This is a genomic window from Verrucomicrobiota bacterium (assembly GCA_039027815.1).
Lineage (GTDB): Bacteria > Verrucomicrobiota > Verrucomicrobiia > Verrucomicrobiales > JBCCJK01 > JBCCJK01.
In genome coordinates, this window is sequence record JBCCJK010000019.1 from 1 (window position 1) to 47,926 (window position 47,926).

Below are 47,926 nucleotides of genomic sequence, written 5' to 3' on the forward strand. Positions count from 1 at the left end.
AAGGCGCGACGAGGGCGCGGTGCAGGCACCGTAACCGAGGAGCAACGCAGGGCTGGCTCGAAAGACTCCGGCTCTCCCTTCCCCGCGCTTCAGCGCCTCTTCCCCACAACACCTCCCCTCCATTCTTCCAGTGAATTCTGGACGTTGGTATTACAACACCCCCGCCCGCTTGATCTCCAGGTAGGCATTGGCCACCGCCACCGGGAGCTGCGTCGCCTCCTCGTCCAAGACATGAATGTGGCGCGACCGGAGATCCTGAAAGACCTCTTGCCGCTCTCTTAGATACTGGTGGGTGGCGAGGTAATCGGTGGCGGTGGCCGGATCGTGGACGGGCTTTCGGCGGAGCGCCCCCAAGCTCTCCTCCCGCAAGCTTGCCAGAATCACGAGGTGCTTCTGGCGGAGCAGATCGAGGCTGCGGGCCACATTTTCACTGTCCTCGCTTCGTAGATTGGTCAGCAGGATCACGAGCGCGCGCCGCTTTTGGTGGACCAAGAGGCGCTCGACCGCCTCGAAGTAATCACTCGGCTCGAGCGAGGTCTCGTAATCATACAAATGATTCAGCAAAAGGTTCATGCTGTGCTGGCCTTTGACCGGCGGCAACCACCGGCGCGTGCCCCCAAACCCAAGCACGCCCACCTGGTCTCCTTGCCGCAAGGCGATATAGGATAGCAACAACATCGCGTTCAGGCAGTGATCGAATTGGGCGATGCCTCCATCGAGCGCCCGCATGCGCCGTCCGCCATCTGGCATCAGAATGAGAGTCTGATTCCGCTCCTCGCGATACTCCCGACTAATGAGCTGCAAGCGACGTGAGGTCGCCTTCCAATCGATCTGAGAGAACACATCCCCCTCCTGGTATTCCCGCAACTGGTGGAAATCCTTGCTCTGACCTTGGAGATTCTTCTTCACAATGCCCATCTGCTCCACCTTATGGGCCACGCTCAAAAGGGCGAAGCGGACAACCGGCTCATAGTTGGGATAGACCTTGGCGCTCTCTTCCTGGCCCAAGCGGTATTTCCGCTCCCAGAGACCCAAGGGAGAAAGACGGTGCACCCAGGCCCGCTCGAAGGACTGTCGCCCTCTCTCGAGAACCCGCAGCTCATAGGCAAAGCGAGCGAAACCGCGTGGGGGAACCCGTCCCCTCCAAGGCAAATCCGGGCTCTCGCTTTTGACTGGCACACTGTCAAAAAAGCGAAAAAGGCCGGGCCATCTCGTCGGATTGCGCAGCTCGCCACGGACCTCCGTCGGCACCCCCACCGCCAATCTTCCGGGAAGAAACCGCCGGAAAACCGGTTTCCTCAAAGAGAGCAGCCAAAAGCCATCCACCAAAAGAGCGAAAGCTAAAACGAGGCCCCCCACTCGCCACACCCCCGTAGCCGGCTCAGAAAAACCCGCTGCCACGCCCAGCCCCAACCAGAGCGCCGCCGCCAAGAGCAATCGATTGGAAGGACGCATAGTAGGGCCGTGAAAAAAAACAGCGCGGCGCGCCCCTCAACTCCTGGGCGCGGGAATGGTCTCTACCACGGCATCGATGGACTCATCCAGGGTCTGCCCGCTGATGGCGACCTCCGGCGCGAGCGCCAGGCGATGCCGCAGGACCGGCCTGGTAGCCATCTTGATGTCATCGGGAATGACATAGCCGCGGCCGGCCAAGAGGGCGTTCGCCTTGGCGATGGAGACCAGACTGATGGCCCCGCGTGGCCCCGCTCCCAAACTGATCCCGTTGGCCTCGCGCGTGGCTCGCACGATGGCCACGGCGTAGGCCACCACCTCGGGCACGATCTTGACGAGCGCCAGATTGGCCCGGGCCTGATTGATCTCCTCGGGCGAGCACACCTTCTCGATCTCTTGCAGGGGATCGACCGACTCGCCCCCACTCCCCGTGACCCGAGTCACAATGGCCTCCTCGATCTCTGGCCGCGGGTAGCCAATGAGAATCTTCATGAGAAAGCGGTCCAACTGCGCCTCCGGCAGGGGGTAGGTCCCTTCTTGCTCGATGGGATTCTGGGTCGCCAAAGTCATGAAGGGGGGCTCCAGCGCAAAGGTCTCGCCATCGATCGTGATCTGCCGCTCCTGCATCACCTCCAAAAGCGCCGCCTGCGTCTTGGCCGGCGCCCGATTGATCTCATCGGCCAAGAGCAGATTGCAGAAAACCGGCCCCCGGCGCACCCGAAACTGCTGGGCCGCCATGTCGTAAAGCGTGTGACCGGTCACATCCGAGGGCATGAGATCGGGCGTGAACTGGATGCGACGAAACTCACCTCCAAAGGTCCGCGCCAGACTCAGCACCAAGTGGGTCTTCCCCAGCCCGGGATTGCCTTCCAAAAGGACATGCCCCCCCGCCAGAAAGGCCCCCAGAATCTGCTCCAAAACCTGCTCCTGCCCGAGAAAAACCTTTCCGACCTGCTCGCGAATGCGGGCCATCAGGTGGGCGCTTTCTTGGAGGCCTGGAGGAACGGGGTCGCAGGGGACATCTTGCGAAGGGGGCAAGGGCGGGAGTTCAGGTGGTTCGGTCATGGTTCAATTGGCTGGAAGTCTCTCATCAAGGAGCTGCAAGTCGCGCACGAACTGCGTCCATTCCGCTCCCTCGGTCTCGGGAATCTCGTGAAACAACTCTTGCAAACGGGGGCGCGGCAAGCCCGTACGCCTGGTCAGCTCCGCCCACTGGGCCTCACTCACCTGGGAGGAGCTTCCCAGCAAGCGCTGGCCTGGAAGGCGACGCCGAAGCTGCGCTTGCAGCGGCCCCAAAAGCACCCCAGCGGCCTTCTCTCGCCAGAGAAACCTCCCCACCATGCGAATGTGGTCTCGTAGCTCTCGCGTCTCAAAAAGCTCCGGATCGAGCACCGGATCGGCTCGACTGAGATTACGCCACAGCCAAAAAACGATCCACGCCCCCAGGGCCCAAAGAGCCGCCCAGCCGCGCTCCCAAAGAAGCTGCCAAAAAGACGGTCCGCCGTAAATCAGGGCCAGCCCCGCCACCGACTCTTGGCTCACCAGATCCCAGAGAAGACGGGCGTGCTCGGCCTCGCCCAAGCGTCGATTGTGAAACACCGCCCCATCGCTCAGCGCCGTGAACCGACCGGATCCATAGGGAAACGTCACCACGGCGGAAGACTCTTGGCTCCCCGGGGCCAGCAAACCACTCCCTGAAAAACCCTTCACCGCATACTCATCCCGCCCCCAGCGGACGACTGGCTCCTCTTCCTCCAAGCTCTCCGGCACCTCCTCGGCCCTCGCCACGCCGAACAAATCGAGCAGCCGATTCTCCACCTCCCGAGAAGAATCGGTCGCGCTTTCAAAGAACGAGAAACCCTCGAAGGCCGTCTCGGAAGTCGCGCAGAGGAGGTGCCCTCCCTCTTGCACCCACTCCTGCAGTCGCCGCGCCATCCCCTCCCCAGGAACCGCCCGCAAATTGACCAGCAGCGCCTCGTTCGTCTCTGGAAAACGGTTCAAGCCGGAAAGACTGCGCGCTTGTGGGATCCCCATCTCGCGAAGGAAGGACTCGGCCGCGAAGTAGGGATCGACGCGGGCCCGCCCCCGGTAGCCCAGCTCCTTCGTCTCGGTGACTTCTTCCCAACGTCCCTTTCCACACCCGGCCAGCGCCTCCAGGGCCAACCCCACCCCCACCACCCGCAGCCAACTCGAAACCCTCATTTCCGAAAAGGCCATTGATGGCAAAGGGTTTCCAAGTCTTCTGCCGCCAGCTCCGCGTGATCGTAGGCCACCTCCAAGCGGTGGCGGGTCAGCCGCTCGAAGTACTCTGCCTCGGGCGTCGAACGGGCCTGCCGGAGGCAATCGCGTTCGGTAGCGCTCTCCTCGATCTCGAGGGCCTCCTCATGCACAAACCAAGAGAGCGCCCCGCGATAAAGCAGCGCCACCGCCTCTCGCCTCTGACCCGCCGCCCACAGCTCCCGCGCCCGCGCTGGGATGTCTTGGGGGAGCGACTCCGGGGCCACCTCCAAGCCCACCACCGTGCTCGGCTTGGCCCGCTTGGCTGGCTCCGCTCCGGCCGGCCCTCGCCTGCCATTCTGCTTTGCCAAATAGACCACCAGAGCCAGCAGGACCGCCCCCACGATGACCCATCCCAGCGCCTTCCAGACTTCCCCACTCCAGTTGACCGGGGAGCGCTCGTCGCCACCCGCTCCCTCAAGATCGGGCACCCACTGCCTGCGGGTGGTCTCCTTGGTCCGCCACTCAAACTCCTCGCGGGCCAGCACCTCGGCCACCGTCGTTTCCGGATCCGGACTGGCCGACCCCTCCTGCCAAGCCAAGCCGCAGGCCAGCACCAGAAGCGCGGCCGTGACCGCCGGGCTCGCTCCCCGCTGGCGTTCCAGTCGCTCCTGCAAGCGACGAAACGTCAGCTCGATGTCCCAACCCTCCAGCTGAGTCCGTGCATTCAAATAGAGCCCAAATCCCGCCCCGACATAAAAGGGAGCGATGAGTGCGAAAGTCAGAAACGAAAAGGCATTCATCATCCAATCGATTCCCCCGGAAAAGGACGCGAACTCCCCCCCGACTAAATCCGCCCAAAACGTCTCCCACCAAGCCCGCAGCTCTTGGAACTCGCCCTGCGGGACGAACAAAAGGACCAAGGCGATCAACGAAAAAAGCAGGATGCTCTCTGCCACTAAAAACAGCTTGATCGACCAAAAGGCACAGCCTCCGCTCTCGCGCGAAAGCAGCTGGGCGCGACTGCGGTAGGTCTTCCCCCTAAGCCCTTCCAATTGCACCAGAGGCAGGTTGGCCGAACGCGCTGGGGAAAAGCGACGCCACGTCAGCAGCCAACCCGCCTCTTGCCAGAGCAGCTTGGGCCACGCTCGGAGCGTCTCCCAGACCGTCGGGCGCTCCCCAAAAAGGGCTCGGCTCAGGTAAAAAAGCGGCACCTTGTCAGCGAGCGGCTTCAGCCACCAGACCGCCACCCAGGCCCAGGCCGGGTGCTTCCACAGGAGCGCGCTCACCAGGAGCCACAGGGGCAAAACCGTCACCACCCAGCATGACAAAATCCGCCCGTAATGCTGCCGCGCCAGCGCCACGCCCAGATCGATGGCTTCCCAGCCGCTCCGCGGTCGCAAGACCGCCTGGACCGTCTCAAGCTTCACGCCCCGCCCCCCTTCCCGCCAAGAGCAGATAGACCGCCAGCAAAATCCAGAGGCCCAGGCCAAAGGCATACTTGGTCAGAGGCGGAAAAGGCTGGGCCGACCAAAAACCCTCGATGACAGCCGCCAACAGCGTCAGGGCCGCCGCCCCTCCCAAGAGCTTGATCGCTTGCCGCGCTGCCAGCACGATGGCCGTCCCGCGCGATTGCGTGCCCGGGTTGAGAAAGCCCAGGCCCAGGCGCAAGCCCGCCATGGCCGCGATGACCAGGCCGATCAACTCCACAGAGGAATGCCCGGCCACGAAACTGTAAAACAGCTCGGGATCGCAGGCCGCGTGGACGTAGCCAGTGGCCGCTCCCAGATAGAGCCCATTGTAGACCGTGAAAAAGACCGTCCCCAAGCCGGCCAAAATGCCGCCCGCAAAAACCCGGAAATCGATGCTGACATTGTTCCAAACATAAAAAGCGAACATCATGAAATCACTCCCAAACTCCTCCCGCAAGGACGCCACCCTATCTGCCCCTTCCCCGAAACTGCTTTCCAGACTGGTCATGCCAGAGGGGCCGAGCAGGGCATAAATCCAGGAAAGGTCCCAGGAAGGAGAAAAGGCCAGCAGCAAAAACGGCCCCCAGAAAAGCGCCGAGCAGAACCAAAAGAGGCGCGCTTCCTGCCGAACTTGCCGGGGAAAGCCGATCGCCAGAAAGCGAAGAAATCCCAGAACCGACCTGCCCGAGCTGCGGTAAAGCAGGCGGAAGCTCTTCATCACGGCGTCGTTCAAACGCTGGCCGAGCCGGACGCCATACATGCGGTGGCGCGCCATGGCCAGGTCGGCGCAGACTTGCCGAAAGAGCCGGGGAAGTGCTCCGGCCTCGCTGGCGGGCAACTCCCCTTTCTCCAAGTCAGCCAGTCCCTGCTCGAGCGCTCTCCAGCGCGGCTCCCCTCGCTCCTCGAAATCGCGCCGCCGCATCATGACGCCCCCTCCCGAATCCAGGTGGCTGTGCTCAGCACTTGGCGGACCCCCTCCGGACCCGTGGCGCCGGTCAATCCGCGGGCGTGATTTGCCAGCTCGATCTTCCGCTCGTCCGACCACTTGGGAGCGCGTTCGAGATACTCCGTCAGCGCCAGTTGCTCCTCCGCCGTCAGCGCCAGCTTGGGTCGCTGCGGCGGGACGGCATGCTGCTTGGCCAGAGTGGCGGCGGGAAGACTCTCCTCATAGACCACCACCGTGCCCGCCGCGAGGTCGCCCAGGCGTTGGAAGCGCTTGGTCAGCAGGCTGGAAACGAGGCCGAAGCCGTAGCAAAAGGGTAAGAAATCGACGAAGCGCAGAAAGTTGCGAATGAGGGACTCGCTCCAGGAAATGGGGGCCCCGGACAGACGAGTCACTCGCAGCTTCATGGCCCGCTTGCCAGGAGTCGCCCCCTTCTTCCCCGACTCGAACCAGACGGCATAAAACCACCACAAGAGAAAGAAAGAGAGAAGAAAAAGCCCTTGGACCACTCCCGCATCCAGGAAACGCGCCGTGAAACCAAGGACGATCGCCAGCAAGAGGTAGACCCCGATCTTGATGGAGAGATCGATCAGCCAAGCCAGCATCCGGGGGAGCGGCCCGGCCATCCGCAAACTGATCTCCAATCCCTCCCCTAGCTCCACTTGCTGCTGGGTATCGAGGCGATCATGCAGAGAGGACGGACCATTCATAAACTTGCCATTTCCCAGCGAATTCGGTATACCGGACCCCTCGATGGAAGACAATCTTTATCAGGCCCCGGCCTCGAATTTGTTCGGGCGGGACAGTTTGGGTGAGGGAGAGAAAATCACCCAAGTCATGCTCGATGAACTCAAAGGGACCCGACCCTGGATGCGCCTCTTTGGGATTCTCGGTTTGATCGCGGGGGGGCTGACCGTGCTGACCGGCTTGGGCACCTTGTTCTCGCTCATAAGCACTGGCGCGGGAGCCTTCGCGTTGACGGCGCTGGTGCAAATCGCCATCGCCGCCTGCTATCTCTATCCCGCCCTCCTACTCCTCCGCTGCGCCCAGGCCATCGGCAAGGCTCTTAGCTCCGGGACGGCCCGAGACTTCGAAGCCGTCCTCGAAAAGCAGCGCCGCTTCTGGCGCTTTCTTGGCATCGCCTTGGTCGTGAGCTTGGCCCTTGGGATCGTCATGGCGCTCATAGGGGTGGGAATCGCGAGCCGTCTTTGATCCCACTTTTTTTGACGCGAAACTCTTGCGATAAAAGCACTCCTGACGACGCTTCTCCCCCAGCATGAAACCGCTCCTTCTCCTCGCCTTGCTCCCGCTGAGCGCCTTTGCGGAACTGCGGGTCGCCACCCTTCACCCTCTCCTGGGGGAACTGGCGCGGACCGTAGGAGGAGATCAGGTCGAGGTCATCGACCTAGTCGGCCCGGGCGCGGATCTCCACAGTTTCGAGCCCAGCCCCGCCCATCTCCGCCAGCTCCAGGAGGTCGCCCTCATCCTGGCCTCAGGAAAAGGGCTCGAACCCTATCTCGATAGCCTGCGAGACAATCTCACCGCCGGACAAAAGCTGGTGGAAATCGGCGCTAGCTTGCCCTCGCTCCAGTTCGGTGGTTGCGATCATCCCGAACACGATCACGGCCACGCCGGACACGACCACGGGGACGAAGTGGAAGACCCCCACTGGTGGCACGACATCAGTCTCATGCGGCGCGCCACGCGGGTAGTGGAAAAAGAGCTGGCCGCCCTCGCTCCCGAAGAGGCCCCCGGCTTCGCCGCTCGCAGCCAAGCGCACCAGGCGTCTCTGGAGGAATTGGAAAATTGGGCTGCTCTTCAGCTCTTCGCCGTGCCCCCGGGGCAACGCCAGCTCCCCACGGCCCACGCCGCCTTCGCCTACTTCTGCGCGGCCTACGACTTCCAAGCCATCCCCGTGCGCGGCCTGACTCAAGACCACGAGCCCTCCGCCAAGGAACTCACCACCTTGATCGGGCAATTGCAGGCCGATGGCGTGGCAGCGCTCTTCCCAGAAGCCAGCAGCAACGACAAAATGCTCCAAGCCATCTCGCAGGAAACCGGCATCAAAATCGGCGGCGTCTTGTTGGCGGATGCCACGGGCGACGTCCAGGGAAACCCCATTTCCTACCACCAACTCATCCAGCACAACGTCCGTCAAATCGTAGCCGCCCTCGCGGGCGAGTGACGGAAAGCGGCTTGCCTGGAAGCGGCCGCCGCTGGCCCTGAAACGCGCCCGAAGAGTCCAAAGCCCGTTCCTTAGCGTTTCGTTATCAGGCGTCCCTCGCTCTCCGAGAGCCGCAAACCGAAACCAATACCTATCATGGCTGAAGCAACCACCACCTGGCCCGAACTAGCAATCGGGCTCTTCGAAAAGCTCAATGAGCGCAATGCGGAAATTGTCTACGACTTTGAAAACTTCGAAGTCTCCGTCCCTAGCAAAGTTGGCCCGGACACCCCGAGCGCCCTTTGGAAAGTGAACGGCATCCTTAAAATCCGCACCCGCGATGGCGTCCCCGCCTGAGCCGGGAAAGAGTCCCTTTCTCGTGCGGGGATCGCTCCGCATCGATGACGGGTCTCACTCCTTCGAAATCTCGGGAGCGGACGAAGAGTTGGTCGTCCGCTTCCCGGGGTTCAAAACCCTTCTGCAAGGCTGGCGATCCAGTCGCACCTTCGCGAAACATCTTCCCACGGGAGTCTCCTCCGGCGCCGGCCCCTCCCTCCCCGCCCTGCCCCCGATCCGGGTTCTTTGTGCCAACCGCACCCTGGCCATCCTGAAAGCCAAAAAAGGTCGCTACCGCCTCGGCCTGACCCTCTGGAAATTTCTCACCGGTCAATCCTAAATGCCTGCCTCCGCCCCCATCGCCTTGACCGGGGCGACCGGCTTCGTCGGATCATGGTTGCTGCAAAACCGCCCTCCCGGGAGCGAATGGATCGCCCTCTCGCGTTCCGAACGGGTCTCAGACGAAGACGGCGTCCAATGGCGGCAGGCTGATCTCTTCTCGCTCCCCAGCCTGACCCGTGCCCTGACCGGGGCCAAGGTCGGGATCTACCTCGTGCACTCCATGCTGCCGAGTTCCCGCCTGGTCCAAGGCAGCTTCGCCGACCTCGATCTCCTCTTAGCGGACAACTTCGTGCGCGCGGCCGAAGAGGCCGGCTTGGAACACCTCCTTTACCTGGGCGGGCTCATTCCCAAAGGAGAAGACGATCTGTCCGAACACCTGCGAAGCCGGCGGGAAGTGGAGACGGTCCTGCGGAGTCGCTCGCTCGAAGTGACCGTGCTCCGCTCCGGACTCATCTATGGCCGCGGCGGGTCCTCCACCCGCTTGCTGATCCAGCTCGTCCGCCGCCTCCCCGTCATGATCCTCCCAAAATGGACCCGCGAAACCACCCAATCCTCCGACGTGCGGGATGTGGCTCGTGCCATCGACCTCTGCTTGCACGAGCCCCGCTTTCGGGGCGGCACCTGGGACCTGGCCAGCCACGAGCCCATGAGCTACCGGGAAATGATCCTGCGCACCGCCAAGGTCCTCGGCCACCAACCCCGGACCCTCAACTTCCCCGCTAACTGCATCGGTCTCTCCCGCCTCTGGGTCGCCCTCATCAGCCAGACCACCCCCCGCCTCGTCAATCCCCTCCTGGCCAGCCTCCGCCACAGTCTCGTCGCGCAGGACAATCTTTTGCGAAAAACCATCGCCAGCCAGGCCATCCCCTTCGAGCAATCGGTGCGCGACTCCGTCGATGAAGAGGGCCGACCCGATGGCTACCCCCAGCGGAGCCAGCGTCGGAAAAATCGACGTCGCCTCCGCCAAGCCCGCCGCGTCCGCTCCGTCCAGCGCATGCCCCTCCCGGCTGGCTGGGACGCCCTCCAAGTGGCCACCTGCTACGGCCAATGGCTCACCCGCAGCTCTGGCACCGTCATCGTAGTCGATCGGCTGGAGGATGGCTCCCTCATCTTCCGTCTCCGCTGGCCCCGCCTCGTCCTCCTGGAACTCCATCCCTCCGAACTGACTCGCCACCTCCAGCGGCGACGCGTCTTCTACATCCGAGGCGGCCTCCTCTGCCGCAATGAAGTGGAGCCACCCGGCCGCTTCGAATTCCGCTTGGTGGAAGAAGGCCGCTCCGTCATGGCCGCCATCCACGAATTCCCGCCCCGACTCCCCTGGTGGATCTACCAATACACCCAAGCCCTCCTCCACCTCTTGGTCATGCGGGCCTTCGGACTCCACCTCAAACAGCTGCGCGCGCACCCTCAAGAAACCGAAGAATCCGGCTTCGCCTCTTCGCAAACCTTTCGCATGTGATCGCAAACCGCCGCCAATTTCGTGATGGGCGAGCGCCTCGGTTGACGTAAACTCCCGCATGCCCCCCCGACTCCTGGCGCTCTTGGCGTCCCTCGCCCTCTCGGTGCCCCTCGCCTCCGCCCAGCGCAAACCGGGCAAGGTCTACACCGAAGTCTACCTCTCCTACTGCGCCGCCTGCCACGGAAACGAGCTGAATGAAGGCCTGGGCGGCTCCCTGGTCGATGGCGTCTGGAAGCATGGCGGCAGCGATGCTGAGATCGCCCGAAGCATTCGGGAAGGCTTTCCCGAACTTGGGATGGCCCCTTGGTCGGAATCCATCATCGATGACGAAATGCTGCGCAGCCTCGTCATCCTCATCCGCGAGCGGGAAAGCGCCTTCGCCGAAAAGGAAGCCCTCCATCCCCAGCCGGTTCAGGAGCAGGTCGTGGCCACTCAAAAGCACGCCTACCGGCTGGAAGCCGTGGTCGAAGCGGACCTCTTGGATCACCCCTGGGGCATCGACTTCCTGCCAGGCGGTCGCTTGATCGTGACCGAACGCCCCGGCACCGTCCGCCTCATTGAGGCCGATGGCCGGATCGGCGCGCCCGTGCGGGGCACCCCGCCCGTCATTCAGAAAGGCCAGGGCGGCATGCTGGCGGTCGGCGTGCATCCAAACTACTCAGAAAATGGCTGGATCTACCTCGCCTTCTCGGATGGCTGGCGACAAGGCGACCGCCCCAAAGGCAAACCCTTCTCCATGACGGCCGTCGTTCGTGGTCGCCTGGAAGGAAACACCTGGGTCGACCAAGAATGGATCTACCGAGCGGCCAAGGAACACCACCTCCCGAGCGGAGCCCACTTTGGAACGCGGCTCGTCTTTCAGCGGGGCTACCTCTTCGTGGTGGTGGGAGAGCGCGGCACCCTGGAACAAGTCCAAGACCTGGCCGTCCCTTATGGCAAGGTCTTGCGCCTGCACGACGATGGGCGCGTCCCCTCGGACAATCCTTTCATCGACCAAGGCCACGCCCTCCCCGAAATCTGGAGCTACGGCCACCGCAACCCTCAGGCCATGGACGCCCACCCCGAGAACGGCCTCCTCTACCTCACCGAGCATGGCCCGCGCGGCGGAGACGAATTCAACCTCGTCAAAAAAGGAGCCAACTACGGCTGGCCGATCATCTCCCACGGCATGAACTACGACGGCACCCCCTTCACCAGCCTGACCGCCAAGGAAGGAATGGAGCAGCCCGTCACCTACTGGACCCCCTCCATCGCCGTGTGCGGCGGGGCCTTCTACCAAGGGAAGGCCTTTCCCCGGTGGCAAAACGACTTCCTGGCGGGCGCGCTCCGGGATGAAAGCGTCCGACGCCTCCGCTTGGACCCCGCCGGGCAGCTCATCGAAGAAGAAGTCCTCCTCAAAGGCATCGGGCGGGTACGCGCAGTGGAAGTCGGCCCGGATGGCGCCGTCTACCTGGCCATCAACAATCCCGACCAAATCTTTCGCCTGGTAGCCGCCGACTGATCCTGATACCAAGCTGCAGAATTGGCTGGTAGAATGGCCGAGTGGATTTCGGGCCAGGCCAAGGCGCGACGAGGGCGCGGTGCAGGCACCGTAACCGAGGAGCAACGCTGGGCTGGCTCCGAAAGACACCGGCTCTTCCTTCCCCGCGCTTCAGCGCCTCTTCCCCACAACACCTTCCCTCCATTCTTCCAGTGAATTCTGGAGGTTGGTATCATGCCAAGCTGGAGAATTGGCTGGGAGAATGGCCAGACCCCTAGCTCCCCAAAAAGGAAGGCAACCAGGCTCGCCGTCGAAAAAAGCAAAAAAAGAGGCGGCCAAAACGTGATTTATGAAACCATGCATTCTAATGCACGTATTGTATTTCGCGCATTAGAATGCGTAGAAAACACCATCTATTCTATGAAGCAACCCACCACCCTCGCTCTCTTCCTCGCCTTGGGCTTCTCCGCCTGGGCCGGTCCCAAAACCATGATCGTGCCGGACGCGCCCCCCGTCTCGGACGAGGAACCCTTCGCCGACGCCCGGCGGCCGGTCACCAACCCCACCCTTTTCGACCTGGCGCTGCCGACCACCAAGCTGCACTTCATCTTCATGAACCACCAGTTCCCCGACCAGCTCACCCTGGCCAATGGGGCGCGCGTGCCCTTCGGCGGAGACCTCCAGCTCTACGCCCTCCAGTTTGAGTATGCCTTCAACGAACGGCTCTCACTCGTGGCCCTCAAGGATGGCTTTGTCGACTTCAGTCCCGACTCCACCTTCACCCCTGACGAAGGCTTTGCCAACGTCGGGGCCGGCTTGAAATACGCCTTCCTCTACGACCCCGAAGACGAATTTGTCTGGAGCGTGACCGCTGCCTACGAAGTGCCCATCGGGAGCGAGGAAGTCTTCCAAGGAGAGGGGGACGGCAATCTCATCCTCACCACCCAAGCGCTCAAGCTTTACGGAGACTGGCAATTCGGAGGGGCACTCGGCTTGCAACTGCCGCTAGACGACAGCTTCTCGACCCAAGGCTTCGCCAGTGGCCAGATCAGCTACGGCTTCAATCGTTGGTTCATGCCCTTCGTGGAGGCCAACGTCTTCACCGTCCTGAGCGAAGGAGATGGAGGCACTCGATTTGACACTCAAGTGGGCGGGGCCGTCCCGGCCGTCGCGCCCTCCGAAGGGGCGGATCTCTTGAACTTCGGAGCCTCCAACTCCGAACTCTACGCCACGATCGGCTTCGGCGTGCAGAGTCGCCTAACAGACAACATCGTGGCCGGGATCGCCTATGAGATTCCGCTCACGGATGAGGAAGACAACATCACAGCTGATCGTTTGACCTTTGACATCAGCTACACCTTCTAAACGCTTCCCATCGTTTCGTTCGGAAAAGCCGTTCCTTGAAAAGGGAACGGCTTTTTTCGTGCCCCCGTCACCAAAAGGTCTCGCCTTGGTCACCGAATGGTCACAATTCTCTCCTAGAGTGGGCTCCCTATGAAACTGATCACCCTTCCTCCTCTCTTGCTACTGAGCGCTCTCTTGCTCGGCTCCCTCCGCGCCGAAACCCTCACCTCCCGCCTCGAACGGGGCGTGGAATTGATGGAACGAACCGAGGGCCTCCCCGAGGCCATCGAAGCCTTCCAAGCGGTGCTCGCAGAAGGCCAAGAGTCCCGCAAACTGACCGCCGAAGCCCGCTATCATCTCACAGACTGCTACCTCCGGCTCGGTCAAACCGCCCAGGCTGAAGCCCAGGTCGAGGCCCTTCGCCAGGGCTGGCCGCCGGAAAATCGCTGGCGTCAGAAAGCCCTGGCCCTCCTCCCCCCCGACTCGGCTTTTGGCCCCGTGCCCTGGGGCGGACAAGAATTTCTGCACTACGAAATCACCGTGCCCAATGGGGAGCGCCTCGGCTGGATGACTTCCGCCCTCACCTCCTCCGAAGAAGAGGGGCAGCCCACCTGGACGAGCTGGATGGTGCGCGGGAGCGGCCCGGGTGCCCTCAGTCGGATCGAATTCCTCCAAGACGGGTTCCGCCCCCTCCACGGAGAATGCTGGTCCTCCACCTTCGGCCAGCTCTCTCTGGAAGTGGAGCCCTCCGGGCAATGGAAAACCTACCCCAGCCAGAGCCAAGAGATCCTGGTCGAGGGTCCGGCCGAGGGGGACAGTTGGCAGGCCGCGCCTTTCTACGATAACGACCAGGCCGTCCAGCTCCTCCGGCTCTTGCCAAAAGCCATCGGCACCGAAGTCAGCCTCCGCCTGAATGCCTCGCTCTTGACGGGCGGCCTCCCCTTCGACTTTGTCATCGAAGCCGTGGCCCACGAGCGCATCGAGACCGGGCTGGGGGCCATCGAATCGACCAAGTATGAAACCAATCTCCAGCAGACCTTCTGGATCGAACGCCAAGGCCCCCAGCGAATCACGCAAATTCAAATTGGGGTCGCCAAAATCCTCCTCCACTCCCAGGACCCCCAATGGTCACCCGAGCGCCCCTCCCACCTCCAAGCAGAAAAACTGCCTCTCCGGCTCCGCTTGCCCGCGGGTCTCTTCTCCTATCTCCTGGCGGATCGACCCAAGATCTACCGCACGAGACTCCTAGACGGTTCCTTTCGTTTCCAGGAAGGCCTCATCGAGGTGCAGCCGACTGAAAACTTCTTCGCCAAGCTCCGCACCTCCGAAGAAATTCTCCTCGACACCCTGGTCGAAAACTACAGCCAAAACTTTGACGAGGGAGAAGAACTGCCGGGCTCCCGCAAAATCCTGAAAGCCGAAGGGCGCGAGGCCCACCTCCTCGTCCTCTCCTACACCAAAGGAGAACTCTCCGGCCAGCGCATCCTACTGGCCGCGCATGGGGACACGCTCACCACCGTCCTCTGGTTTGATTGCCAGCCAGAGGCGCGGGCCTCCGTGGAAGCCCTGGCCGGGGAAGTCTTCACCCACCTGCAAATCGGCCAGCCATGATGGCTTTCCGGCACCGCCCCTGGTCGGCCCCTCCGTGGATGGCACGGCTCTGGGTGCTGCTGGTCCTCGGACTGGCCCTGGGCGCGTGGTGGTGGATTCTCGACCGGAGCTTGAAAAACGAAAGAGAACTCGTGGCCGCCCGCCTCGCCGAAAACCGCCAAGAGCGCTTCCAACGCGCGCTGGGCACCGTCGCCGAAGGCCTGGAACGCGATTCCCAGGAAGCGCTCGCCCACCTCGCGCCTCGTCCCACCACCCAGCTGGCCGCCCAGCTCATGGAAAAAAGGCGGGTCAGCGCCGTGCTCTATCCCGACCCCCCCTTCACCCCCACTCCTGGGGACCTGCCCTCCCTCACCTGGGGGAGCGATGAGGAAGGGCGGGACTTCGTGACCTCAGCCCTCTTGCCCCGCCTGGCCGAAAGCGAAGTCCGCCAGCTCCTGCGCCCGCGCTTGTTGGGTCAGACCGGCCCCCCCATGAAAGCCTCCTTCCGACACCGCGCCCTCACCCTCTATCTGGCTGTAGCGAGCGATCCTCTGCTGGAAAAGCTCGCCCGCATGGAAGGCCTGCGGGCCGCGGGAACCCCACCCGAGGCCAGCCTGCTCCTAGAGGCAGGCGAACTCACCCTCTGCTGGGATGAGGAAGAGCTCGAACGCCGCTTTCTGGAAACGGGCGTCACCGTCCGGCTCGGTCCCGAAGGACAGCGCTTCACCCGCTGGGACAGCCCCCTGCGGGCCTCGCTCGTCCCCGAGCCTCTCGACGCCACCCTCCCTCTCGAAGGCGCCACGCCGGTCCGCTGGATTGGCCTCGGCAGTGGCCTGCTCTTTGCCCTGGCCGTCCTGGGAGCGCTCTGGTCAGGCTGGCAAGATCGAAACCTGGCTCGCTTGCGGACCGACCTCGCCACCTCCGTGGCCCACGAACTCCGCACTCCCCTCGCCGGACAACGCGTTCTCTTGGAAACCCTCGCCGAAAGCCCGCTCTCGCAGCCAGCCCAGCCCAAGGAATACCTCCAGCTGGCCGTGCAAGCGAACCAACGCTTGGCGGCCCTCGCCGAACAATTCCTGACCTTCTCGCGTTTGGACCGAGGGATCCTCGCGATCGAGCGGGAAACCTTCTGCCTTCGAGCCTTGATGGAAGAACTCCTCGCCCAACGCACGGCCGCCTTCGATGAAGTGAACCTGGCCCTGCCCGACCCCTTCCCCGTCCACCTGGACCCCCACGCCACCCGCTCCATCCTCAGCAACCTGATCGAGAATGCTTGGAAATACAGTCCCGGGGAAAAATGGCTCGCGCTCCGAGCCTCGCGTCAGGTCCACCTCGTTCAGATCGAGGTCGAGGACCGCGGCCCCGGTCTCGATCCCCAAGAACAACGCCGCGTCTTTCGCAAATTCTGGCGAGCTGAGACCGGCCTCGACCGTCAAGTGGATGGCCTCGGGCTCGGCCTCACCATCGTAGCCGAGCTAGCCAAGGCCCACGGCGGCCACGTGGAAGTGGCCAGCGCACGGGGCCAAGGATCGCGCTTTCGCGTTCAGCTCCCCGAACTCCCCCTCCCATGAGTTCCCGGATCCTACTCATCGAGGACGACGCCAGCCTCCGCCGGGGGCTGGAGGACAATCTGCGGGCCGCCGGATGGGAAGTCCGGGTCGCCTCGGACGGTGAGCACGGGCTGGAACTGGCTCTCGCTTGGAAAGCCGACCTCATCCTCCTCGACATCATGCTCCCAGGAGTCAACGGCTACCAAATTTGCCGCCACCTGCGCCAGGAAGACATCCAAGTGCCGCTCCTCATGCTGACCGCCCGCGGCCAGACCGAAGACGTCGTGCGCGGGCTCGACCTGGGGGCGGATGACTACCTCATCAAGCCCTTTGCCCTGGCCGAGCTGCTGGCCCGAGTGCGGCGGCTCCTACGCCAAGCGCCCTCCGCGCGGACCCGTATTCCCCTCGGCTCCCAGCTCGAACTGGACCTCACGGCCCGCACCCTCCACGGAAGCGACCTCGTCCTCACCCCCAAAGAATTCGGCCTCCTCGCTCACCTCGTGCAGCACCCCGAACGAGCCTTTACCCGGGCGCAACTTCTTCGGGAAGTCTGGGGGCCGGGGCTCTTCGTGACCGAGCGGAGCGTGGACCGAGCCGTGCGAACCCTGCGGGCCAAGCTGGGCTCGGCCTCCCAAGCCCTCCAAACGATCCGGGGGATCGGCTACCGCTGGGACCCAAGCCCGTAAAGGGGCCCTCGGGAAGGCCTTGCCTTTTATTAGCTAAGTTTGCTATAATTTCAATAGTATAGGCGGGGTCAAGCTGACCCCTCGCCTCGCTTCCACTCCAGCCCCTATGCCGAAAGGTTCTCTCCAGTCGACTCCGACCTCCTCGTCCACGGCCGAGGCCGATGTCGAACGCCTGCAACGCTTGCTCGAAAAAACCACCCGCCTGGCGGGGATTGGGGGCTGGGAATGCGATTTGATCTCGGGGGAGGTCTACTGGTCGGACGTCGTCCGAGAAATCCACGAAGTGGGGCCCGATTTTGAGCCCACCATCGAGAAAGGGATCCTCTTTTACAAAAAAGGAAAAAGCCGCGAAACCATCCAGAAACTCGTCGAACGGGGCATCGGAGAGCGCCGGGCTTGGAACGCCGACTTGGAACTGGTGACCGCCAAGGGTCGCGAAATCTGGGTCCGGGCCATGGGCGAACCGATCGTGGAAAACGGCATCGTGACCAAGTTCTGCGGCACCTTCCAGAACATCGAAGCGGAGCGAGAACGAACCCGCGCCTTCCAAGAAGAGGCCGTCCGTTTCCGGGACACGCTCTCGGCCGTGAAAGACTTCGCGCTCATCTCCATGGACGTGGAAGGAACCATCACCCTCTTCAATCGCGGGGCTGAACTTCTTCTGGGCTATGAGGCGTCCGACGTCATCGGCCAACAGGATCCGAGTCTCTACCACCTCCCGAGCGAATTGGCCGAGCGGGCCGCGGAACTCACCCAAGAACTGGGCCGCCCGGTCGATGGCTTCTCCGTCCTCGTGAGCAAGCCCCTCCTCGAAGGCAGTGAAACCCGGGAATGGACCTACCGGCATCAAGATGGCTCCCCCCTTCCCGTGCGACTCACCGTCACGCCGAACTTCGATGAGCAGGGCAACCTCAAAGGCTACGTCAGCATCGCGCGCGACCTCAGCAAACGCCGGGCAGCCGAGGCCGCGCTCAAAGAAAGCGAACTCCGCTGGCAATTCGCCCTCGAAAGCGCGGGCGATGGACTGTGGGACTGGTGCGCGACCGACAACACCGTCTTCTACTCCCGCCAATGGATCGAAATGCTGGGCTACCACGTGGATGAAATCAGCGATCGCTTCCAGGAATGGGAATCCCGCGTCCATCCTGAAGACCTCCCCCAATGCCAACGAGCGCTCGAGGACCACGTCGCCGGAAACACCTCCGTCTATGCCGCCAAGCACCGGATGCGCTGTGCCGATGGCTCCTGGAAATGGATCCTCTCCCGAGGCCAAGTCATTGAACGGGATGAACAAGGTGCCCCCGTCCGCATCATTGGCATCCACACCGACCTCAGCGAATCGGTCCGCCAGCAGGAAAAACTCAGCCAGCTGGCCAAACAGGCCCGGCAGGCCAGCGATGCCAAAAGCGCCTTCCTCGCGAACATGAGTCACGAAATCCGGACCCCCATGAATGGGGTGGTCGGCATCACCAACCTCCTGCTCGACACCCCCGGCCTCCCACCCCAGCACCAACAATATGCCGAAGTCATCCTGCAAAGCGCGGAATCCCTCCAGAGCCTGCTGAATGAAATCCTCGACCTCTCGAAAGTGGAATCCGGCAAAATGGAGCTGGAAGAGATCGACTTCAGCTTGCGCGACCTGGTCGACGAATTCGCCGGCCTTCCCTCCGCCCGGGCCCTGGAACTCGGGATCGACTTCGTCTGCCAGGTGGAAGAAGACGTGCCCGACCAGCTCATCGGCGACCCCACCCGCCTCCGACAAATCCTTCTCAACCTGACCTCCAACGCCCTCAAATTCACCATGATGGGCTCCATCCGCGTCCACGTGGAATTGCTGGATCAAAACCGGGAAAACGTTCTGCTGCGGATCTCGGTCAGCGACACCGGCATCGGTATCCAACCCACCAAACAAGAAAAACTCTTCGAACCCTTCACCCAAGCAGACAGCTCCACCACTCGCCAATTTGGCGGCACCGGCTTGGGGCTGGCCATCTCGCGCAAGATCACCGAACTCTTCGGCGGTGAAATGAGCGTCGTCAGCAAACCGGGCCAAGGCTCCACCTTCGCCTTCACCGTCCGCCTGAAACGCTCCCAACTAGTGGAGGAAAGCCCTTCCTCCCCGGCCGGGGGCCGGCTGCAGTCCCTGATCGACCCGGAGATCGCCAAAGGCACGGAAATCCTGGTGGTAGAAGACAACCCCACCAATCGCATGGTCATCAACGGCCTCCTCAAGCGATTCGGCTTCAAGCCAGACCAAGCCTTCAATGGCCTCGAAGGCGCTGAAGCCACCCGCCACAAACGCTATCACCTCATCCTCATGGACATGGAAATGCCCGTCTTAGATGGGCGCGAAGCGACCCGCCAAATCCGGGAACAGACCGACGCCCTCACCCCGCGGGACGTCCCCATCATCGCCCTGACCGCGAACGCGCGACCAGAAGACCGGGACCAATGTTTCCAAGCGGGCATGAACGCCCACCTCACCAAACCGATCGCGCCCCGAGAACTGGCCCAAGCCCTCACCCGCTGGTGCCCCCCGGCCTCCGAATGAGAGCCCTGCGACTTATACCAAGCTGCAGAATTGGCTGGTAGAATGGAGGGAAGGTGTTGTGGGGAAGAGGCGCTGAAGCGCGGGGAAGGGAGAGCCGGTGTCTTTCGAGCCGGGGCTGCGAAACCACTTGGACCTTTGACAAATCGCTCAAAGACAAGGCCTTGTTCACCCTAAAAGCGCCCAGCCTGAAACCTGACACCCGAAACCTTGAAGGCCATTGACCACCCCCCCCCATTCCGCTATCCCTAGCGACCTCATGACCGCTGCCGAGATCCGCCAAAGTTTCCTCGATTTTTTCCAAGAGAAAGAGCACGCGCTGGTCGCTTCCGCCTCCCTCCTCCCCCAAAGCCCCGGCCTTTTGTTCACCAACGCCGGCATGAACCAATTCGTGCCCTACTTCCTCGGCACCGAAACCGCCCCCTACCAGCCCCCCCGAGCCGCCGACACCCAGAAGTGCATCCGCGCCGGAGGCAAGCACAACGACCTCGAAGACGTCGGCCTCGACACCTACCACCACACCTTCTTCGAAATGCTGGGGAACTGGTCCTTTGGCGACTACTTCAAAGCCGAAGCGATTCAATGGGCCTGGGAGCTCCTGGTGGAGCGTTGGGGCCTGCCCGCTGAACGCCTTTACGCCACCGTCTACGCCCCGGCCGAGGCCGATCCCAGCGCATTCGACCAAGAGGCCTGGGACCTCTGGGCGGCGCTCTTCCGAAAGGCCGGACTCGACCCCGCCGTCCACATCGTGAACGGCAACGTGAAGGACAACTTCTGGATGATGGGCGACACCGGCCCCTGCGGCCCCTGCTCCGAAGTCCACATGGACCTCACGCCGAAAGGCGATACCGGCGGCCAGCTAGTCAACATGGACAGCGATCAATGCATCGAAATCTGGAACCTCGTCTTCATCCAATTCAATGCGGAAGCCGACGGCACCTTCCGCGACCTCCCGGCCAAACACGTCGACACCGGGATGGGCTTCGAGCGCGTCTGCTCCATCCTCCAAGGCACCCAAGGCTGCCGCGACTTCAGCCAAAAAATCAGCAACTACGCCACCGACGTCTTCACCCCGCTCTTCCAAAAGCTCGAACAGTTAACCGGCGAGAAATACGAGGACATCTATCCGGGCAAGGAACTTGAAACTGAAAACCTGAAACTGAAAACGGCCATCGCCTTCCGAGTGATCGCCGATCACGTGCGAACGCTCAGCTTCTCCATCGCCGACGGCATCCTCCCCGGCAACAATGGCCGGAACTATGTTCTCCGCCGCATTCTCCGCCGCGCCGTCCGTTACGGCCGCGATCTCGGTTTCAAAGGCGATCAGCCGTTCCTGCCCGAACTAGTGAGCGTTCTCACAGACCACTTCGGAGACGTCTTTCCGGAAATCCGCCAGCGGACCGACCTCGTGCGGGAAACCCTCGCCCGAGAGGAAAACAGCTTCAACGAAACCCTGGATCGCGGCCTCAAACTCTTCGAAGCGGAGCTGGAAGGCACCAAAAAAGTCTTCTCCGGCCAAGCCGCCTTCAAGCTCTACGACACCTTCGGCTTTCCCATCGATCTCACGCAACTGCTCGCCCGGCAGCGCGGCCTGAGCGTCGACATGGCCGCCTTCGAATCCGGCATGGAGAAGCAGCGCGCCCAAGCGCAGGCCGCACAGAAAAAGGAAATCGTGAAAGCCCTCGACATCGCGACCGAGACCGAAACCCTCTTCGTGGGTTTCGAACAAAGCGAGTGCCAAGCCACAATCCTGGAGATTCACCAGCAAGCAGACCTCAAAATCATCATCACGGGGCGGACGCCTTTTTATGCGGAAATGGGGGGCCAAGTCGGGGACACCGGCACGCTCGAAAAAGACGGGCAAAGCCACCCCATCCGCGGCGTGCAACAAATCGGCCAAGCGCGCGGTCATCTGGTCTCCGCCGAGGCGGCTCTCACAGAAGGGGACATCGTCACCCTCAAGCTCGACCCCACCCGCCGTCGCCCCATTGAAGCCCACCACAGCGCCACCCACCTTCTCCACTGGGCTCTTCACGAACACGTTTCTCCCGACGCCAGCCAGCAAGGTTCCCTGGTGGATCAGGACCGCCTCCGCTTCGACTTCAGCAGCGGCCCGCTCGAGGCCGGGCAAATCGCGAAAGTGGAAGCGGCGGTCAACGCTTGCATCCAAAAAAACGACCCCATCTCATGGACAGAAGTGCCGCATGCGGAAGTCAAAGAGCGCTCTGACATCACCCAATTTTTCGGGGACAAATACGGAGAAACCGTCCGCGTGGTCCAGATCGGCGGCCAGGCGGGAGCACTCGACGGCTACTCCATGGAACTGTGCGGCGGCACCCACGTGCCGCGCACCGGAGAGATCGGCCTCTTCAAAATCAAAAGCGAAGGGGCGGTGGCGGCGGGCGTTCGCCGGATCGAAGCCGCTTGCGGGGAAGCGGCCTTCGCTTACCTCGGCCAGCAGGTCGAGAAATGGGATGCGGAATACGAGAGCGCCCGCAGAAAGTTGGCCGCAGCCAATGCCCAGCTCACTCAGCTGGGCGGGGAAACCTTGAGCGCCCGAGAGCTACCCCGCATCATGGAAGCTCTCTTGGTGGAAAAGGGGGACTTTGCGCAAATCAACGCCACCGTCGCCATGGGCCAAGCCATCCTCGCGGAAAACAAGCAAGCCGCCATCGAAGCGGAGAAGCGAGTCAAAAAAGCCCAAACAGCCCGCGCTGCCCAAGAAGCCGACGCCGCCCTCACCGAACTCATCGCGGAAGGAGGGGCCATCGTGGCCTCCTTCGCCGGCCAAGCCAGCCTCCTGCAAGAACTCTTGAACGGGCTCAAGAAGAAGCAGTTTGCGGGCGTGGCCTTTCTGGTGGTGGACGATGGGGAGAAAGCCCACCTCGGCACCTACTCGACCGAGAAAGCCCACCCCGCCGGCCAGCTCCTCCAAGAATTCGCTCCCTTGGTAGGCGGACGCGGGGGCGGCAAGCCCGGGATGGCCCGCGGAGCAGGCAGCCAGCGGGAAGGCATCGAGACGCTCCTAAAAGCCGTCCGCGCCAAGCTGGCCTAGGCAGTTTCTAGTCCTCCGCCAAGCGCACCCGAAAAAACCTCCTTGGCTCCTCCGAAAACGAAATCGGCACCGGCGGCGTGCTCCCCCCCGCTGAGAAGGGCGCTCCCATGTCCTCCCAGTCGTTCCCCAGGGTGTTCGAAGCTTCCAGTTGGAAGGTGCCAACTGGCTCCTCGGGAAACTCGTAAGCCACTTCTACCTCGCTCTCCTCATTCAAGCGCACCGTGACTGTCGGAAAAGTCGGGCTGGGGAGTTCCTGGAGGGAGGTGACGGTGGCGACCAGGTCAAAAGTGAACACCACATTTTTGGCTCCAATGTAGTACCTCCGGGTGCTGTCGCTCAGGGCAAAGGTAAACGTCCCATTCTCCACTGTCAGGGAGCCCGTGTAGCCGGCGGGAGCGAAGCTCGGAGGCTGGTAGGTTTGGGGGCTCCCATTGAGTGTGGGGAGCCACTGAATGGCCGCCGTGAAGTCGAGTGCCACCGGCGTTCCATCGACGAACTTCAGGCCTGGACCAGAAAGATTCGAGAGGCTGATGGAAGCATTCACGGTGCCGATGATTGCCAGCTCATTGACCGTGGCCTGGCCATAGTTGGAAAAGTCGAAAGAGAACATGGAGCCGGTCACAGGAAGCGTTTCCACACCGACCCCAGAGAGGCTCGCGGCATTGTAGGTCAAAGTCCCCAAGGAAAAAACCTCGTTGGGCCCAGGTGGACTGGGATTTTTACTGGGAGTGGCTTGACCTGGATCGAAGGGAGGCACGGGGTAGGTCAAAGGATTGAACTGCCCTCCTCCAATCCCGTCTAGATTGGGAATGACGAAGGCAAAGCCATCTCCGCTGGTTTCGCTGGCTCCGACTCCCGTCAGAGGAATCTGGACTGACTGAGCCGAGGCGCTCAGAAGGATGGCTACATAAACAACAAAAAAGGCTCTCATAGTCAGCGATCAAAAACGAACTTCCAAGGCGATGCCATAAGTGCGGGGAGGGCCGACCGTCGCGAGAAAATCGTCCTGGAAAGAGACGCCCTCAAAGAAAGAAAACTCCACCCCGGGGACCTTTCCAATGAGGTAGTCTTTCTCGAGGAGATTTTCGACAAAAAAGCTCAAGGTCCAATTCTCCGCTTGGTAGCCGCAAGAGAGATTGACTGTGAGGAAGGAGGGCACTTTCACCAAATCATTTTGGGGGACCTGAATGGGGAGATTCAAGCCCGTGGCGCTGGTGCTAGCGAAGAGCACCGGGCTGTAGTAGCTCTCTGTGTAAGAGGCGTCCCCGGCCAAGAAAAAGCCCTTGGCTGGTTTCCAGGAAAAGCCGACGCTGCCATTGAAAGGGGGCGATTCCGGAAAGTCGTAGCCTTGGTAATCCAGCTCTCCCGGGAGGGGGAGGAATTGGGTGATGGCGGGGTCGATCTCAAAGCGAAATTCTTGGTATTGGGTCGCGAGAAAGCCGAGCGAGGCAAAGAGGGTCAGGTTCTCAATCGGCTCGATGGAGATCTCCACTTCCCCTCCCCACATTTGGGATTCCGCCGCATTGATGACCCGCTCACTGGGAGAGAACGTGGTGAGATCGAAGGTCCGCAGGACCACCTGCTGGTCCGTCCAATCCGCGTAGAAGGCGTTCGCGGCCAAGCGGACCCTTTGGTCGAAGAGCGCCAAGCGATAGGCGACCTCATAGTGATCGGTGGACGAGGGATCAAACTCGTAGACCTCCGTTCCATCGATCCCGGAGCCGCCACTCTGGTACCCGTTTTGAAAGGTGAAGCCGAGCGTGTGCTCGGGCGCGAAGTCATAGCGAGCGCCCACCTTAGGGAGAGCGCCGCTTTCGTCGGAGCGAGCCGTGTTGGTGACACCGAGGGGGGTGCTTTCGAAGTCGACGCTTTCTTCAAAGAGCCGCCCTCCTCCAATGAGATGCAGGCCCGCCCAGACCCTGACCTCCGCCTCCCCAAAAATGGCTTGGTTGGTTCGGGTCCGCTCAATCGCGTTCTGGGTGCTCTCCACACTCAGGTCACTGCTGAAGACTCCCAGGACGGCCTTGCTCCAATCGTTCTCCCAGTTGGCCCGCACCTCTTGGGTGAATTCGCGCTCTTCATCGGTGCGCAGGAAATCGTCATTGATCGTGCGGACGCCCAGGCTGGTGTCAATGTAGGTGGAGAGCAGGTTCAGCCGGAGGTGATCGTTGATCTCATACTGGGCATCGAGAGAAAAGCTTCGCGTGACCAAATCCCTCATCTGGGTGGCGCCCGAGTCATTGAGCCAATCGCGATCAAAAAAGTCTTCCACCGGCTCAATGGCGGGATCCCGAAAGGGAACCGGGGCATTCGGACCGAAGACATCACTGAGAGCGGGCGAGCTGTCGCTGTAGGCAAAGGTCAAGACCGAGCGGAAGCGACCCCCTTCCGGTTCCAGGAGGACTTTGCCCCGATACTGCTCAAAGTTTGCGCTTCGGAAGTCCTCAAATTTTGAGAAGTCCACCAAGTTGGGATAGTCCACGAAGCCCCGGCGTTCGGAGCGTTCGTAGGTCAGTCGGAGCGCCAGGAAGTCGGAGACGGGCAGGTTCAGCATGGTGGCGATTTCCTGGCGGGAGAAGTTGCCATAGGTCACCCGACTGGCGCCCTCGAGGAAGAAGACCGGGTCTTTCGTCTGGATGACCACCGAGCCCGCGAGAGCGTTCTTGCCCTGGACAGTCGATTGCGGCCCCCGGTAGACTTCCACACTTTCCACGTCCCAGACCCCGGTCGGACCCCGCCGGGCCGCTTGCTGTGTCAGCGCCACCCCATCGACGTAGATGGTGGAGAGAGGCGTTTGGTCCCCGGAAATGTTCTCCGCATCCGGGGCTTCCGAGTTGATTCCACGGATCACGAAACCGCCGTCCACAAACTGGGGGGCCCGGACATTGGCCAAGAGCCGATAGGCCCCATTCAGATCACGAATCTCTGCGGTATCCAGACGGTCCCCATCCAGCCGCCCCACCGAGGCCATCGCCTGCGAAATGGTGCTGTCGAGCTTCGTCCCCACCAGCACCAAGGGTTCCAACTCCTCCAGGCTGGGGGCGGGGAGGGGCCGGATCGGAGGCTCCTCTTCCGGAACAGGAGAGAGCTCCGGCTCGACCCATGGGTCTTGAGCCGGGGCAAAGGGCACCGCGCCGACTGCGAGCAGCAGCAGGGCGAAAAGCCTCATTTAACGGCGGCGACGGAAGAACAGGAGCCCGGCACTCGCGCCGAAGAGCAGCGAGGTCGAGGGCTCCGGGATGGCGTTGACCGAACCGGTCAGGTCAAAAATCACGTTGGTAGGAAAGGTTCCTCCAAGCGTGGAAAAATCCTGCACGTCATTGATCTGGAAAGAGAGATCCGCTCCCGAGATGGAGAACGTTCCGGTGAAGTTTCGTTGGTTCGCTGAGAAATCAAAGATGCTGAAAGTGGCTGTCACAGAGAGATCGGCACCCGTGACCACTCCATCTTGCAAGGTAACGGTGTCCTCAGGTCCCACGGCCCCAAAGCTAAAAAAGTTGGGAGCATCGAAAAACCAATCGTTTCGACCGGCCACTGGGATGTCATTGGACCAGGCGGAAAGATCGAGGGAGTCGACCCCCACCACTTCGGTTCCAATCCCGACGACGTCCTCATCGAGATAGGTCAACCCTCCCACCGCGAAAGCGGTTTCGCCCGGGAAGATATCCACCCCGCCACCGCCACCGCTGCCCTCCAGCAAGGTGGAGGGGTCGTTGATGTCATAAAGGCCATCGTCATCGCCCAAGCTGCCGTCACCAAAGTTAATCTGCGCAATGGCACCTGTGAGAGTGCTTTCAGAGATGAAGCTATCACCATCCATGGTCGTCGCTAAATCGAGGGTGGCCGCTTGGCTGACCGACATCGAAACAAGAAAAAAGAAAGAGAGATGCTTTTTCATAAGAAGGGTGGAGTGGCCAGTGCTCTGGCCGCGAGAGAGCGACCTAGAGAACTGAGACCTTGTCTCATTGAATCGCTGCCTCCGCTCCGCAAGCGCGAAGTTTGGCAGTTGCGGTGGCTTGTCGATTTCCCTATTTTTGCGTAGGAAGAAGCTAGCCCGTGAAGCGCCCGCTCCTTCCTTTCCTCTTGACCGCGGTCGCGCTGTCGGCTGGTCCCACGACCAGCTCCCTGGCCGGTGAGCTCGAAAGCGCTTTCGCCGAAAGCGGGCTCCGGGGCGCTGCCGTGGTGATGGTCCGCGATGAACGCACGGAGAGCCTCTTTTTCGGCGAGGCGCTCCCGGCCAGCCGTTTCCGGGTCGGCTCGCTTAGCAAATTGGTGACCGCGCTGCTGGCGATGCGAGCGGTCGAGGCGGGGGTGGCCGAGCTGGACGCACCCTTGGCCCCTCCCTTCTCCGGCTGGATCGAGGGGCCCGGAGAGCCCAGCCTGGCCATGCTGCTGGAACACAGTGCCGGTCTGCCGGGATCGAGCTACGCCGAGTATGCCGCCCAAGGCGATGATCTCCGCCCGGTCGATTACGTCCGCTCCCAAGCCCCCATCCCGCTTCGCTGGGCCCCCGGCCATCATTATTCCTACAGCAACCTGGGCATCACCCTGGCCGCCGCCGTGCTCGAGGAGGCTTGGGGCGTCCCTTTCGATCTTTTGATGGAACGTGAGGTTTTCCAACCGCTCGGCCTGAAAGACTCCACTTTCTCCGTCCACGCGGAGGAGCGCGTCCTGCCCTCTTGGAACGGACCCCAACCGGCCGCCCGCTGGAAAATGCCCGTTCGGCCGGCCGGTTCTCTGGTGTCGTCCGCGGGCGACTTGCAGCGTCTCCTGGAAATGCTTTTGGCGCGGGGTCTGACCTCCGGGGGGGAGCGATTTCTCTCCCGAGAAAGCTTGGAGCGTTTGGAACGGGGGGAAACCTCCGCGGCCGCTCGGGCTGGGGTGGACGCTTACGGGCTAGGAAACTTCGCTTTCTGGGAAGCCGGAAGGCTTTGGCGAGGACATTGGGGACGCACGGAAGGCTTTCTCTCTTGTCTCGCTTACCTGCCGGAAGAAGGAAGGGGGTTTTTGGTGCTGGCCAATGAGGCGGATCGCAAGGGGATGGCTCGCCTGCGGGAGGCAGCGGCCGACTGGGCGTCGCGAGACCTTCCTCAGCTGACCCTTCCCCCGAGCCGAGCCCTTCGCAGCCGCGTCGACCAGGGCTGGTATCGAAACTACAGTCATGATATGCCCCTACGCGCCTGGTTAGCCAGCCTGTTGGATGTGCGTCGGATCACCCCAAGCCAAGATCACTTGCTGGTTCGTGGGTGGTTCGGCCCGGCCCAGCCTTGGGAAAGCGTGGGGCCCAACCAATTCCGAGCCCCTTCTTTGCTGGTGGCCACCGGCTGCTTCCACGAGCAGGGGGGCGAGATTTTTTGGATCGATGGCGAGAGCTATCGCCGCAGCTCTTTCGCTTGGCTCCTGGGCGAGCTGATTCTCTTTCTCCTTGGCCTGGCGCTTTCTCTTCCAGCCTTTCTTTTGCTGCTGGTGGCAGGCGTCCGCCAGATTCGTGGTCAGCCCCCCTCCGCTGCCACTTGGCTCCTGGGCGTGGGCGGACTCCTCCCCCTGGCTCTTCTGGCAGGCTTTGCGAGATGGGGCTTGCTGGGTGAGGCGGGCACTCTCGGGCGGCCGGGTTGGGAGGCCTTGAGCCTCTTGGGCCTGAGTTTGGGGGGGGCGATCCTTAGCCTCCTGGTGGCCCTCCTCGCTCGGCGCAAGGGATGGGGCTACCGGACGATGGCTGGAATCCTCCTCGGCTTCTTTGGGCTTTTGGCCCTTCGCGGGTGGGTGCCGCTTCTCACTTGGCTTTAGCGGGGGACGATCCTTCCCGGAGCGACTCCAGGAAGAGATTGGCCGGCCCCGAGCCATCGGCATAATTGGAGAGCGTGGTCACGACGACCCAGGTCCGCTTCGGGCCTTCCTGCTCTTGGGCCATGACCGCTTGGTAGCCTGGCACGTCGCCGCGATGTCCCACCAAGCCGTCCCAATTTTCGATGCAAAATCCGTAGCGCCAACCCTCTTGCCCGGTCTCCCGCCAGTGATGCAGCTCTTTGCGGGATGCCTCGCTCAGCAGGGCCCCGGAGCAGAGCGCGGGGGCCGCTTTCGCCAAGTCCGGGAGCGTCGAGACGAAATTCCCGGCCGCGTGGGCCCAAGAAGCGCTCAGAGCCGTGACCTCGGTCAGGACCCGGCCATAACCAATGGGGTGATCCGGTTTGGCATGGCGGTAAGCGCGCAGCGCCCGATTCGGCCGGAGCCCGCGGTCGTGGCTCAGGGTCGCTTCCAGCTGCAAGGGCTGGCCAATCTCCTCCGCCAGCAAGCGCTCCAAACTTCTCCCGCTCGCCTTCTCGGCGGCCAGGGCGAGCAAGATGGTGTTGGCGTTGGAGTAGACGAATCGCTCGTCCGGCTGAGCCACCCTTTCTTGGCGAAAGACCGATTCCAAGATGTCCTCCGCCCTCCAAAATCGCCCGGGCTCTTCCACAATGGCCTTTTGAAACTCCGCATCCCAAATGGCATCCGGCAGCCCGGAGCGATGGGTCCCGAGTTGGCGGAGCGTGATCTCCGCGCCGCCCGGCACCCCGGAGACCCACTTCTGGATGGGGTCTTCCAAAGAGAAGCAATCTTGATCGACCAATCGCAGAACGATGGTGCCGACGAACAACTTGCTGACACTGCCAATGCGGAGAGGGCTTTCCAAGGGAACGGGCTCCTTGGAACCCAGGGCGAGGGACCCCTCCCGAAAGAGCCGCGGCCTCGCTTCCCCGGCTGCTTGGCAAGAGTAGAAGACCGCCGGAGGCCCCGTTTCGGGCGAGGGAGGGTCGGCCCGCGCCAGCCCGCTGGCCCAGGCAGCGAGCAGAACGGCTTGGCCGAGCGTCGAGAACTTCATGGGTCTCTCTTTCTTTGCCTGCCAAAGCGCTCCCGGAGGATTGCTTAGTCGCTCCCCTCGGCCTCTTGCCCCGCCGCGATCAGGGCATCCATCTGTTCCCAAGTGAGACTCCGATAGGTGTCTGGCACCTCCAGAGCCTTCTCTTGCTCGGCTTTGCGCTCCACGAAGACATCCGGTTCATGTCCTTCATCCACCATGGTGATGCGCAGCTCTTCCTCCTTCTTGAAAAACCACACAAAGGTCGTCACTTCGCCCTCCTCGTCCTTCTCGATATAAAACTCCCCGGAGATCTCCCAAACGCCCTCATAAGCATCGGGCACATACACCCCGCGCGAGGGAAACAAGGTCACGTCCTCGTAAGAAAAGGTCCCATCGGCGCGGCGCGTCACTTTCCAACGGCTGACCTGCAGCAGCCCATCGAGCTGCTCGTGGACATCGCCCTGCCACACTCCCACCAGGCGCTTGGCCGCCTCCCTGGGAGTGACCTCCTCTCCCTGGGCCCAACTCAGATGGAAACTGAGAGAAAGCCAAACCAGGGGCCATTTCACTGCCTTCATGGGAGAATGGTTTACTCCAACTGTGAGGGAATCGGAAGCACAAAAGTCCTCGCCCGCCAAAAGCTTGGCCCTCTCCCTGCTCTTTCTCTCAAAAAGCTGACCGCTTCTCTGCTTATGGGATGGATTCTCTCAGGATGCCGCCACCGGCTCACGCCGCGTGATTTCGCTTTCCTCCAAACCATCTTGGCCGCCGATGCCGAGCCCGAGCCTTGGCAACGATTTTTCCGAGAAGAGCAGGCCTTGGCGGAAATCCTGGATGACGAGCGCCTCTTCCGGGCGCTGGGCGATCACCCCTTCTCTCTCCAAATCTCTCCCCAGCTCTACTTCTATCTCCTCGTTCGTCATTTTCTGAGAGAGGCCGGGATCGAGGATCGCGATGTGGCCGACTTCGTGGCCGCGGTCCTGGCCGATCGCATCGGCAGCCCAGCCGGGGCTGCCTTGACCGGTATTCCCGGGGGCTGGACTCACACCACCGATTTCCTCGCCCTCCTCTCGGGGGCGGGAGAGGAGCGTCGCTTCGAAATCTACTTGGCGGCCGGAAATCAATTCCTGATCCTGACCGGCCTCTTCCCGAATTACCTCCGACGCCGCCGGGATCGAGCCGGTGCCCCCGGGGTCCGCTACTACGAAGGCTTTGCCCGCCAAGCCTACCAGGCTCTCGGGCAGCATCGGCTGGCCGACCCGCCCACCCGGCAAGTGCTGGGCCGCCTCGTGAACTCCCTGACCGAAACCCGGCAAAGCCTCAATCGCATGGCGGAAAATTGCCTCTTCCTGGAAGACGCTCGCGATGGCTCCCCCTCGCCCCCTTCCTCTTAAGCGTTCGCCCTCTTTGCCTCCCTTCTTGGGAAAAGGGCCAAGAGGGCGCTCTCGGCGCCTGCGCTCTTTCTTCTAGGTTGACGGCCGGCCTAGGCTCCTGCTCCTCTTTTCCGCGGGATCGCTTGACCACGTCACCCTACCACCATGCCCTTCCGTCTCCCCTTCTTGCGCTCCTTTTTTCGAGTGTTCTTGGGGAGCGCCTTTCTGGCCGGGCCCGCGCTCTCGGCGGCCGGCCTGCCGGAGTATCTCCTGGCGGAAGAGCCGCTCACTGACGAGCTGGAGGCCAAGCCCTCTCCGCTGGGGCTCCTGGGGGCGGCGCCGGAAGATCTCTCCGTCTTTCCCGGGCTCGCGATCGAGGAGCCGGCTCGGCCCACCGGAGAGCCCTTCTTCGACGACACCTCCTTTTTCTGGCGACCTCGTTTTTACTATCGCCACCTCGACCAGGGCGATGGCAGCCAATCGGAAACGGCCGCCCTCGGCGGGGCACTCGGCTTGCAAACAGGCTACTTTCGAAACTTCCTGCGAATCGGCCTGACCGGCTTTCACTCCCACAAACTCTATGGGCCGGAAGGACGGGATGGCGCGGGACTCCTCGGGCCCGGTCAGGAGGACTACGCCGTCTTGGGAGAGGCCTACGCCGAACTCAAGGTGAGCCGCACCTCTCTCTTCTCCGGCCTCAATCTCTTCAACCTTCCCTACCTCAACGCCAATGACAGCCGCATGACGCCCAACACCTTCGAAGCCTACATGCTACGCTCGAACGAGTGGGACCACCTGGAGCTGGGGGCCGGGCACCTTCGCCGGATCCGCTTTCGCAATAGCAACGACTATGAGAACCTGGCCCGCCGGGCAGGCGCCGCCCAAGACTCGCCCGGGCTCTCCCTGGTAGGGGCCCGCTTCGCCTTGGAAGACCGCTTCAGCATCGGCTTCATCGAGGAAATCGCCTGGGACCTTTTCCACACCTTTTACTTTGAAACGACGGCCGACTTCTCCCTCCCCGAGGATCGTCGCCTGCAACTGGGCCTTCAGTTCAGCGACCAGCGGGACATCGGGCAAGCGCTGGTGGGGGAATTCTCCGTCCAGCACTTCGGAGCCCAAAGCAGCCTCGATCTTGGTCCCCTCGTCCTCTCTTGCGCGCTCTCCTACACCAGCCGGGGCCCCCTCCAAAAGCCCTTCGGCGGTTCGCCGGGCTTCACCTCGCTCATGATCTCGGATTTTGACCGACCCGAAGAACTCGCCCTGCGGGCCGGGGCGCTCCTCAATCTGGAAAGTCTTGGTCTCAAGGGCCTGACCACCTCCCTCAGCCTCGGGCACGGCACCCCACTGGGAAACGGAACCGACCCCCTCCCCGACCAAAGCGAGTTCAACCTCACTCTCGACTACCGACCCCCCGCCCCGGGCTGGGAAAACGTCTGGCTGCGCCTGCGCTATGGCGAAAATGAGCGCGACACCCGGATCAGCGATTTCCGAATCATCGCCAACTACTCCGTGAGCTTTTGAAGCCACGCTCTCCTCGGGAGCCAAGGCGCTCGGGGCACCGCCCTGCCCCCGCCCAAACCTACGCCAGCTGAAGGGCCCGGCCCGGCCCACCGAATTTTGGCCGAAGTCGCTTGCCTTTTTCAGAAAACTCCGTTGGGTGCAGGCCCGTAAGTTGAGACCTCGTCTCAACTTATCGCCTAGGCTCTTGGCTCGCTCCGCTCCTCGATGAAGGTCTCATTCATAGCTCGATCCATGCTGCTGCTCTCGCTGGGGGCGTCTGGACCTTTGGCTTGGGCGGAGCCGAGCGAAATGGGCGAATTGGTCGTGGTGGGCTCCCGGACCGAAGAGCTGACGAGCGACCTACCGGGCAGCGCCACCGCCATCACCTCCGCTGAGATCAAGGCCCAGGGAGCGGTCGACCTGATCGACGTCCTCCAAAGGGAACCGGGCGTCTCCATCCCCTTCGACTTCGCCGGCGTGGACTCCGCCATCCCCTTCCTCGAAGGCGGCTCCAACAGCATCAACATCCGCGGTCTCGAGGGCAGCCGGGTCAACTTGAACATCGACGGCATCCGGCAGCCGCCCGACTTCAACTCCATCACCGGGGGATTCGGAGGCCTGGGCGGCCCCGGACGGGTCTATTTCGATCCGGCCGTTCTCTCCCAGGTGGAAATCTACAAATCGGCTTCCTCCGTGCTTTGGGGCTCGGATGCCCTGGCCGGGACCGTCTCGGCGCGAACCGAGGGACCGCGTTCCCTCTTGGGTCCCAGCCTTGAAGGCCGGACCATCACCCTGGACTCGACCTATGCCTCCAAAAACGAAAGCCTAAACGAGCGGATCGCCGCGGCTTGGGGGGATGGGTCGCAGGCCTTCAGCGTCGTCTACAGCTACCGGACCGGCCAGGAATTGGAAAACAACAGCGACATCGCTCCCAACCCCCTTGAGTTCGATAGCCACGCCCTGGTGCTCAAAGGCTACGCCAAAAACGGACCCCTGACCGTCGAGCCGACCGTGGAATTCTTTCGGGTGCACTCCTTCACCGACCTCATCAGCAATGAAGAACCGGAAGCAGCCGGGATCTTCAACACTGGCAACGACCCCTCCGCCTTCCTGCAAACCCAGACCAGCGTGGCCAATAGCGATCTCAAGTCCGTGCGCCAACGCTTTCGCGCCAGCGTCGACCTCACCTTCGAGCCGGAGAATTCTTTCCCACTCTTTGACCAACTGGCCCTCAAAGCCTACCTCCAGCGTTCCCGCGTCTCCAGCTTCAATCGGCAACTCCTCGAGATCCGGGAATTCGTCAATCCCGAGACCGAGGCCGCCCTCCGCAGCATCAATCCGGTCTTCTTCTCAGATGCCTTCTTCGCCTCCCAGGAAAGCTTGGAAGTTCGCGACCGGATCAATGACGTCATCCACGAGACGGACATCGCGGGAATCGATCTCCAGGCCAAAAAAGAATTCACCACTGGCCAGGTCTTTCACCAGATCCAGTATGGCTACGAGTTCTCCCGGAGCACGCTCAGCAGCACCATTCTTCGGACGGATTTTCCGGCGGAGCCAGACAATCGACTCAACATGGCGCCCTCCGAAGTCTGGCGAAACGGGGTCTTCGCCCGCTATGAATTGGCCTTCGGCCCCGAGCAGCGCTTCGTTCTCACGCCCGCCATTCGGGTGGATGATTACCGGGTCTATCCCGAAAACTCAGAGGACTTTCTCTCCCGCACCTCTTACCCGGTTTTCGATATTTTCGGTCGGCGGATTGGAGTGGAAGAGGTCAGCGCCGCCAACTACCAAAACACCGCCCTCTCCCCCAGCCTCTCCTTGCTCGTGAACCTAACCGATCACTGGGCCGTCTACGGCACCACCAGTCGGGGCGTGCGCAACCCGACCGCCGAGGAGTTGAGTTCCGTCTTCCAACACGGGGACGATTTCCTCGTCTTCCCCAACCCCGAGCTGGAGGAAGAACGCTCCTTCAGCAACGAAGTGGGAGCGAAGTACAATGACGGCTATTTCTCCTTCGAAACCGCCGCCTACTGGAACTTCTTCGACGACTTTTTGGAATCCAACGTGCCGACCGGGGAAGTGGACAGCTTTGGGAGAGAAATCCTGACCATTGAAAACCGGGACGAAGTCGAAATCTATGGTTTCGAAGTCAAGGCCTCCTGGGACGTCAGCCAACAATACCTCGGCCAGCCAGGCTTCAGCCTGGGCGGGGCAGCGGACTGGGCGCGCGGCCGACAGACCGATCCCGACTTGGGAACCGCCCCTCTCAACACCATCGATCCCTGGAAACTCTCCGCCTGGCTCGGCTACGATCATCCCTCGGGAAAATGGGGGCTGACCCTCCTCTCCACCTACTTCGCCGGGAAAGAGCCCGAGGACATCGCCGGGGACTTTGTCACGCCCACCTCCAGTTACTTGCTGGTCGATTTGAATGGCTATGTCCACCTCACGAAACACGTCACCCTGCGGGGCGGCATTCACAATCTGCTCGATGAAGAGTATGTCCTCTGGTCCCGCTCTCGCCGGGGCAGCGGCCACAACGGCGGCGCCTTGACCGGTCGGGACACCCAACCTGGCATCAACACCTTTGTCTCCCTCGAACTCGTCTGGTGAGACCGCCCCACCTCTTTTTCCCTCCTCCCTCGCCCTATGAAAGTCGTGTTTCTCCGCCTCCCCCTGCTCCTCCTTCTCAGCTCGGAGGCCTTTGGCCAATTCCTCACCCCCACCTGGCGGGACAATCCCAACATGCAGACCGACTTGGCCGAGTGGGACAACTTCACCTCCGCCAATGGCGACAACGCGCCCGACCAAACCTCGGACGCCAACGCCAACGCCAACCTCTTCTGCACCACGCCCTCGGCCTTCATCACCAGCACCGGAAACATCTACAGCTTCCAATCGGCCACCTCGTTTCAACTGGATGACTCGGCCTCCTTCCCCATCCGGGGCCTCGTCCTCCAGATCCGCACCTTGGGGAACTCGCCCGATACCAGCTCGATGCGCCTGATCCCGCCGGATGCCGTCACCTTGGACGATGTCGAATTCCCCGATCGCATCTTCGTGACCGGAGTCGAAGGCCTCTCGGGGCCCTTCGGGGGAGACGGAACCTTCCGGGTCTTCCAATGGGATTTGCGGGACAACCCCATCTCCTCCGGCACCTACAGCATCCTCTTCAATGCCTCCGGCAGTTCCATGAGTCTCGATCGGGTCCAACTCGAACTCTCGGATCGCTACTGCGTGCTGCCCGACCCGGCCGAATACGACGAGCACACCGATGATCGGCCCATCCTGACCCAAGAAGCGAGCAACGCCATCGTGACCTGGTCCGCGCTCAGCGGGGCCACCCTCCAGGGCACCAGTGATCTGTCCGACCCCTCCTCCTGGCAGGAAATCACGCAGACCTTGGACTGCTCAGGGAACCTCATGATCATGACCATGGGCATGGAAGCTCTCCCCGAGTTTTTCCGGCTCGAGTTCCCGGACCTGGGTGCGGCCCAATAGCCGGGCGAGCCTTCCCAGAGAGCGCTCGTTCGCTCCCTTTGCCGCCTCGCGCTCACCGCAGCCGAAGCGCTATCCTCTCGCGACAGCCGATTTGCCTTTTGGGCACCTCGTGCCCTATCTTGAAGGACCCGGGCTGACCGGGGCCCCTCCAGCGTGCACCCCATGTCGATCCAACTCCAGCAGGTCAGCAAGTTCTTCAAAGTGCCTTTTCGCAAAGAACGGGTCCAGGCACTCCAGAACGTCAGCCTGGAGGTCTCCGAAGGGGAGGTCTACGGACTCATCGGCCCGAATGGCTCCGGCAAGTCCACCACCATGAAAATCATCCTCGGCCTGATCAAGCCGAGCCTGGGGAGCTGCACCCTCTTCGGACAAGACAGCCAAGAAGTTTCCAGCAAACAAGACCTCGGCTTCCTCCCTGAAAATCCCTACTTCTACAAGCACCTCACGGGCGCGGAAACCCTCCGCTTTCATGGGAAGCTTTGCGGACTCTCCGGCCGAAAGTTAGAAGAACGCATTGAGGAACTTCTGGTCTTGGTCGGGATGGAGCGCGGTCGCGATCGCCGCCTGGCCGGCTACTCCAAAGGGATGCTTCAGCGGATCGGGCTGGCGCAGGCCCTCGTGCATCGGCCCCGGGTGCTCCTGCTGGATGAGCCGACCGCTGGGGTCGATCCCAGCGGAAGCCGCATCATTCGCGACCTCATTCTCGACCTCAAAAAAACGGGCATCACCATCCTCCTCAGTTCCCACCTCTTGGAGCAAGTCCAGGAAGTCTGCGACCGGGTGGGCATCATCTTCCAGGGCCAGCTCGTGAAAGAAGGGCCGCTGGAAGAACTCATCGCCATTGAAACGCAGAGCGAGGTCATCCTGGAGCACGCCAGCCCCGCCCTGCTCTCGCAGATCGCGGACCTCGTCCAGCAGGATGGCCAAGCCCAGCTTCTGCGCAGTGGTCACCCCAAGACCACCCTCGAACGCCTCTTTCTCAAAGAAACCACCCCGGCCTCCTCCGTCGCCTTGGCTGAGCGCCCCGCGCTGCCTTCCGAAGACTGAAGCCCCGCCCCCTCTGCCTTCATGTCCTCCTTCCGCCGAATCTACGTCCTGGCTGCCAGCACCTTCACCCAACTGGTCAGGATGAAGGTTTTCTACTTCCCCGCCCTCTTCGCGCTTCTCATCTTCGTGCTCTCCATGGTCTTGCTGCGCTTCCCGCGGCCGGAGGAGCAATTGAAGCAACTGGTGGATGTCTCCCTGGGCTCTCTCTTTCTTTTTGGCTCGATCTTCGGGATCGTGGCGACCTCTCTCCTGCTGCCCAAAGACATCGAAGACCGCACCCTCTACACCATCTTGAGCAAACCGGTCCGGCGGATCGAATACCTCCTCGGCAAACTCCTCGGCGTCCTCGGACTGGTCGGCGTCACCATGCTGCTCATGAACCTGGTGTTCTCCGGCGTGCTCTACTTCCGGCAAGAAGCCCTCGTGGCCGAAGAACTGCGTTTTCTCTCTCCCACCGGAGAAGTCAGCGAAGCGGTCCGGGCCCAGGAAATCCGTTCTTACGGTCTGACCTGGAACTTGCAGAAGGGCGTCTTCATCACGTTTTTGAAATCATCCGTGGCGGCTGCCATCGCACTGCTGGTCTCGACCATCGCCTCCTCCACCCTCTTCACCATCTTGGTCTCCACCACCATCTTCTTCATCGGCCACGTCCAAAAAATCGCGCGCGATTTCTGGCTCGCGGGACAGGGGGACGCCTTCTTGCCGAAGGCCGGGGCCGCCCTCGTATCCCTTCTCTTCCCGGACTTCCAGCTCTACAACGCCATCGATGGGGTGGCCGCCGGAGACCTCATTAGCAATGGAGCCGTCGGCTACCTCCTAGGGGTCACCTCGCTCTACCTGGCGGTCTACACCTGCATCGCTTGGTTCGCCTTTGTCGACAAAGAACTATGAAGCTCGCCCGCCTAGCTGCCCTACTCGGCTGGATTCTCCTCTTCGGCCTGGTCCGCCTGCCGCTCGAGGACGCGGTTTCTGATCGCTTGGATCAGGAGCTGCCCTCCCGCCAGGCCGCCCTCAACCTGGAAATGCGGGAGCAGTTGGGCCAGTTGGGATTCGTGGCGGCCTTCGGGGGGCTGCGTTCGGTCCTGGCCAGCCTCTTTTACTTGGACACCTACACCGCTTGGAGTGAAGGAAACTGGGCGGAAATGAAAACCAAGTATGACTTGGTGACCCAGCTTCAGCCGCGAGAAACCCTCTACTGGGAAATGGGGGGATGGCAGTTGGCTTACAACGCCAGTGCCGACGTGCTCTCCCAAGAATCCCTGGCCCCGCCCGTGCGCCGCAAGCAATGGCGGGAAATGGTTCAGGCTGGGGTCGCCATGTATGAGGAAGGCATCCGCAACAATCCCGAAAGTTGGCGCCTCATGACCCGACTGGGCGATTTGCTGCAAGACCGCTACAAGCTGCAAGATCACGCGGCCGCGGCCGAGTGGTATGCCCGGGCCGCCGCGCTCCCCGGCACGCCCTCTTTCTACCGCCGCTTCGAAGCCTACGCCCGCGCCCGGGTCCCCGGCCAAGAGCGGCAGGCTTGGGAAATGTTGCGCGACTTCTGGCTGGCCGGGGGGGAGAATCGCAAGCCGACCCTGGCCGCCCAACTCTGGAATCTCCAGCTCCGCCTCGGCTTGAGCGAGAGCGAAGGAGCCCTGCCGCTGGAGGAAGTCTTCCTCGACCTGGCCCTGGCTCAAGAAACCCTTTCTCGCTTTCGCCTCAATCTCTCCTTGGAACCCTACCGCGAGCTGGATCACTTCCTCGCCCAGCTCGAAGAGGCCCTCGGCCTCCCTCCCGAGCAAAGGACCGCCGCCCTCCTGCCCGAGATGCAGGAAAGGCAAGGCCGCCTCCGGGAGTCGATCGAGTGACCCTCGGCCCCCCGGAGAGCCTGCGGCCATTGACGCTCCCGGCTTTCTCAATTACAAGCTGAGTCGTCCTATGCGCTACGCCATCTTCGGAGACATTCACGCCAACCTGGAAGCCCTCGAAGTGGTGCTGGCCGATGCTCGTGCGCACGGAGTGGCCGAGTTTGTCTGCCTCGGGGATGTGGTGGGCTACAACGCCAACCCCCGGGAATGCCTGCAACTCGTGCGCGACCTCGGTTGTCCGGTGGTCAAAGGGAATCACGATGAAGAGGCCTGCAATGAGCGCCAAATTGACGGGCTCAATCCCTACGCCGAAGAAGCCCTCAACTGGACGCGCAACCAACTGAGCGCGGACGACAAGGGCTGGCTCTCCCAACTCCGCCTGGTCCGGCAAATCCGCGACTTCACAGCCGTCCACGCCACCCTCGATTCCCCGGGCGCTTGGGGCTACGTCATGAATCGCTTCGATGCCATGGCCAGCTTTGCCTACCAATTCACCCCGGTCTGTTTCTGCGGCCACTCCCATGTGGCGGGCGTCTTTGTCAAGGCGGACCGGGTCTTCGAGGCGGAGCCGACCAGCTTTGCCATCGAGCCGGCCCAAAAGTATTTCGTGAACGTCGGGAGCGTAGGCCAGCCGCGCGATGGCGATTGGCGGGCCTCCTACGTCATCTACGATCCCGAGGAAAAACACCTCGTCTTCCGTCGCCTCGAATATGATCTCGCGACCGCGCAGAAAAAGATCCGCGCCGCCGGCCTCCCCGAAATGCTGGCCGAGCGCCTGGCGGTCGGCTCCTAACCCCGGCACTTCGTGAACCTCCCGGCCGACGCCCGCGTCCTTGTGCTCAAGCCCAGCTCCTTGGGCGATATCGTGCACACCCTCCCCGTGGTCCACGCCATCAAAAAGGCCCATCCCGGCTGGCGCCTGCACTGGGTCGTCAATCCCGAGTGGGCTCCTCTCCTGGAGGGCAATGCCGATCTCGCAGGGCGGATCCGCTTTCCCCGCCGCTCCCTCCGCGGGCTGGCCCTGCCCTTCCGCTTTCATGCTTGGGCCAAAACCCTCCCGGCCAAAGGGCCCTGGGACCTGGCGCTCGACTTTCAGGGCCTTCTCCGCTCTGGCTTGATGGCCTGCTACTCCCGCGCCCCTCACCGGCTGGGCTTGCGTGATTCCCGGGAAGGGGCGCGCTTCTTTCAGACCGCCCTGGCCGAGACCGCGGGCCTCCGCCATGCCATCGACCGCTACTTCGCCCTCGCGAAACTGGTCGGCGTAGCCCGCCCTGACCGCCTCGTCACCCCCCTACCAGAAGCGGCCCCGCCCGCGATGGCCGACTTGTCGCAAGCGGTCGTCTTGCATCCTTGGTCACGGGGCGAGGGCAAGTCCCTCACCCATGGCGAAATCGAACGCATCGCCTCCGAGTTCTATCCCCGGCGGGTTGTCCTGGTAGGCCGACCAGACAAAAAGCGCCAAGTCCTCGGTGGCAAGCTGCGCAATCTGGCCGACCAAACCAGCCTCCCGCAACTGGTGCAGCTCATGCGCCAGGCCGCCTTCGTCATCAGCGTGGACAGCGGTCCACTCCACTTGGCGAACGCCGTCACCCATCGCCTGCTGGGCATCCACTTTTGGAGCGATCCACGCCAAGTCGGGCCCTACCGCCCCGAGGCCTTTGTCTGGAAGGACGGCCAGATCCGCTCGGTCGCGCACTACCAACCAGCCGAAAAAAGCGATCCCACTCTCCGGCCCGACATTGTCAAACTGACCACCTTCGTGGAAGGTCAAATCCAGCAAGCGGCTTCTTAACGCCACCATTCAACCCCCAGCACCCCGACCCCTATGAAAAACATCCTCGTGATCCTCCTGCTCGGCGCTCTCGGCTACTTCGGTTACCAGTTCTACCAAAGCTACCAATTCAGCGGGACCATCAAGGCCCAAGCGGCCGAGCGCCTCCGCCCGGCCTTTGTCCTAGATGAGGACTACGCCCAAAGCCTTCTCGACCAGCATCACCGCAAGGCCTTCCTGGAAGTCCGGGGCAACCCCCTCCTCCCCGCGCCCGAGGAATTCGACATGGGGGACTACTACAAAGCCCTCCTCCCCGAAATGCGTCGCCAAGCCGAGCAGGACGACCGCGATGCCATCGCGGCCACCCTCCGCTTCGGTCAGCTCCTGAGCGTCTTCGAATAAATCGCCCAGGCCGAAGGGGGGCCAAGGGGGGCCATAGGAAGCCAAAGAGTGGAAAGAGACTAGATCGGCCGACCTTTCAGGGTCGCCGGGTCGGCTCCTCGCGCAGCTCCTGCAACATCGCCTCCATCCGCTCAGCGATCTCGGGATGCTCGGCGATGACATTGTCACCCTCTGAAGGATCGTTTTCGAGGTGAAAGAGCGCGCGCTCCGCCTGGGAGCGATTGCTCTTTTGAAGCGCCTCCGGAGTGCCCTCGGGGAACTCATCATCGATGTATTTCCAGGGCCCGAGGCGGAGGGCGTGGAGCCCAGCCGCGTTGCTGGAAACCATCGCGGGCCGCGGTTCTTGGTCTTGGCCTGCCAGCGTCGAGGCAAAACTGATGCTGTCCGGGGCATGGTCCGCCAGGGGCGTTCTCCCACTCACGCACTCCACCAGCGTGGCGAAAAGATCCACGATGTTGACCATCCGGTCGCTCACCGAACCGGCTGCCACCTGGCCATCCCAGCGCACCAAGAGCGGCACGCGCACCCCTCCTTCGTAAATGGTGTGCTTGTCCCCGCGGTGGACCCCATTGGGCGCGAGCCCGGCCTGGACCGCTTGGTTCTCGGGACGCGTCTTGTCATTGCGCGGCACGTCCGCCCCATTGTCGGCTGTGAAGACGAGCAGCGTATCGTCCATGAGACCTTCGTATTCCAAGGCCTCCACGATCCGACCGACCGAAGCATCCAAGTCCTGGATGAAATCGCCGTAAGCGCCACAGCCGCTCGCCCCGCGCATGCGCTCGGAAGGCTCGATGGGATGGTGCACCGCTGCGGTCGCGAAGTAGAGAAAGAGGGGCTTCTCCGGCTGGCCCCGGGCACTTCGCTGGATCCAATCGATGGCTCGCGAAATCAGCTCCTGGGAAGCCTCCTCCCGCACGCGCTGAGGTGCATCCAACCCGAGATAGGGACGGCCGTAAAAACTCTTGGAGTAGGGACTGAGCTTGGTCGAACGCAGGCCGTAGACCCCGTCGTTCTCGATCCAGACCCCGACCGCGTCATCGAGATTATTCGGCAGACCAAAGTGGTAATCGAAGCCGACCTCGTTCGCCCCGGGCGCGAGCGGTTGCGTGAAATCGGTCCGTTTGGCATCGCCATAGCCCAAGTGCCACTTCCCAATCTGGGCCGTTTGGTAGCCCAGTTTCTGCATGTATTTCGGAAGCGTCGGTCGATCGGTCTCCACCACCAACGGCTCCATCAGATTGACCACACCAAAGGGCAGCGGGCCCCGCCAGGCGTAGCGACCGGTCAGGAGCGCGTAACGCGTGGGAGAGCAAATGGCCCCAGGCGTATTGGCATTGGTAAAACGCATCCCCTTTTCGGCCAAGCGGTCCAAGTGCGGCGTCCGCACCAGCTCCTTGGGCGCGCCATAGGCATTCACGCTCCCCACTCCGAAGTCATCCGCCACGATCAGCACCACATGGGGCAGCTTGCTGTGGGCAGGGTCCAAGCCCGCAAGCAGGCCGAGCAAGACAAGGGGGAAGAGCTGTTTCACCATCTTCCCAAGAAGTGCATCGAGTGAGAGCGAAGTCAAAGAAGGCTTCGCTCGATCCGCCTCTGGCTCACCCCGCTAACCCCGCTGCACCTTGAGCTGGTCGCTGGGAGGGCGGGATCACTCCTCCACTTGGAAGGTCGTCTCGAAATCGCGGTGGAACATGTGGCCTCCCCGCTTCTTGTCGGCCCCAAAGCTCAGGACCGTGACCTTGTTTCCCTCCACCTCATAGCGCAGGGGCTCGCCGAATTGGTCGAAGGTCTCCTCTTCCGGCAGTCCCAGCTCGGCGATCGCTTCCGGAAGACGCCCCTCCTGCTCATGAAAGCGCAAGATGGCGGTCTTGACTTGCTGGAGGTTGTCGAGCGTCACCTTGTAAGGAGGCTCCTTACCTGCCATGACCGAAGTCAGGATCACGATGACCCCCACCAAGCCGCCCATCACCAGGAGCGTTCGGCGTTCTTGCGAGAGATCGGACCACCACTTCATAGCGAAAGAGCCCTCCCCCGCTTACCAGCTTGGGTCAAGCGCGTGGTCTTGGGCAATGGTGAGAAGCTCCTCCCGCATGGGCCATTGGTCAGCTCGCTCTTGCGGCCCTTGATAGCGGGTGCTGGCCCCTTTCAAAGCCATGCAGCCAGCGTTCTCACCAATTTCCTCGATCTTTCTCATCTCCTCCGGCGTGAAGCGAAGCCCCTCCGGGAGGGCGGCGAACTCCCGGATCTTGTCCTCGATCGGACGAGCGCTTTCCCCGGTTTCCTGGATGAAGGTTGGCACCAGGCTCTTGACCGCAGGCATTCCCAGATTCCAAAGCCCCGCCAAGTGGAGAGCAGGCAAGCCGTAATGGCCGACCACTCTCCGCATCCGCTCCAGCTTCTCGCTGCCGGTTTCCACCCAGCCCTCTGGGCGGTAGCCCCGATGGTCGCCCCCCTTGAAGACATGCCCCGGGCGGACATCTCCATGAAAGATCCCCCCATAGTCCACCACCCGCGTCAGCACATCGATCTTCCTTTCCTCGGCCACCGGCAGGACATGCCGCTGCGGCCACGGCTCCAGCGGATTCAGAATCAACATGGCTCCATCGATCCTCGACCCAAAGGTGCGGAAGCAGTGAATGAGGTCCGTCACGAAGCCATTGGCCGGGCCCGGGGCGATGCCGATGCCCTCGGTCAAACCGCCCTCCCGGACCGACTCCATCCCCTCCCAAACCGCTTCGTGGGTGTAGCCGATCTCGTCGGGATTGTGCAGCATCACCAAATCAAATTTGGCTGCACGGCATCGCTCAAGACTCTTCTCGCTCGCCTCGCGCAGGTAGCTCGCGTAGTCCCGCGGTCCACGCAGGTCAGGGTGAGTGAACCGGGGGTAACCCTTGGAGCCCTCCCGCGCCCCTTTCTCAAAATCGTGCCCCACCATCCCCACCAGGCAATAGCTCTCCCGCTCCAAACCCGCGAGCGCCTCTCCCAGCGCGGCGTCCGCCCGACCCGCGCCGTAGACATCGGCCGTCACAAAAGTCCGAATGCCCGCTTCGTAGGCCAGACGGATGAGATCGCGGTAGCGCCCTTCCTCGAGCATTTCCCCATAGTGCATGAAGCGTCCGCCACTCCAGGTCCCAAAAGCAGTTGGTGTCAGATTCATCGCTTCTTTGTTACGACAACGGGAAAGGTTCTCAAACGACAAGCCGTTCTCACCACGAAAACCGCTTGCCCAGGGCAGCTTCTGCCATTCAAGCTGGACGCGCGCGATCTTGAGGGCGCTTCGGGGGCCCGGCCCTGAACCTGCTTTGCGAAGGAAATGCCATGTTCCAAGGCTACCAGACCCACGGCTTCTACGATGAAATGGTCTCCCCGGAGGGAGACGTCCGCTCGCACTACGCCCCTCTCTTGAAGCGCTTCGAGAGCTTCAGCCAGAAAGACTTCGAGAATCGACGGCGCACGACCGAACTCTTCTTCTTGCGGCAAGGCGTCACCTTCAACGTCTACGGAGAAGAAGAGGGCGCCGAGCGGATCTTTCCCTTCGATCCCATGCCCCGGGTCATCCCGGCCGAGGAGTGGGAGCTGCTCGAATCGGGCCTCACCCAGCGCATCATCGCGCTCAATCTTTTCCTGCACGACATCTACCACGAGCAAAAAATCGTGAAAGACGGCGTCATCCCCCGCCCCATCGTCGAAGGCTCCCGCGACTTCCGAAAAGAATTCCAAGGCTTTCACGTCCCACAGGACATCTACATGCACATCTGCGGGACGGACCTCATTCGGGACGACCAGGGGGACTACCTTGTCTTAGAAGACAACGGGCGCTCTCCCTCTGGCGCCTCCTACATGCTGGAAAATCGCAATGCCATGAAGCGGGCCTTCCCGCGTCTCTTTGAAGTCATGGGCGTGCGTCCGGTCGACTCCTACCCCACCGACCTCCTGGAAATGCTCAAGCACCTCTCCCCCGCCACCGAATCGGAGGCAGTCTGCGTCTTGCTCACCCCCGGTTGCTACAATAGCGCCTACTTCGAACACTGCTTCCTGGCCCGTGAAATGGGCATCGAAATCGTGGAGGGGCGCGACCTCGTGGTGAAGGACGACTTCGTCTTCATGCGGACGACCAAAGGCTTGGTCAAAGTGGATGTCATCTACCGCCGGATCGACGATGACTTCCTCGACCCCGTCGTCTTCCGCCCGGACTCCATGCTAGGCGTTCCCGGCCTCATGAGCGCCTACCGCGCCGGCAATGTGGCCCTCGCCAATGCCGTAGGCACCGGCGTGGCTGATGACAAAGTGATGTATTACTACGTCCCCGCCATTATCCAATACTACCTCGACCAAGAGCCCATCCTCAAAAACGTGCCGACCTACCTCGCTTCGGAAGAAAAGGACTACCAATACATCCTGGAAAACCTCAACAAACTCGTGGTGAAAGCGGCCAATGAATCCGGGGGCTACGGCATGCTCATGGGGCCGAAAGCCTCGCAAAAAGACCTCCAAGAATTCCGCGAGCGGATCAAAGCCAACCCGCGTAACTACATCGCCCAGCCCGTAATCTCACTCTCCACTCATCCCACCTTCTGCGATCCCGAGATGGAAGGCCGTCACATCGACCTCCGCCCCTACATCATCTACGGCGAAGACGTGAAAGTCCTCCCCGGAGGCCTCACGCGAGTGGCCCTCACCAAAGGCTCCCTCGTCGTCAATTCCTCCCAAGGCGGTGGATCCAAAGACACGTGGGTCCTCCACCCCTAATCCTCCCGCTCCTCCCCATGCTCTCCCGCGTCGCCAACAGCCTCTACTGGATGGCCCGTTACATCGAACGGGCCGAAAACCTCGCTCGCCTGGTCGACGTCAACCAGCAGCTTCTGCTCGACTTCGAAAGCCTCGACGCAGAGCGCCTGCGCGACTACTGGCGCCCCGTCCTCCTCAGCTCCGGAGATGAATCCCTCTTCGCCAAGCTCTACCAGGAAGAAAACAGCGCCACGGTCATGGAATTCCTGACCACCAACAAACTCAATCCCAACAGCATCCTCAGCTGCGTCAGCTCAGCCCGGGAAAACGCCCGCATGGTGCGGGACCAGTTGGCCGAAGAAATCTGGGAGGAACTCAATGGACTCTACCTCTTTGTGAACTCCTCCGAAGGTCGAGAACTCTTCGCCTCCGACCCCTACCGCTACTACCAAACCATTCGGAAATCCTCCCTCAGCTTCCAGGGAATCGCCGAAGCCACCCTCCCTCGGACCCAAGTCTGGGACTTCATGGAAGTGGGCAAATTCCTGGAGCGAGCCGACAAAACCACCCGCATCATCGACATCAAAACCTTCCTCTCCGAAGAAGAAACTGTCTCCGATCCCCCGCGGGGCTTTCACTGGCTGCAATGGGCCGCCATCCTTCGCTCGTGCAGCGCTTACAGCACCTACCGCTACCTCCACGGGCTGGAAGTCCTCCCGGACAAAGCGCTCGAGATCCTCCTCTTCTCCAGCACCTTCCCCCGCTCGGTCCGCTACAGCTTGGCTCAAGTGGATCGACGGCTGCATTCCATCTCGGGCACCGCTCCCGGCACCTTTTGCAACGAAGCGGAGAAAGCCTGTGGCCAACTTCTGGCCCGAGTGAACTTCGGGACCGTGGCCGAAGTTCTCGAAAAAGGCCTCCACACCAGCCTCGATGATCTGCAAGACGGCTTCAACTTGATTGGCGATGCCGTCTTCCAATCCTACGTCCTCATGCCGGACAAAATCCTGACCCCACCCCGCAAGAGCATGTCCCTGGAAACCGCCTACCAAATGGTGCAAGCCCAGCAGCAGTGAACCGCCTCTACCTCGTCCACCCCGTCCCTCTATGAAGCTGCGTGTCCTTCACCGGACGGAATACCTCTACCATCCGGCCGTTCGGTCGAACACCAACGCCTTGCACCTCGAGCCGAGGGACTTCCAATACCAAACCACCCTCTCCGCCTTCCTGCGGATCTTGCCCACCGTGCGGCTGAAGTCCTACGCAGATCTCTTCCAGAATCGGACCCATCACTTCGAAGTGGAAGACCCTCACACCCGCCTCGTCATCGAAAGCCGGATTACCGTCGCCACCCGCGCCCTCGAAATCCCGGCCGAAGTGCGGGAACTCTCCCTGCAAGCCCTCCCTGGCAAGCTCCAAGACGACTTTCTTCACCAGTTCTTGCAGCCCAGCACCTACGTGGACGCGGGCCCGGAGATCTGGCGGCAGGCCATTGACCTTCGGGAAGACCGGGGCACCACCACCGTCTTCCAAGCGGCCGAAGACCTCATGCGCTTCATCTACAAAAACTTCGAATACCAATCCGGTGCCACCAACGTCCACACCCGCATGACCGAAGTCCTGGAAGGCCGGGCCGGAGTCTGCCAGGATTTTGCGCACGTCTTCATCGGGCTAGCGCGAGCCCTCCAAATACCGGCCCGCTACGCATCCGGGTATCTCTACAATGGCGAGCGCGGCACCCTCCGTGGCGCCCAAGCGTCCCACGCCTGGGCCGAAGTCTTTCTTCCGGGACTGGGTTGGCTTGGCTTCGACCCCACCAACAACACCCTGGCCGATGAGCGCTACGTGAAAGTGGCCATCGGCCGGGACTACGACGACGTGGCCCCCATCAAAGGCGGCTTTCGCGGAGGGCACAGCCGCGAAATGAAAATCAAAGTGCTGGTCGAAAAAGCGCCGTAATCCCAAGCTACCAGAGGAAAGCCGGACCGACCCCCAAAACCCCGTCTCCATCTTCCCTGATCCCGAACCCTGAAACCGACCAAAACTCACCCCCTCACGACATCGACGCGCAGGTCTCTCAGGGAGCAAAGCCCCCCGAAGTCCCCGAAGCGCAACTTCCTTGCTCCACTCCTGCGCTTCGGCCCAAACCTCTCCCTCCTGGCCTCAAAGAACCCCTCCACAAAGCCCCTGCTCCCGATGACCACCCCATCGCTGAAATAGCGCACCCGGCAAAGCAACCACTCATGGCGTCGCAACTGCCCCTTGGCAGCCA

Annotated in this window: 41 protein-coding genes; 26 read left to right on the plus strand and 15 right to left on the minus strand. The window is 62.1% G+C overall.

Going from position 1 to position 47,926, the window contains the following annotated elements:
• Positions 1-150 precede the first annotated feature (150 nt).
• From AAF555_06825 to AAF555_06850, 6 genes are all read right to left on the minus strand, one after another.
• The gene (locus tag AAF555_06825; GenBank protein ID MEM6911282.1) at positions 151-1,455 is read right to left on the minus strand and encodes a DUF58 domain-containing protein; all 1,305 of its coding nucleotides are present in this window, start codon (positions 1,453-1,455) and stop codon (positions 151-153) included.
• Positions 1,456-1,491: 36 nt separating this feature from the next.
• The gene (locus AAF555_06830) at positions 1,492-2,424 is read right to left on the minus strand and encodes a MoxR family ATPase (GenBank protein ID MEM6911283.1); all 933 of its coding nucleotides are present in this window, start codon (positions 2,422-2,424) and stop codon (positions 1,492-1,494) included.
• Positions 2,425-2,520: 96 nt separating this feature from the next.
• Complete coding sequence (locus AAF555_06835) at positions 2,521-3,654, minus strand: DUF4350 domain-containing protein (GenBank protein ID MEM6911284.1); 1,134 nt, start codon at positions 3,652-3,654, stop codon at positions 2,521-2,523.
• Positions 3,651-5,099, minus strand: coding sequence for a hypothetical protein (locus AAF555_06840; protein MEM6911285.1), 1,449 nt, complete (start codon positions 5,097-5,099; stop codon positions 3,651-3,653). The genes AAF555_06835 and AAF555_06840 overlap by 4 nt, the downstream gene beginning before the upstream one ends.
• The gene (locus tag AAF555_06845) at positions 5,089-6,066 is read right to left on the minus strand and encodes a stage II sporulation protein M (GenBank protein MEM6911286.1); all 978 of its coding nucleotides are present in this window, start codon (positions 6,064-6,066) and stop codon (positions 5,089-5,091) included. Before AAF555_06845 ends, AAF555_06840 begins: the two co-directional genes overlap by 11 nt.
• A complete protein-coding gene (locus AAF555_06850) occupies positions 6,063-6,794 on the minus strand; it encodes an RDD family protein (GenBank protein ID MEM6911287.1) in 732 nt (243 codons plus the stop codon). Before AAF555_06850 ends, AAF555_06845 begins: the two co-directional genes overlap by 4 nt.
• Positions 6,795-6,837: 43 nt before the next feature.
• On the opposite strand from AAF555_06850, the gene AAF555_06855 reads away from it, so the two are divergent.
• The 12 genes from AAF555_06855 (at position 6,838) to alaS (ending at position 22,638) form a co-directional block, all read left to right on the plus strand.
• Entirely contained in the window at positions 6,838-7,296 is a 459-nt protein-coding gene (locus AAF555_06855) for a DUF5362 family protein (protein ID MEM6911288.1), read from the plus strand.
• A gap of 64 nt (positions 7,297-7,360) precedes the next feature.
• Entirely contained in the window at positions 7,361-8,269 is a 909-nt protein-coding gene (locus tag AAF555_06860) for a metal ABC transporter substrate-binding protein (protein MEM6911289.1), read from the plus strand.
• A gap of 135 nt (positions 8,270-8,404) precedes the next feature.
• Positions 8,405-8,605, plus strand: coding sequence for a hypothetical protein (locus AAF555_06865; GenBank protein ID MEM6911290.1), 201 nt, complete (start codon positions 8,405-8,407; stop codon positions 8,603-8,605).
• Entirely contained in the window at positions 8,589-8,924 is a 336-nt protein-coding gene (locus tag AAF555_06870; protein ID MEM6911291.1) for a hypothetical protein, read from the plus strand. The genes AAF555_06865 and AAF555_06870 overlap by 17 nt, the downstream gene beginning before the upstream one ends.
• Positions 8,925-10,385: an NAD-dependent epimerase/dehydratase family protein gene (locus AAF555_06875; GenBank protein ID MEM6911292.1), complete on the plus strand. Its 1,461-nt coding sequence runs from the start codon at positions 8,925-8,927 to the stop codon at positions 10,383-10,385. It begins immediately after the preceding gene.
• 58 nt (positions 10,386-10,443) lie between these two features.
• The gene (locus tag AAF555_06880) at positions 10,444-11,886 is read left to right on the plus strand and encodes a PQQ-dependent sugar dehydrogenase (protein ID MEM6911293.1); all 1,443 of its coding nucleotides are present in this window, start codon (positions 10,444-10,446) and stop codon (positions 11,884-11,886) included.
• A gap of 399 nt (positions 11,887-12,285) precedes the next feature.
• Complete coding sequence (locus tag AAF555_06885; protein MEM6911294.1) at positions 12,286-13,230, plus strand: hypothetical protein; 945 nt, start codon at positions 12,286-12,288, stop codon at positions 13,228-13,230.
• Positions 13,231-13,359: 129 nt separating this feature from the next.
• Positions 13,360-14,820 carry a tetratricopeptide repeat protein gene (locus AAF555_06890; protein MEM6911295.1) on the plus strand — a complete coding sequence of 487 codons (1,461 nt, stop codon included), beginning with the start codon at positions 13,360-13,362 and terminating at the stop codon, positions 14,818-14,820.
• 38 nt (positions 14,821-14,858) lie between these two features.
• Positions 14,859-16,370: a HAMP domain-containing sensor histidine kinase gene (locus AAF555_06895; protein ID MEM6911296.1), complete on the plus strand. Its 1,512-nt coding sequence runs from the start codon at positions 14,859-14,861 to the stop codon at positions 16,368-16,370.
• Positions 16,367-17,035 (plus strand): response regulator transcription factor, encoded by a 669-nt coding sequence (locus tag AAF555_06900; protein ID MEM6911297.1) that lies wholly within the window; start codon positions 16,367-16,369, stop codon positions 17,033-17,035. Before AAF555_06895 ends, AAF555_06900 begins: the two co-directional genes overlap by 4 nt.
• A gap of 106 nt (positions 17,036-17,141) precedes the next feature.
• Positions 17,142-19,586: a PAS domain-containing protein gene (locus tag AAF555_06905; GenBank protein ID MEM6911298.1), complete on the plus strand. Its 2,445-nt coding sequence runs from the start codon at positions 17,142-17,144 to the stop codon at positions 19,584-19,586.
• Between the two features lie 256 nt (positions 19,587-19,842).
• Positions 19,843-22,638, plus strand: coding sequence for an alanine--tRNA ligase (gene alaS / locus AAF555_06910; GenBank protein ID MEM6911299.1), 2,796 nt, complete (start codon positions 19,843-19,845; stop codon positions 22,636-22,638).
• Positions 22,639-22,645: 7 nt separating this feature from the next.
• Here alaS and AAF555_06915 read toward each other — a convergent pair whose 3' ends face one another.
• Genes AAF555_06915 through AAF555_06925 form a run of 3 tightly spaced genes read right to left on the minus strand, consistent with a single transcriptional unit; the run spans position 22,646 to position 26,536 of the window.
• Positions 22,646-23,569, minus strand: a complete 924-nt coding sequence (locus tag AAF555_06915) for a hypothetical protein (GenBank protein ID MEM6911300.1) — start codon at positions 23,567-23,569, stop codon at positions 22,646-22,648.
• Between the two features lie 9 nt (positions 23,570-23,578).
• A complete protein-coding gene (locus AAF555_06920; protein MEM6911301.1) occupies positions 23,579-25,807 on the minus strand; it encodes a TonB-dependent receptor in 2,229 nt (742 codons plus the stop codon).
• Positions 25,808-26,536, minus strand: a complete 729-nt coding sequence (locus AAF555_06925) for a PEP-CTERM sorting domain-containing protein (protein MEM6911302.1) — start codon at positions 26,534-26,536, stop codon at positions 25,808-25,810.
• A 158-nt stretch (positions 26,537-26,694) separates the two neighbouring features.
• Between AAF555_06925 and AAF555_06930 the strand changes: the two genes are divergently transcribed.
• The gene (locus AAF555_06930; GenBank protein MEM6911303.1) at positions 26,695-28,425 is read left to right on the plus strand and encodes a serine hydrolase domain-containing protein; all 1,731 of its coding nucleotides are present in this window, start codon (positions 26,695-26,697) and stop codon (positions 28,423-28,425) included.
• On the opposite strand, the gene AAF555_06935 is transcribed toward AAF555_06930, so the two are convergent.
• Both AAF555_06935 and AAF555_06940 read right to left on the minus strand, forming a co-directional pair.
• A complete protein-coding gene (locus AAF555_06935) occupies positions 28,412-29,497 on the minus strand; it encodes a serine hydrolase domain-containing protein (protein ID MEM6911304.1) in 1,086 nt (361 codons plus the stop codon). The two genes, AAF555_06930 and AAF555_06935, sit on opposite strands and share 14 nt — an antisense overlap.
• 44 nt (positions 29,498-29,541) lie before the next feature.
• Positions 29,542-30,054, minus strand: coding sequence for a hypothetical protein (locus tag AAF555_06940; protein MEM6911305.1), 513 nt, complete (start codon positions 30,052-30,054; stop codon positions 29,542-29,544).
• A 114-nt stretch (positions 30,055-30,168) separates the two neighbouring features.
• On the opposite strand from AAF555_06940, the gene AAF555_06945 reads away from it, so the two are divergent.
• The 10 genes from AAF555_06945 to AAF555_06990 all read left to right on the plus strand — a co-directional run bounded on the left by AAF555_06945 (position 30,169) and on the right by AAF555_06990 (position 40,926).
• Positions 30,169-30,870: a hypothetical protein gene (locus AAF555_06945; protein ID MEM6911306.1), complete on the plus strand. Its 702-nt coding sequence runs from the start codon at positions 30,169-30,171 to the stop codon at positions 30,868-30,870.
• A 144-nt stretch (positions 30,871-31,014) separates the two neighbouring features.
• Positions 31,015-32,370, plus strand: a complete 1,356-nt coding sequence (locus tag AAF555_06950; protein MEM6911307.1) for an OprD family outer membrane porin — start codon at positions 31,015-31,017, stop codon at positions 32,368-32,370.
• Between the two features lie 231 nt (positions 32,371-32,601).
• Positions 32,602-34,965 (plus strand): TonB-dependent receptor, encoded by a 2,364-nt coding sequence (locus tag AAF555_06955; GenBank protein MEM6911308.1) that lies wholly within the window; start codon positions 32,602-32,604, stop codon positions 34,963-34,965.
• Positions 34,966-35,001: 36 nt separating this feature from the next.
• Positions 35,002-35,853: a hypothetical protein gene (locus AAF555_06960; protein ID MEM6911309.1), complete on the plus strand. Its 852-nt coding sequence runs from the start codon at positions 35,002-35,004 to the stop codon at positions 35,851-35,853.
• 162 nt (positions 35,854-36,015) lie between these two features.
• On the plus strand, positions 36,016-36,900 hold the full coding sequence (locus AAF555_06965) for an ABC transporter ATP-binding protein (protein MEM6911310.1): 885 nt from the start codon (positions 36,016-36,018) through the stop codon (positions 36,898-36,900).
• Positions 36,901-36,921: 21 nt separating this feature from the next.
• Positions 36,922-37,791 (plus strand): ABC transporter permease, encoded by an 870-nt coding sequence (locus tag AAF555_06970; protein ID MEM6911311.1) that lies wholly within the window; start codon positions 36,922-36,924, stop codon positions 37,789-37,791.
• Complete coding sequence (locus AAF555_06975) at positions 37,788-38,753, plus strand: hypothetical protein (protein ID MEM6911312.1); 966 nt, start codon at positions 37,788-37,790, stop codon at positions 38,751-38,753. Before AAF555_06970 ends, AAF555_06975 begins: the two co-directional genes overlap by 4 nt.
• A gap of 70 nt (positions 38,754-38,823) precedes the next feature.
• Positions 38,824-39,546: a metallophosphoesterase family protein gene (locus tag AAF555_06980; protein ID MEM6911313.1), complete on the plus strand. Its 723-nt coding sequence runs from the start codon at positions 38,824-38,826 to the stop codon at positions 39,544-39,546.
• A 12-nt stretch (positions 39,547-39,558) separates the two neighbouring features.
• Positions 39,559-40,545, plus strand: coding sequence for a glycosyltransferase family 9 protein (locus AAF555_06985; GenBank protein ID MEM6911314.1), 987 nt, complete (start codon positions 39,559-39,561; stop codon positions 40,543-40,545).
• A gap of 33 nt (positions 40,546-40,578) precedes the next feature.
• Entirely contained in the window at positions 40,579-40,926 is a 348-nt protein-coding gene (locus tag AAF555_06990; protein MEM6911315.1) for a hypothetical protein, read from the plus strand.
• A gap of 76 nt (positions 40,927-41,002) precedes the next feature.
• Here AAF555_06990 and AAF555_06995 read toward each other — a convergent pair whose 3' ends face one another.
• From AAF555_06995 to AAF555_07005, 3 genes are all read right to left on the minus strand, one after another.
• Positions 41,003-42,460 carry an arylsulfatase gene (locus AAF555_06995; protein ID MEM6911316.1) on the minus strand — a complete coding sequence of 486 codons (1,458 nt, stop codon included), beginning with the start codon at positions 42,458-42,460 and terminating at the stop codon, positions 41,003-41,005.
• A gap of 114 nt (positions 42,461-42,574) precedes the next feature.
• Positions 42,575-42,940, minus strand: a complete 366-nt coding sequence (locus tag AAF555_07000; protein ID MEM6911317.1) for a hypothetical protein — start codon at positions 42,938-42,940, stop codon at positions 42,575-42,577.
• A 21-nt stretch (positions 42,941-42,961) separates the two neighbouring features.
• Entirely contained in the window at positions 42,962-44,083 is a 1,122-nt protein-coding gene (locus AAF555_07005) for an aldo/keto reductase (GenBank protein MEM6911318.1), read from the minus strand.
• A gap of 161 nt (positions 44,084-44,244) precedes the next feature.
• Between AAF555_07005 and AAF555_07010 the strand changes: the two genes are divergently transcribed.
• From AAF555_07010 to AAF555_07020, 3 genes are read left to right on the plus strand one after another with little or no spacing between them, the layout of a single operon-like run.
• Complete coding sequence (locus tag AAF555_07010; protein MEM6911319.1) at positions 44,245-45,675, plus strand: circularly permuted type 2 ATP-grasp protein; 1,431 nt, start codon at positions 44,245-44,247, stop codon at positions 45,673-45,675.
• A gap of 17 nt (positions 45,676-45,692) precedes the next feature.
• Complete coding sequence (locus AAF555_07015; GenBank protein ID MEM6911320.1) at positions 45,693-46,730, plus strand: alpha-E domain-containing protein; 1,038 nt, start codon at positions 45,693-45,695, stop codon at positions 46,728-46,730.
• 31 nt (positions 46,731-46,761) lie between these two features.
• On the plus strand, positions 46,762-47,613 hold the full coding sequence (locus AAF555_07020; protein MEM6911321.1) for a transglutaminase family protein: 852 nt from the start codon (positions 46,762-46,764) through the stop codon (positions 47,611-47,613).
• Between the two features lie 86 nt (positions 47,614-47,699).
• Here the strand turns inward: AAF555_07020 and AAF555_07025 are convergent.
• Positions 47,700-47,926, minus strand: a 227-nt coding sequence (locus tag AAF555_07025; GenBank protein ID MEM6911322.1) for a chemotaxis protein CheW, incomplete at its 5' end; no start/stop codon positions are given.

Coding starts and splice junctions, on each gene's coding strand:
- AAF555_06925 (MEM6911302.1), bottom strand. CDS start 26,536: ATGAAAAAGCATCTCTCTTTCTTTTTTCTTGTTTCGATGTCGGTCAGC.
- AAF555_06875 (MEM6911292.1), top strand. CDS start 8,925: ATGCCTGCCTCCGCCCCCATCGCCTTGACCGGGGCGACCGGCTTCGTC.
- AAF555_06935 (MEM6911304.1), bottom strand. CDS start 29,497: ATGAAGTTCTCGACGCTCGGCCAAGCCGTTCTGCTCGCTGCCTGGGCC.
- AAF555_07000 (MEM6911317.1), bottom strand. CDS start 42,940: ATGAAGTGGTGGTCCGATCTCTCGCAAGAACGCCGAACGCTCCTGGTG.
- AAF555_06965 (MEM6911310.1), top strand. CDS start 36,016: ATGTCGATCCAACTCCAGCAGGTCAGCAAGTTCTTCAAAGTGCCTTTT.
- AAF555_06880 (MEM6911293.1), top strand. CDS start 10,444: ATGCCCCCCCGACTCCTGGCGCTCTTGGCGTCCCTCGCCCTCTCGGTG.
- AAF555_06870 (MEM6911291.1), top strand. CDS start 8,589: ATGGCGTCCCCGCCTGAGCCGGGAAAGAGTCCCTTTCTCGTGCGGGGA.
- AAF555_06845 (MEM6911286.1), bottom strand. CDS start 6,066: ATGATGCGGCGGCGCGATTTCGAGGAGCGAGGGGAGCCGCGCTGGAGA.
- AAF555_06955 (MEM6911308.1), top strand. CDS start 32,602: ATGCTGCTGCTCTCGCTGGGGGCGTCTGGACCTTTGGCTTGGGCGGAG.
- AAF555_06835 (MEM6911284.1), bottom strand. CDS start 3,654: ATGAGGGTTTCGAGTTGGCTGCGGGTGGTGGGGGTGGGGTTGGCCCTG.
- AAF555_06865 (MEM6911290.1), top strand. CDS start 8,405: ATGGCTGAAGCAACCACCACCTGGCCCGAACTAGCAATCGGGCTCTTC.
- AAF555_06920 (MEM6911301.1), bottom strand. CDS start 25,807: ATGAGGCTTTTCGCCCTGCTGCTGCTCGCAGTCGGCGCGGTGCCCTTT.
- AAF555_06860 (MEM6911289.1), top strand. CDS start 7,361: ATGAAACCGCTCCTTCTCCTCGCCTTGCTCCCGCTGAGCGCCTTTGCG.
- AAF555_06960 (MEM6911309.1), top strand. CDS start 35,002: ATGAAAGTCGTGTTTCTCCGCCTCCCCCTGCTCCTCCTTCTCAGCTCG.
- AAF555_06990 (MEM6911315.1), top strand. CDS start 40,579: ATGAAAAACATCCTCGTGATCCTCCTGCTCGGCGCTCTCGGCTACTTC.
- AAF555_06890 (MEM6911295.1), top strand. CDS start 13,360: ATGAAACTGATCACCCTTCCTCCTCTCTTGCTACTGAGCGCTCTCTTG.
- AAF555_06995 (MEM6911316.1), bottom strand. CDS start 42,460: ATGGTGAAACAGCTCTTCCCCCTTGTCTTGCTCGGCCTGCTTGCGGGC.
- AAF555_06945 (MEM6911306.1), top strand. CDS start 30,169: ATGGGATGGATTCTCTCAGGATGCCGCCACCGGCTCACGCCGCGTGAT.
- AAF555_07010 (MEM6911319.1), top strand. CDS start 44,245: ATGTTCCAAGGCTACCAGACCCACGGCTTCTACGATGAAATGGTCTCC.
- AAF555_07020 (MEM6911321.1), top strand. CDS start 46,762: ATGAAGCTGCGTGTCCTTCACCGGACGGAATACCTCTACCATCCGGCC.
- AAF555_06975 (MEM6911312.1), top strand. CDS start 37,788: ATGAAGCTCGCCCGCCTAGCTGCCCTACTCGGCTGGATTCTCCTCTTC.
- AAF555_06855 (MEM6911288.1), top strand. CDS start 6,838: ATGGAAGACAATCTTTATCAGGCCCCGGCCTCGAATTTGTTCGGGCGG.
- AAF555_06915 (MEM6911300.1), bottom strand. CDS start 23,569: ATGAGAGCCTTTTTTGTTGTTTATGTAGCCATCCTTCTGAGCGCCTCG.
- AAF555_06970 (MEM6911311.1), top strand. CDS start 36,922: ATGTCCTCCTTCCGCCGAATCTACGTCCTGGCTGCCAGCACCTTCACC.
- AAF555_06980 (MEM6911313.1), top strand. CDS start 38,824: ATGCGCTACGCCATCTTCGGAGACATTCACGCCAACCTGGAAGCCCTC.
- AAF555_06885 (MEM6911294.1), top strand. CDS start 12,286: ATGAAGCAACCCACCACCCTCGCTCTCTTCCTCGCCTTGGGCTTCTCC.
- AAF555_06830 (MEM6911283.1), bottom strand. CDS start 2,424: ATGGCCCGCATTCGCGAGCAGGTCGGAAAGGTTTTTCTCGGGCAGGAG.
- AAF555_07005 (MEM6911318.1), bottom strand. CDS start 44,083: ATGAATCTGACACCAACTGCTTTTGGGACCTGGAGTGGCGGACGCTTC.
- AAF555_06895 (MEM6911296.1), top strand. CDS start 14,859: ATGGCACGGCTCTGGGTGCTGCTGGTCCTCGGACTGGCCCTGGGCGCG.
- AAF555_07015 (MEM6911320.1), top strand. CDS start 45,693: ATGCTCTCCCGCGTCGCCAACAGCCTCTACTGGATGGCCCGTTACATC.
- AAF555_06850 (MEM6911287.1), bottom strand. CDS start 6,794: ATGAATGGTCCGTCCTCTCTGCATGATCGCCTCGATACCCAGCAGCAA.
- AAF555_06825 (MEM6911282.1), bottom strand. CDS start 1,455: ATGCGTCCTTCCAATCGATTGCTCTTGGCGGCGGCGCTCTGGTTGGGG.
- alaS (MEM6911299.1), top strand. CDS start 19,843: ATGACCGCTGCCGAGATCCGCCAAAGTTTCCTCGATTTTTTCCAAGAG.
- AAF555_06905 (MEM6911298.1), top strand. CDS start 17,142: ATGCCGAAAGGTTCTCTCCAGTCGACTCCGACCTCCTCGTCCACGGCC.
- AAF555_06940 (MEM6911305.1), bottom strand. CDS start 30,054: ATGAAGGCAGTGAAATGGCCCCTGGTTTGGCTTTCTCTCAGTTTCCAT.
- AAF555_06950 (MEM6911307.1), top strand. CDS start 31,015: ATGCCCTTCCGTCTCCCCTTCTTGCGCTCCTTTTTTCGAGTGTTCTTG.
- AAF555_06900 (MEM6911297.1), top strand. CDS start 16,367: ATGAGTTCCCGGATCCTACTCATCGAGGACGACGCCAGCCTCCGCCGG.